The sequence below is a fragment of the Mycobacterium numidiamassiliense genome (assembly GCF_900157365.1).
Classification (GTDB): Bacteria; Actinomycetota; Actinomycetes; order Mycobacteriales; family Mycobacteriaceae; genus Mycobacterium; species Mycobacterium numidiamassiliense.
In genome coordinates this window covers 1,815,328-1,872,998 of sequence record NZ_FUEZ01000004.1, presented here as the reverse complement: position 1 = coordinate 1,872,998, position 57,671 = coordinate 1,815,328, and the positions used below count along the sequence as shown (strand labels likewise).

Below are 57,671 nucleotides of genomic sequence, written 5' to 3'. Positions count from 1 at the left end.
CTACTTCTGATGACCAGCACCGAGAAGGCCGCCGAAAAAGCCTTGCCGGCCAAGGACATAACCCGTCAGCTGCTGCGCATCGCCACCGCCGGTTCGGTGGACGACGGCAAGAGCACCCTGATCGGGCGGCTGCTGCACGACACCGACAGCCTGCCGCTGGACCACCTGGAGGCCGTCACCGACGAAGAGGGTGTCGCCGATCTGGCGGCACTATCGGACGGTCTGCGCGCCGAACGCGAACAGGGCATCACGATCGACGTCGCGTACCGCTTCTTTTCCACCGCCACCCGCAGCTACATCCTGGCCGACACCCCGGGACACGAGCGTTACACCCGCAACATGTTCACCGGCGCCTCCAACGCACACGTGGCCATCCTGCTGGTCGACGCGCGCGCCGGGGTGCTGCGGCAGACCCGCCGGCACGCCAGGATCGCAAAACTTCTGGGCATCAAGCACTTTGTCGCGGCCGTGAACAAAATCGACCTGATCGACTTCGACCAGGCCGGCTTCGCCGAGGTCTCCGACCAGCTGCGGCAACTGGCCGCACGCCTGGGCGAGGTGGACATCACCGTGATCCCGCTCGCGGCCAAGCACGGCGACAACGTGGTGCACCGCTCCGACCGGACGCCGTGGTACAGCGGCCCCACCCTGCTGGAGTACCTGGAGAGCATCGAACTGGCCGCGCCGCAGGCCGAGCCGTCGCGGCTGCGACTGCCGGTGCAATGGGTGTCGCGGCCGATCGCCGATGTGCGCCGCCGCTACACGGGGCGCCTGGCGGCCGGAACGCTGTCCGTCGGCGATCCTGTGGTATCGCTGCCCGCCGGTACCCGCTCGACGGTGACCGCACTGGACACGCTCGACGACGACCGCGCCACAGGGGTTGCGCCGCTGTCGGTTTCGATCGAACTGGCCGACGACATCGACGTGGGTCGCGGCGATGTCCTGGTCAGCGGAGCCGAAGACGCCACCCTGCCGGTGCTGGCCCGCGAGTTGCACGCCACCGTGTGCTGGTTCGTCGACTCCCCGCTGCGGGCCGGCGACCGGGTGGCCCTGAAACAAACGACCAAGACCGTTCGCGCGACCGTGCAGGAGCTGCATTCGCGCCTGGATCCCGAGACGCTCGACGAACTCGATCAGCCAGTCGAGCTGACGCTCAACGACATCGGCACGGTGACGCTGCGCACCAGCTCGGTCGTCATCGCCGACCCTTACACCGACAACCGGGACAGCGGCGCGTTCATTCTGATCGACGAGACCACCAACGACACCGTCGGCGCGGGCACCATCATCGAGGCGCGCGAGATCAAGCCGGGCACCCACTCCCGCACCGATATCCGCTGGCATCCCTCGGCGCTGGACCGCGGCCACCGGTGGCGCACCACCGGACAGGCCGGCGCGACCATCTGGTTCACCGGCCTGCCCGCGTCCGGCAAGTCGACGATCGCGGTCGCCGTCGAGCGGGCCCTCGTCGAATCGGGGCGGGTGGCCTACCTGCTCGACGGCGACAACCTACGCCACGGCCTCTCCGACGACCTGGGCTTCTCCCCTGGCGATCGCACCGAAAACATCAGGCGTGTCGGGCATTTGACTCGGCTGCTGGCCGATGCCGGCGTGGTCGCGCTGGCCTCGCTGGTGTCTCCGCTGCGGTCGGACCGCGAGACGCCCCGTGCCCTCAACGACGCCGCCAAGCTGCCGTTCATCGAGGTCCACGTCGCCACCTCCCTGGCCGAATGCGAACGCCGCGATCCCAAGGGCCTGTACGCGCGGGCGCGCAAGGGCGAGCTGAAAGGCCTCACCGGCGTAGACGCGCCCTATGAGCCACCCGAGGCCGCCGATCTGGTCGTCGACACCACCGGCGCCGACATCGACGATCTCGTCGCTCAGGTGATTGCGCTACTCGACGAGCGCAGTCCACGCGCAACCTAGGCACACCGTAACGTAACCAACAGGTTTCGTAATCTGGTATGCGGTTGACGACCCGCCGCATCGGTGTCAGCATTGCCGGGTATGCACCTCGCTAGGTGAGGCGTCTGCATGGATACAGGCCACTGACCTTGAACGTCGAAAGACGCCACGGGTCAGGACAGCTCTTCCCGGCACAAGGGTTGAGCCCAAGTGGCTTCCGGATGAGATTCCGGATACGCCGTGTAGTGCCAAAGCTCTGACGAGAGGGGTGCGGTGCCCGATTAGCTTGTCGGGCAGTCACACTCCTTCGTGCGATCGGATCGGCGCCCCTGCGCGCCTTGGCCGCGAGGAGGTGGTAGCGACGTCAAGTCCTGGTGATAGTCGCCCCCCGAGATCGGTCGCGGGCCCGCGGTCCCGCATCCTTTCCACGCTCTGAATCGGCCACTGCCGCTTCGTAAATCCATATTGAACGCGCGTCGTTGGCACGCGCGGATTTCGCACGCATTGGCATGCGCACACACGCGGTTCATTCCGCCCCTCGCAAGGAGAAAGACCGATGGTGATCGCCACCAGACAGCCGGGAACACCATGGAGAACGGAGCGCTCGCAGTGACCGCGATGCTTGACTTCGGTGCGCTTCCCCCGGAAATCAATTCCGGGAAAATGTATTCCGGCCCGGGATCGGCATCGATGTTGAGTGCCGCGGCCAACTGGAGCGATCTGGCGAGCGAATTGCGCTCGCACGCGGCATCTTACGGATCGGCCGTGTCGGGCCTGGCCAGCCAGGGCTGGCGGGGGGCCGCGTCGTCGGCCATGGCGGCCGCGGCCACACCGTACGTCGTGTGGATGAATACCACTGCCGCACAGGCAGAGCGGACCGCAGAACAAGCGTCGGCCGCCGCGGCGGCTTACGAGGCGGCGTTCGCGTTGACCGTCCCGCCCCCGGTGATCGCGGCCAACCGCACCACTCTGGCGACGCTGATCGCGACCAACACATTCGGGCAGAACGCCTCGGCGATCGCCGCGACCGAAGCCCAGTACGGCGAGATGTGGGCACAAGACGCCGCCGCGATGTATGGCTACGCCGGCCAGTCGGCGGCGGCCACCCAGCTGCCGTCGTTCGACCCGCCGCCGCAAACGACCAACTCTCAAGGACAGACGGAACAGGCCGCCGCGGTCAGCCAGGCCGCGGGCTCGTCGGCAACGACCGAAACCCAGGCGAGCTTGTCGCAAGCCACGAACTCGGTTCCCGCGGCCTTGCAGAGCCTGTCCACGCCGGCGGCCACCACGACATCCAGCTCGTCCATCTGGGATCCGAACGCCAACTTCTGGAACACGGTGAGCTCGACCGGAGCCTTCAACCCGTCCCAGATCGTCACGGCCTGCACAGCATCGACGCTCGGGGGCAGCGGCGCGAGCAGCATCGTCGGTGACGGGGCGCTGAGCAACTTCGCGACGTTGACGTCGTCGTACAGTGCTGGTGCGCAAGGACTCTCGGGGCTCGGCGGAACCGGGACCTCGATGTCGGCCGGGCTGGGACAGGCGGCATCGATCGGGCATTTGTCGGCGCCGCCCGCCTGGGCCGCGACCGCACCACCGCCAACTCCCGTGCAACCCGCGTTGGCGACGAGCCCGATCAGCACCCCGGCGCAGTCCGCGGCCGGCACGCCGGGAATCGCGCCTGCGACGCTGGCCCAGCGCCCGACAATGTATGCCGCCCTGCCGGATAACCGATTTCTGGATCGCCCGCCGATGGTGCCGCGATGGCCGTCCACCGGATAAGACGCAGCTCAACCTAGATTCAGGGCGATCTAATCACTTGGTCTGCGGGGCTGCGCACGCCACTATGCGTGCGTGAGTGATTGGCGAGAGCGAGCCGGCTCGATATCGCTGGACTGGTGGGCGACCCTGGTCGCCGGCGTGATTGTCGCGTTGGCGGTGGCCAACGTACTGCCGAGGATTCCGTGGTGATCGCATGAGCACCACGGAGATCGAGGCCGACGAAGCGCTGGACGAGCCGACCTTCACCAGCAGGCAGCCGCTGGACTACGTGCCGGGCGTTCTGTTGCTGATCGTGGTCGGGCTGCTGGGCAAATATGCCCAGATCTGGTGGAATGCACTGGCCAAGCACGAACACTGGCGGGTGCCCGACATCGAATATGTGTTGTGGGCCATCGTGATTGGGCTCCTCATCACCAACACCATCGGTCTGCATCGGATTTTTCGGGCGGGCGTGCAGACCTACGAGTTTTGGCTCAAGGTCGGCATCGTGGTGCTGGGCGCACGGTTCGTGCTCGGCGACATCGTCAAACTCGGCGCGCTTAGCCTGGTGCAGATTCTGCTGGACATGGTGATCGCGGGGACCGTCATCATCCTCGTCGCGCGCGCATTCGGTCTGTCCGGCAAGCTGGGCTCGTTGCTGGCGATCGGCACGTCGATCTGTGGCGTGTCAGCCATCGTGGCCGCCAAAGGCGCCATCCGCGCGCGCAACTCCGACGTCGGCTACGCCATCGCGGCGATCCTGGCCCTGGGCGCCGTCGCGCTGTTCCTGTTGCCGCCGTTGGGGCACGCGATCGGCCTGACTGACCGCGAGTTCGGCCTATGGGCGGGCCTGGCGGTCGACAACACCGCCGAAACCACCGCCACCGGCTACCTGTTCTCCGACCACGCCGGAAAGATCGCCGTCCTGGTCAAGTCCACCCGCAATGCGCTGATCGGGTTCGTCGTCCTGGGTTTCGCGCTGTACTGGGCCGGACGCGGGCAGGCCGACGCGATCGCGCCCGGCGCAAAAGCCAAGGCCGCGTTCGTCTGGGCCAAGTTCCCGAAGTTCGTGCTGGGCTTCTTGGCGGTGTCGGCGATCGCCACCGCGCACTGGTTGAGCAAGGGGCAAACCGCCAACCTCGCCAACGTCTCGAAATGGGCGTTTCTGCTGACTTTCGCCGGTGTCGGGCTCAACACCGATATTCGCCAAATCGCACGCACCGGGTGGCGCCCGCTGGTCGTCTCTGTGATCGGGCTCACTGTCGTGGCCTCGGTTTCGCTGGGCATCGTGCTGCTCACCTCGCGCGTATTGCATTGGGGCGTAAGCGCCTAGCGCGGCCATCCGGGGCGGACGGTAACGTAGCGCTCGCCATGTGGATCACCCTCCTGGTCATGGCCGTCGCCATCAGCCTCGAACCGTTCCGCATCGGGATGACGGTGCTGATGCTGAATCGGCCCAGGCCGATGCTGCAACTCCTCGCGTTCCTCTGCGGCGGTTTCGCGATGGGCATGAGCGTGGGACTGGTTGTGCTGTTCGTGGTGCAGCGCAAGCTGCCGAATGCCTCACATGTCAGCTTGCCGGGGCTGCAGATGCTGCTCGGTGCGCTGGCACTGATCACGGCGGCCGTTCTGGCCGTCCAGGTCGCGACCAAGGGACGAGGCGGACGCCGGAAGGCGATCGGGCTGGAGAGGCTTTCGGCGCGGGCGCGACGCTTGCTGCACGGCCGTTCGCTGTGGGTGGCCGGAATGGCCGGTCTGGGGATTGCGCTGCCGTCCGTGGACTATCTGGCCGTGCTGGCCGTCATCGTCGCATCGGGCACGGCGGCGCTGACTCAGGTCGGTGCGCTGGTCATCTTCCATCTCGTGGCGTTCGCGCTCGTGGAGATCCCCCTGCTCGCATACGTGCTGGCGCCCGAGCAGACGCGGACGTCGATGATCGCGTTGCACAACTGGATCCGGTCGCGGCGCCGCATCGAAGTGGCCTGCCTGCTGGCCACGGCCGGCTGTGTCCTGCTCGTGGTCGGATCAACAAGCCACTAGGGCGGGTACTGTGGAGGCGGAAACCCGGGGGAGAAAAAGATGAAACGGCTACTCGCCGGAACGCTTGCCACCGTACTCGTGGGATCGGTCGGCGGCCTTGGCATCACTGCCGCGACCGCTGACCCCGGAATGCCCTGGATGCCTGTGCCGCCGTCCCCGATCGGCGATGACGCGAACGCGAAAGTCGTTTACGCCCTTGGCGGGGCGCGGGCACCGGGCATCCCCTGGCGCGACTACACGAACCGGGCCGGGTCCGAGTACTTCCCGAACGCCAAGCGCGACCTCATCGACTACCCCGCGGGCGCCCCGTTCAGCTGGGTGCCGCAGGCGCTGTTTCCGGGGCCGCGCGACAACGTGACCATCGGCCAGGCCGCCGACCAGGCCACGAACAGTCTGGACCGGGCCGTGCGGCACGGAACCGAACCGGCCGCGGCGGTCGGTTTGTCGCAGGGCACGCTGGCCCTGGACCAGGAACAGGTGCGGTTGGCCAACGACCCGAACGCACCTCCACCAGACAAGCTGCAGTTCACCACAATTGGTGATCCGATGGGAACACACGCGTTCGGTTCCAGCTTCTTGGCCGGCATCTTCAAACCGGGCGACTACGTTCCGTTCATCGACTACACCGTGCCCCGGCCGGTGGAAAGCCAATACGACACCAACCGGGTCATCGCCTCCTACGACGGCCTGGCCGACTTCCCGGACCGGCCGGACAATATGTTGGCCGACGCCAACGCATTCATCGGGTCGGCGATTGTGCACACCCCGGCCGCGTTCACCGGTCCCGGCGATGTGCCCCCGGAGAACATCAGAACAGAAGTCAATTCGCGTGGCGCCAAGACCACGACATATCTGGTTCCGGTGAACCATCTTCCGTTGACGTTGCCGCTGCGCTACCTGGGCTGGTCCGATGGACTGGTTGACCAGATCGACGCGGTCTTGAAGCCGCAGATCGATGCGGGCTACTCGCGCAACGACAATGTGCTCAACCGGCCGACCACGGTGGAGCCGAATGGCATGGACCCGGTGGGCATCCTGGATCCGGCCACCCGCGACTCCATCGAGAACGGTTTCGCGCAGCTTCGCGCGATCCTTCCGCCACCGCCCGGCTAAGTTTTCACCCTTCGGGCGTTCCCTCGGCTACCGCGTCGAACACGTTTTGCCTCTTCGCCTTACGCATGGCTGGCTCGTCTGCGGGCGGCTGCTCCCACGGCCGGGCGGGCCACCAGCTCGCCCGGGGTAACAAGGCGGCGATGGCGGGCACCGTGATCGTGCGCACCACGAAGGTGTCGACCAGGATTCCCACCCCGATCACGAAGCCGGACTGCACGACGGCGCCGATGCTGGAGAACAGCAGTCCGAACATCGAGGCGGCGAAGATCAGGCCTGCCGCCGTGATGACTCCTCCGGTGGAACGCACGGTGCGAATCACTCCGCTGCGCACTCCGAACGGTGCCTCCTCACGCAACCGCGAGGCGAGCAGCATGTTGTAGTCCGCGCCCACCGCGACCAACACGACGAACGCCAATCCGGGTACGCTCCAATGCAATTCCTGACCCAATATCACCTGGAACGTCAACACACCGATGCCGACCGCGGACAGGCACGACAGGATCACCGATCCGACCAGGTACAGTGGCGCCACGATGGCGCGCAGCAACGCGATGAGGATCAACAGCACGACGACGATGGTCACGACGACGATGAGCAGAATGTCATGGTCGTAGTAGTCCCGGGTGTCTCGCAGGGTGACCGGGTATCCCGAGATCGACACCGAAGCGTCGGACAACGTCGTATTCGGCTGCGCGCCTTTCGCGATGTCAAGGATCGTGTTGACCTGATTCATAGCGGCGGTGCTGAACGGGTCGAGGCCGGTCTGTATGAAGTACCGCACCGAGTGACCATCCGGCGAGATGAACGACTGGGCAAGCTTTTTGAAGTCCTCGGTCTTCAGTACCCCGGCCGGGATGTTGAAGCCCGCCATCGACGGCTGCGAGGCGTCCTGCCCCATGCCCATCAGAAAGTCTGACGCTCGGCCCAGACCCACACCCATCCGTTTGACCTGGTCGACCAGAATCTGCACGCCGTCGGCGACCTGACGCCCCGCGCTGGCGAGGTCGTTCGCGCCCTTTTGCACCATGGCGATCTTCGACCGAGCGGCACCCGGGTTGTCCAGTCCCAGGTCGTGCAGGGAGGAGGCGGCGCCCTGCAGCGTTCGGCTCATACCGTTCACCGTCGCGGCCAGCGTCTGGGACGACTGCGCCGTTTGCAGTTGCCGGAACAAGTCGGAAATCTTGCTCAGGGTTCCGTCGTCGCGCGCGGTGATCAGCCTGTGGAACTGGGCACGCGCGGAACCGCACAGCGGATTGGCGTCGCAGATCGGGCTGGCGTCCAGGGCGGCGACCACGGCGTCGACCCACTCGAAGTTGTTAATGACGCCCGAGAAGTTGATCTGCATCATGTCGCCGAGCGCCCGTATGTTGCTGACAAGCCTTGCGGCAGTGTCGATTTCGCCGAGGGTCCGCGCGCCCCCGAACATGGCCTGGACCGACGCGAGCGCATCGACCAGGCTGCTGATGCCGCCGATGGCCTGGCTCACTTGGGTCCGCACGTCACCGAGCTTGTCGGCCAGCAGGCCCGCGCCCGAGGACAGCCGGTTGAGATCACTTGTGCGGTCGGCGATTTGGTCCGCCCCCGCGCCCAGCTCCTTGCCGACCTGCCCGGCTTGATACGTCGCCCTGGCCAGCTCCAGCGATTCTCCGGTGGGCCGGGTAACGCCGCGCACCGCGGCGACGCCCGGAATCTGGCTGATCCGTTGTGCCATCTGCTCGAGGTCGGCAAGGGCTTGCGGGGTGCGCAGGTCGTGCGGGGATTGGATGAACAAGTATTCCGGGATCGTCTGATTCACCGGGAAATGGTGCTCCAGCGCGACGTATCCGAGGGAACTCCCCTCGGAGGCCGGCAGCTGCTTGCGGTCGTCGTAGTTGAAGCGGACGAGCGCGGTGCAACTGGCCAGGGCGATCAGCACCACCAGGCTGGCGGCCAGATAGCGGGCGGGCCGGCGCACGATGCGGACCCCGGCTCGCCGCCAGAAGACGGCGGTGCGTTCGCGGGGTTGCGTCACCCAGCCGCGCGGGGCGGCCACCATCAGGACGGCGGGCAGCAGGGTGACCGCGGCCAGGAACGCCACACCGATCGCGATCGCCAGAGCGGGGCCGACCGTGGAGAACAGGCCGAGATCGGCGAAACCCATGCCGAGGAACGTGATTCCGACCGTTGCGGCGGACGCGGCGATCACCTTGCCGATCGAAGCCAGCGCCCGCTGGACCGCTCGGCTCGGATCCTCATCCGGCGCGGAGTCCCGGCGAACGTAGTCGTGATACCGGCTGATGAAGAAGACGGCGTAATCCGTTCCTGCCCCGGCGATCATCGCGGACAACAAGACGATCGTCTGGTTGGAGACCGGCATCCCGGTCAGCGCCGAGACACCGGCAACCACCGCCTGTGCGACCACCAAGGAGGCGCCAATGGTGATGAGCGGCAACAGCATGGTGACCGGGTTGCGATAGATGACAGCCAGAATGACCAGCAACAAGATCGTGATCGCCAGTTCGATCGACACCCGATCGTGGGCCCCCGCGTCGGTCAAATCAGCGACGGTGGCGGCGGGCCCGGTGATGGTGGCCTTGAGGGCGGGTGCGCCGTTGTTCCGTTTCAGGGTGTCGTTGACCATGCCGACGACGTTGGTATAGGCGCGGTAGGACCCGGGTGTGCCCAACTCGCCGGAAAGCCCGACCGGCAGGATCCACGCCTTGCCGTCCTTGCTGGCCAGCACGTCATGCAGCGGCGGGGTACTGAGGAAGTCCTGCAGCATCACCACGTCTCTGGTGTCGCGGTGCAGGCGATCCACCAGGCCGCGATAGACGTTCTCGTCGGCCGGCCCCAGCCCCTTGTCGTCGGTCAACAGCACGATCAGCACGTTTTCCGACCCGGCCTGACCGAACGCCTGGGTGATCTTTTTCGCGGTCACCGCCGACGGTGCGTCGGCAGGCAGGATGGCGACGGGATGTCGCTGCGACATCTCCGTCAACGACGGCACCGTCAGGGGCAGCACCAGCGCAAGTGCTATCCAGCACCCGATCACAATCCACGGCCGCCGCGATACCAGCTCGCCTAGCCGACCGAAGATGAGCTCACCTCCGGTCGCGTGTGGTGCTCTGGGTCAGGCGACATTCCGCCAATGGCCACTCTCGGCGACGCGCTCGAACACGGACTTCAACGCGTCCAGGTAGCGCGCCACCGATTTCTCCGCCTCCGGATTGTCCGGGAACATCACCGTCACCGCGGTTTCCTGCTCGACCCGGATCACGTAGATCGACATCTGATACGAGTAACGACCGTCGCTGTAGACGCCGATATTGAGTCCGTCCAATTCGGCGGTGAGCAACACCGACAGCGGGGCGGTGCCCGCGTCGAGGAAGTTGATCACCGGGAAGTTCGGCCGCGGCTTGTGCAGCGCCGGCGCCAGCTCGATCACGCGGTCGTAGGGGACCTCGGCCAGCTGCACGTCGGTGTCGAAGGACAGCTGCGCGGCGCGCGCGGCATCCTCGAACGACGTGTCGGCGATGGGCACGGTGATCGGGATCAGGCCGGTGAACCAGCCCTGGGTCAGCGCATCGGCCACGGTTTTACGGGTGTCGCGCGGTGTGAGCCCGTAATAGGTTTGCGCTCCGGTCAATTCGTGTTCGGCCAGGCCGCAGCAGGCCAGCACGCCACCGATGAAGCGGGCACCGGCCTCGGTGCAGGCCGACTCGAACCGCGCCGTCTGCTGCTCGTCCAGCATCCGCATGGTGACGATGTCGGCCCGGCTGGGCCTCGACGGGTCACCGAGCGGCAGGGCGAACTCGGGCAAGCTGCCGTCATTGCCCTGGGCGAACTCCGTCCACGCGCGAATCTGCGGGGACTGCGCGGTGAGCGCATCGGTGAACTGTCGCTGCCGGATGCAGAAGTCGTCATAGCTGCCCGCCTCCGGCAACTCCAGCGGCGCTCCCCCGCCCACCAGCGAGCCGTACATCATGTGGAACTCCATGAGCGTCACGCCGACGATCATGGCGTCCACATGCACATGGTCGACGCTGGCGAAGAAGGTGAAGTGGTCCTCGCTCTGGATGACTCCGAACTGAAAGCAGCCCCACTGCAACGGATCCGGCGTGTTCACCGCGAGGTCCCGAATGTCGTTGACCGTCAGCTCGCCATGTTTGACAGGCACGAATTCGATGTCCGCGGTGTCCTGCATGGTCCGCCGGACGATCCGGTCGTCGTCGGTGTACTCGAACCAGCTGCGGTAGGTGTCGTGCCGCCGAAGGTGCGCGTTGACAATGTAATTGACCGCGCGGATATCGCACTGACCCGGTTGGTCGCTGCTGATGATCATCAGCCGCGAGTAGTCGAGCCCCTTTGCCTTCTGCTCGACATAGCCGCGAATGTGTTGCGCCTGCATGTAGCTGACCGGCACCGAACTCACCGGCGCCTGTGCCGCCTTGTCGCGTGCGGCCGGCGTCGGTTGCCAACAGACGGTGTTACCCGGGGTGGGTTCCCAATCGAACAGCGTGCCTACGGTTAACGGCCCTACCCGCAACGTTGTCTCCTCGATAAGCGTCAGCGGGTCGCCAACGCAGCTTCCGTAGTTACCAGTTCCTCGCAGATGTGGTCTGCTAAACCACGAACTGTGGTGATCTTGGTGGGGCTGATCCGAATTCCGGTTTCGGTTTCGATCCTGGTCCGCAATTCCAGGTTGCCGAGCGAATCCAGGCCGTAGTCACTCAGGGGCCGGTCCGGGTCGATGGTGCGCCGCAACAGCAGGCTGATCTGGTCGGATATCAGCCGCCGGAGCATGCCGGGCCAATCGTCGCGCGGCGCCGACTTCAGTTCGGCGACGAAAGCGCCCTTGTCCGCCTGGCCGTGAGCCATGGACTGGAACGCCTCGGCGAATCGGCTCCGTTGCGCAAAGGCGTTCAGCCACGCTGAGCCCATGATCGGCGCGTAGCAGGAGTACGGGCGGCTGTAGCGCAGTAACTCCTGGAACGCCTGATAGCCCTCGGCGGGCGCGATCGACACGCCGTACTCTTCGGCCATCGCGGTGGCGCGGACGTGGCCGACCTCGGACCACGCCCCCCATGCGATCGCGGTGCTCGGCAGTCCCTGGGCGCGGCGCCAGTGGGCGAAGGCGTTCAGCCAGCTGTTGGCCGCCGCGTACGCGCCCTGCCCGGGCGAACCCACCAGCGCGGCAGCGGCCGAGAACGAGCAGAACCAATCCAGCGGCTGTTCGGCTTCCCTTTCCTTCAAGGCCTGGTGCAGGTTCCACCCGCCGTAGGCCTTCGGCGCCCAGCAGCGGTCGATCAGGTCGTCGGTGACGTTGAGCAGCGTCGCGTCCTCGACCACACCCGCGGAGTGCAGCACGCCGCGCACCGGCAGCCCCGATCCGGTGGCCACCTTCACCAGGTGGTCGGCGAATCCGGGTTCGGCGATATCGCCGCACTCCACCTGAATGTCGGCGCCACTGGCCCGCAGGTTCGCGATGGTCTCCTGCGCCTGCGCGGTCGGCGCCGAGCGCGAGTTGAGCACGATCCGGCCACAACCCGCAGCGGCCATTTCGCCGCCCAGGTACAGGCCGAGGCCGGTCAAACCGCCGGTGACGATGTAGGCGCCGTCGGGTCGGAACACCGGTGTTTCCTCCGGCGGGATGACGGCCACGCTGGATCCGGTGCGCGGCACGTCGAGCAGCACCTTTCCGGTGTGCCCGGCACCACCGACGAGGCGGACCGCCGCGGCGGCATCGCGCACGGGGTAACGCGTGATCGGCGGCAACGGCAGCACCCCGTCGGCGGTGTGCTGGTAGACCGTGGCCAGCAGGCGCTGGACGGTCTCCGGATGGGTGTGCGTCAGCAGCGCCAGGTCGACGGCGTAGAGCGACAAGTTCCGGCGGAACGGGAACAACCCGAGCCGGGTGTCGCCGTAGATGTCGCGTTTGCCGATCTCGACGAAACGCCCGCCGAAGGCCAGCAATTCGATGCCCGCCCGCTGGGCGGCGCCGGGCAGCGAGTTGAGCACGACGTCCACGCCGTAGCCGCGGGTGTCGTTGCGGATCTGCTCGGCGAAGTCGGTGCTGCGCGAGTCGTAGACATGCTCGATGCCCATGTCGTGCAGCAACTGTCGCCGCTGGGGGCTGCCCGCGGTCGCGAAGATCTCGCAGCCCGCGGCGCGTGCGATCGCGATGGCCGCCTGTCCCACACCGCCGGTGCCCGAGTGGATCAGCACCTTGTCCGACGATGTGATGCGGGCCAGATCGTGCAGGCCGTACCAGGCGGTCGCCGCCGTGGTCGGGACCGCGGCGGCATCGGCCAGCGACACCTCGGGCGGCAACGGGACGGCCAGGCGGGCGTCGGTCGTGACGAACGTGCCCCAGCAACCGTTGCGGGACAAACCGCCGACCAGATCACCGACCTGGTGCCCGGTGACGCCGGGCCCGACCGCCGTCACCACTCCGGCGAAGTCGATGCCCAACTGCTGGCGGTAGCCCTCGAAGGTGGGGTACTGGCCGAAGGCGACGAGGACGTCGGCGAAGTTGACGCTGGACGCGGTGACCTTGACCTCGATCTGGCCTGCGCCTGGCGCAACGCGGCCGACCGCGATGAACTCCAGCGATTCGAGATCACCGGGCGTGCGGACCTGCAGGCGCATGCCGTCGCGTCCGTGGTCGACGATCGTGGTCAGCCGTTCGGCCGGGCGCAGCGGACCGGACCGCAGCCGAGCCGTGTACCAATCGCCGCTGCGCCAAGCGGTTTCGTCCTCTTCCGAACCGCTGGACAGTTGCCACGACAGCTGCGCGGCGTCGGTGTGCTCGTCCACATCGATCTGGGTGGCGCTCAGATGCGGGTATTCGGAATCGATCACGCGCATCAGCCCGCGCAGGCCGGCCTGCTCCAGGTTCGCCAGCTCGTCGTCCCGCACGGTCGCGGCGTTTCTGGTCACCAGGAACAGCCGCGGTACCTCGCCGGGAAGTTCCGCGAGTTCGCGCGCGATCCCGACCAGCTGCGACACGTAATCGCGGCCCCGCCGCAACTCGTCGGTGTCGTCGGCAGGTGGCGCGGTCACCACGACCACGCCGGTGAGGCGTTTGAGCAACCCGTGCGCGTTCAACTCGCCCGGAGCTTTTCCGCTGAGCAGCGAACGCAGCGTCGCGCTGTCCTGCGAATCCAATTGCCCGAGCGGCAGCGACGCGGTAACACATTGCGCGCCATCGGAATTCAGTGCCTCGCCGAGGCGCGTGGTCAGCGGATCGCCGTCGGTGGGGCTGAGCAGCAGCCAGCTGCCCGGCTCGATCTGCGATACCTCGGGCAGCTCGCGCGGCTCCCATTCGATGGTGAACAGCCGCTCGTTGAGCACGCGGTTGGCCTGCTCGTGCTCGGAGACCCCGGCCGACAGCTGCAACCCCTCGACGGCCAGCAGCACCGCTCCGGCCTGATCCAGAATTTCCAGGTCGGCTTCGCATTCACCGCTCAGCGACGACGTGACCCGGGTGAGGCAGTAATGCGCGTTACGGGTCGAGTGATAGTTGCGCAGCCTGCGCACACCCACCGGCAGCATCAGGCCGCCGGCGCCCGCCTTCTGCACCTGGGGATGCACGATGACCGATTGGAAGCAGGCGTCGAGCAGCGCGGGGTGGGTGGTGTACGCGGACTGCTGCGAACGAATGGCCCCGGGCAGCCCGACCTCGGCCAGCGCGGTGGTGACTGCCCCGTCGCTGCCGTCGATCCCCTCGGCGGTGTAGGTGGCGGCCAGGCCGGAGAAGGCCGGCCCGTACTGGATGCCGACGCTGTCGAAGGCGTCCCGCAGGTCGTCGCCGTCCATCCGCACCGGGTGGCTGGCGATCAGCACATCGATGTCGTGCGCGGCCGGTGGCGCCACATCCGTCGCGGCGTGCAGGACGGCGCTGGACCGCCGAACGCGCTGGCCCTCCTCATGGGTGTCCACCGCGAACTGCAGGGCACCCGAGGTCGCGACCGTCGCCGCCGACGAGGCGACCGTGTCGTCGTCCAGCAGCAGCGTCTGATCGAACGTGATGTCGTGCACTTCGGACTCGTCGCCGAGTGCCGTGCGCGCGGCGGTCAACGCCATCTCGCAGTACGCGGCGCCGGGAAGCGTTGCCACTCTGTGCAATTGGTGGTCGGCGAGCCAAGGATGCACGCCGAGGCCGACCTCGCCCTGCCAGACGTGGCGCTCCGGCTCCTCCAGCAGGTGCACGTGCGCACCAAGCAGCGGGTGGATGGCCTGGACCGAGGCGCCCTGCACCTGGTCGACCGACTCCCGGCTCAGCAGCAGCTTGCGCCGAGTCCAGGTGGGCAACGGCGCGTCCACCAACCGCCCGTCCGGGTACTGGGTGGCGAAGTCCACCGCGGCGCCGGCGCTGTGCACGTCGGCGACGAAGCCCTGCAGTCCAGCCGGCAGATCTCCCCCACCGGCGGGAGGTGCCCCCAGCTCGCGTCGTCGCATGGCCGCCAGCGCGGCGATCGGCATGTCGAGGCTGGCGGCGTTCTGCTCGACGGCATAAGTGAGCAGTGGGTGGGGTGCCAGCTCGCCGAATACCCGGAAGCCGTCCTTGAGGGCCGCCTGCACGGCGGCGCCGAACCGCACGGTGTAGCGCAGGTTCTCCGCCCAGTAGTCGCCGGTGAACGACGGCTGCTCCCGCGGGTTCCACAGCGTGGCCGAGTAGTACGGAACGTCGGGAGCCTTCGGCTTGAGATCGGCCAGGACGTCGATCAACTCATCGAGGATCGGCTCGACCTGCGGTGAATGCGAGGCGACGTCCACGGCCACCTCGCGCGCCATCACGTCCTGTTCCTCCCACATCGCCACCAGGTCGCGAATCGACTTGGCGTCACCGCCGACCACGGTCGACGTCGGCGAGGCGACGACGGCGAGCACGACGTTGGACACGCCGCGCGCGGTCAGCTCCGAAAGCACTTGTTGGCCGGGCAATTCCACCGATGCCATCGCGCCGCTGCCCGCGATGCGGGTCATCAGCCGAGAGCGGCGGCAGATCACGCGCAACCCGTCTTCGAGCGACAGCGCGCCCGCGACGACCGCCGCGGCCGCCTCACCGAGCGAGTGTCCGATCACGGCGCCGGGCCGCACCCCGTAGGACTTCATCGTTTCGGCCAGCGCCACCTGCATCGCGAAGATCGTGGGCTGGACGCGGTCGATTCCACTGACCGTCTCCGCCGCCGACATCGCCTCGGTCACCGAAAAGCCCGACTCCTCGGCGATCACCGGCTCGATGGCCGCGATGGTCGCGGCGAACACCGGCTCGTTGGCCAGCAGCTCGGCGCCCATCTTGGACCACTGCGAGCCCTGCCCGGAGAACACCCACACCGGGCCGCGGTCGCCTTGCCCCACGGCGGGCTGATACGGAATGTCACTGTCGGCGACCTCCCGCAGCGCCGAGCTCAGCTCGCCGAAGCTGGCGGCCGACACCACGGTGCGCACCGGCCGATGGGCGCGGCGGCGAGCCAGCGTGTACCCCACGTCGCGCAGCCCGGTGGTGCCGTTCGTCGCACTGCCGTGCTCGTCCACCCACTCCGCCAGCCGCTGCGCCGTGACCCGCAGTTGTTCGGCGGAGGTCGCCGACACCGGGAACAGCAGCGGCGCGTCCGACCGTGCGGGTGGCGGCGCCTGTTCGGGCGCAGGAGCCGGTGCGGGGGGCTGTGCCGGTGCTTGTTGCGGTGCTTGTTCCAAGACGGCGTGCACGTTGGTGCCCGACATTCCGTACGACGACACCGCGGCGCGCCGCAGGTGGTGGCCGTTGGTCGGCCAGGGCGTATTGGCCTGCGGCACAAAGAGCGCGGTGGGGATTTCGGCCAGCTGGTCGGGCAACCGGTTGAAGTGCAGGTTCTGCGGGACCACACCATGCTCCAGCGCGAGGATCGCCTTCATCATCCCGAGCGCACCGGAAGTCGACTGCATGTGGCCGAAGTTGGTCTTCACCGACGCCAGCGCGCACGGGCCCTCGGTGCCGTACACCGCGGCCAGGCTCGCGTATTCGACCGGGTCTCCCACCGGGGTGCCGGTGCCGTGCGCTTCGACCATGCCGACCGTGGCGGGGTCCACGCCGCCGACCGCCAGCGCCTTGCGATACGCCGCGACTTGCGCCTGCTCCGACGGCGCCGCGATGTTCGGCGTGCGGCCGTCCTGATTGGCCGCCGTGCCCCGGACGACCGCCAGGATGCGGTCGCCGTCGCGCTGCGCATCGTCCAGCCGCTTGAGCAGCAGCACCACGCAGCCCTCGCCGGAGGTGAAACCGTCGGCGGCGGCGTCGAAGGCATGGCAACGACCAGTGGGCGACAACATGCCCTGCAGAGATCCGGCAATGGACTTCCGCGGTTCGAGTATCACGACCACGCCGCCGGCAAGGGCGAGCTCGCTCTCGCCGGTGTCCAGGCTGCCGCAGGCCTGGTGCACGGCCATCAATCCCGACGAACACGCGGTATCCACCGTGGATGCGGGGCCATGCAGCCCGAGCGTGTAGGACACCCGACCGGACGCGAAGCTGTTGCAGGTGCCGGTGAATCCGTAGGGCCCCTCCGCGGCACCGGTGTCGGCGGACAGCAGCTCGTAGTCGCCGTGGGTCAGGCCGACGAACACGCCGGTCTGCGTTTGCGCCAGGGTCGCCGGGTCCAGGCCCGCGTGCTCGATGGCGTCCCACGACGTCTCCAGCAGAAGGCGGTGCTGGGGGTCGATCGCGGTGGCCTCGCGCTCGGTCAGGCCGAAGAAGTCGCAGTCAAAACCGCCGACGTCGTCCAGGAAGGCGCCCCATCGAGACACCGACCGGCCGGGCACACCGGGTTCGGGGTCGTAGTAGAGGTCCGCGTCCCATCGGTCGGCGGGAATTTCGCCGATGAAGTCGTCGCCACGCAACAACGCTTGCCACAAACGTTGCGGGGAATCGACTCCGCCGGGAAGTCGGCAGGCCATGCCGATAACGGCAACGGGTGTGACAGTTGCAGTACGCAAAGCGCAATCCCCCATCTACGCCCAGTCGTATTGGGCACTCAGTCATCGTCCACGCGAAACGGAAGAAGCCCCGAGCGCGCTCAACGCGCGCCATCCCCGTACATTCGCGCAAATATTTCGTCCAGCTGCGAATCAGCTTAGCGGTAAGAAATTATCCGCGCCGCGACGGCACGAGGCACGGGAGACACGCCGAAAGCCCGGCTGTCAGTGAGGAATTGCACATTCAGTGGCCACCGCCGCTGGCCGCAGGCGCCGTCTGCGTTTGCCCGACCGCGCCGCGGCGCGTGTAAATCTCGGCGAGGAATTGCTCGACCGCCACCGCCGCGTGTGCCGCCCGGGCGGATCCGAAAATTTCGAATGCGTGCTGCGCCCACGGCAATTCGGCGTAGACCACGGGCTGGCGGCTGACTTCGCCCAAACGCGCCACGAAACTGCGCGCCTGCGGGACCGGGACCAACGAGTCGTGGGTGCCGTGCAGCACGAAAAACGGTGGGGCGTCGGCATTGACGTAGGTGATCGGCGAAGCCACCCGGAACGGTTCGGCGATGTCGTTGCGACTCAGCTTGAATACGTTCTTTGCCACCATTGGCGGCATCAGTGGATGTATAGCGTTGCCGGTTGCCGTGAAGTCGTAGACGCCATAGAACGGGACGGCGACATCTACCCGTGTGTCGGCATCTTCGAACCCGGGCTGAAATCGCGGATCGTTGGGGGTCAGCGCGGCGAGCGACGACAGATGGCCGCCGGCCGAGCCACCGGTGATAGCGATCCAGTCCGGGTCGCCGCCGTAGGCGGCAATGTGCTCCTTGGTCCAGGCGATCGCACGTTTGACGTCGACGATCTGATCGGGCCAGGTCGAGCGCGGACTGAGCCGGTAGTTGAGGGCCACGCAGATCCAGCCCAGCTCGGCCAAATGGCTCATCAGCGGATGTGCCTGTCCGCGTTTGTTTCCCACCATCCAGGCGCCGCCGGGAACCTGGAGCAACACCGGGGCCCGCCCGCCGCGGTCGAGGTCGGGCCGTCGCCAAATGTCCAGGTGGTTTCTCGAGCCGAACTCCCCGTAGGGGATGTCGCCGTCGTGCGCGTAGTCGCGGTAGACCCGCAGCATGCGCGCCACGCCCGGTCTCTTCGCCGTCGCACCGTCGGACGCGGGGCGCTTCCAGAGGTCACCCGATTCCTTACGGCGCTCGGGTCCGAGGCCGGCGTCGAGCGCCGCGGTGAGCGGCTCGTCCGCCCGGTGGCCGAGCCGCCACAGCCCGACCAGACCCAGCGCGGACAGCGCCGATAGCAGCCAGCAGAACCGGCGCAACGGTGGTGGCAGCCGGCGATACAGCGCGGCCTGCGCCGTCAGCTGGACGGCAAGGCTCTGCAGCGGCAGCTCCGACGCGACCAGCCCGTAGGCGAAGGAAAACCCCATGCCGTATCCGCCTCTACCCAATGCCCGGTAGCCGTTGGCGGTGAACGCGAGACTCAGAACGGAGACCAACGCGGCCGCCACACGCTTGAGCAGGGTCATTTAGGTCCCTTTCGTCCCGGCACGGGCAGGCCCCACGTTTCCTGGCCCGGCATCCAGCACCGAATCTAATGTCCGGCTTCCGCGGCACCGCCGGGCCTGCCGGCCTTCGCCGGGTCCTCGACGATGTGGTAGGCCGGGTCGACCATCCACATGGGCCGGTTGCCGGTCTGCTTGGGCTTGCCGGTGATCCGCAACAACTGACCCGGCTCGATGTCGGCGCCGCCATGGCCGGGATGGAAGGTCACGGTGATCTCGCCGCTGTGGTCGCTGACGACGACCGACCGAAGCGTCCGCCTGCCCTTGCTGGTGTCCTCGACTTCGCCGACCCGTCCCTCGAAGGTGGCGCGATGCCCGGGGAGCAGGCCCGCCACCGTGATCACCGACGAAGACCCGGACTCCGGGTGCTCGTAGGCCTGTATCTCACCGTCCTCTTCGCGGGCAACCCAGGCCCCGAGATGCTCGAGTTCGCGCGCGACCCGTTGCTCGAGACGGTCCGGGTAGGCCTGCTCGATCCGGGATTGGACGTCATACGGCACGATCGTCGCGGCGGCGTCCGGGACCATGCTGACCGCCCTGGCGATCTTGTCGGCGGTGCGGTCGTGCAGCAATCGCCCGATCAGCGGCGCGTAGGTTCGGCGGGGCAACAGCACCGTGACGTTGGTATTCGATTGTTCGTCATGCGCTTTGGCGACGAACAGCTGCGCGGCCCGGATGATCCGCCGGTCCGGGCAGTCGACGACGCGCAATCGGGTATCCAATTCGAAGTGATCCCACCGCTTCCGAATCTGCGCCGCCAGGGCAGGGTCGACCATGAAGTGCACCGCAATCATTTCGTCGGCCCGCAATCCCTTGCCGTACCGAAGCGCTTCGATCACCGCGAGGTCGACCGAGTTCACGAACACGAACACCTTGTGCCGCGCGTACTTCACCAGATCGGGTCGGTCGGTGCGGAACATCTCGAGAATGGCCGCCTCCGCGCGGTATTCCCGGTTCAGCCGAATCAGCACGAACACCAGTATCGGGAAGACGACGACCACCAACCAGGCGCCCTCGGTGAACTTTGCGACCGCAAAGATCCCTACGACGACGGTGGACAGGATTCCCGCCGACAGGTTGATCGCCAGCCGCCGTCGCCACCCGGGTTCCCGCTCGGTCAGATGGTGTTTGGTCATGCCGTAGCCGGCCATCGAAAATCCGGTGAACACGCCGATGGCGTAGAAGGGGACCAGCGCGTTGACCGAGCCGCCGGTGGTCACCAGCAGTACCACGGACAGCGCGGTGAGCGCGATGATGCCGTTCGAAAACACCAGGCGGTGACCGCGTTTCATCAACTGCCTGGGCAGGAAGCGGTCTTCGGCGACGAAGCTGGCCAGGGCCGGGAACCCGTTGAAACTGGTGTTCGCCCCGGTGAACAGAATGGCAGCCGTCGAAGCCTGGACGCCGATGTACAAAATGTTGCCGACGAGCCCATGGCCGAAGACAGCACGCGCAATCTGTGACAGGACCGACGGGTATTCGCTTTCGTACGGCGTCGCGTGGGTGGCATAGGCCAGAAAGGCAACGCCGGCCAGCAGGAATCCCAGGATGGCGGCCATCGTCGTCAGCACCTTGCGTGCGTTGCGTCCCTGCGGCTTTCGAAAGAGGTCGACGGTATTGGAGATCGCCTCGACCCCGGTCAGAGACGAACCACCGTTGGCGAACGAGCGCAGCAAGGTCAGGATCGTCGCGCCCATCACCAAGCCATTGCCCTGGTGAACGGAGACCGTTCCGGGCATATCCGCCGCGTTGTACACGGGTAGGTCGCCGAACAGCAGCCGCGCGACGCCGACCACGATCGTCAGCCCACCCATGGCCACAAAGAAGTAGGTGGCGAACGCGAACTGCCACCCCGCCTCCTTCAACCCGCGCAGGTTGGCCAGACAGATAACAAGGACCACCCCGACGGTGAGTTGCAGGCTGTGCGGCCCCAGAGCGGGGATGGCCGAGACCACCGCGACCGTCCCGGCCGCGGCCTGGACCGCCACCGTCACCACATAGTCGATCAACAGCGCCGCCGCGGCGACCTGGGCGACACGGGGCCCGAAATTCTCCCGCGCCACGATGTAGGACCCACCGGCGCGGGTGTAGGCCATGACGACCTGTCGATAGGACGCGGTCACCAACACCAGGATCAGCAGAATGACGCCGGTGACAGGAATCAGCAGGGTAAACGCCGCCAGGCCCGCAGCGGGCAGCAGTTCGATCAGGATCTGCTCGGTGCCGTAGGCGGTGGAGGATATCGCGTCGGGCGAAAGTGCGCCGAGCGCAACCGGATTCGACAGCTTCTCGCCCGCCAGATCCTCGGTGATCATTGGCTTCCCCAAAAAGACACGCTTGGCGATGTCCTCGATCGAGAGCGGGATGCGCATTTTGCTAGCCGAAGTTGTCACGACCAATTCCTTACCGGACAGTGTTGCGCTTTGGAAGCAGTGAGGTATGCCTCCGGTGCATTCTGCCGTGCTTAGGGTGCCGCGGGTGCGATAAGCCGCAGTACGGCGGCGGCGATGCGCTCGTCGGTTGCGGTCAGCGCGACGCGGACATGCCGAGCGCCGCCACGGCCGTAGAAGTCGCCGGGCGCGACCAGGATGCCCCGCGCGGCCAGCCACGCGACGGTGTCCCGGCATGCCTCGCCGCGGCTGGCCCACAGATACAGGCCGCCCTCGGAATGGTCGATGGCAAAACCGGCCGAGCGCAGCGCCGGCGCCAGCTCGTCGCGACGCCGCGCATACCGCTCCCGCTGCATTTTTTCGTGATCGTCGTCGTCCAGCGCCGCCACCATGGCGGCCTGCACCGGCGTCGGGACGATCATGCCGGCGTGCTTGCGCACGGCCAGCAGCTCGGCGACCAGGTCGGGATCACCGGCGACGAAGCCCGCCCGGTACCCGGCCAGCGACGAACTCTTGGACAGCGAATGCACGGCCAGCAGCCCGGTGTGGTCGCCGTCGCACACCGAGGGATGCAGCACCGACAGCGGTTCGGCATCCCAGCTGAGCCCCAGGTAGCACTCGTCGGACGCCACCACGACGCCGCGTTCGCGCGCCCAGCCGACGACCTTGCGCAGGTGGTCGACGCCCAGCACCCGTCCGGTCGGGTTGCTCGGAGAGTTCAGGTAGATCAGGGCCGGGGTGTGTGGGCCCACCTGAGTCAGCGAGTCGGCGCGCACCACCTGGGCCCCGGCCAGCCGCGCGCCGACGTCATAGGTCGGATAGGCCAGCTCGGGGACGACCACCGAGTCCGCAGGCCCCAGGCCGAGCAGGGTCGGTAGCCAGGCGATGAGCTCCTTGGTGCCGATCACCGGCAGGACGGCGGCCTCGGGCAGCCCGGTGATGCCGAAGCGGCGGCCCAGGGCGGCCACCGCCGATTCGCGCAGCCGCGCGGTGCCCGCGGTCGCGGGATATCCCGGCGCGGCGGCGGCGGCGGCCAACGCGTCTTGAATCAGCTTCGCCACCGGGTCCACCGGGGTGCCGACGGACAGGTCGACGATTCCGTCCGGATGCGATGCGGCCAGCGCTTTTGCGTCGGCCAGGGTGTCCCAGGGGAACTCCGGCAGGGCCGCCGAGACGGCAGGCCGGCCCGGCGGACGCTCGCGGCGCACCGGCCCGCTCAGTCGCCTTCGCCCTGCGGCGGCAGATCTTTCACCGCTTGCGGGTCGTTCTCGGTAAGACCGACCTTGGCCGCACCGCCCGGCGATCCCAACTCCTCGAAGAAGTCGGCGTTGATCTGGGTGTACTGACTCCACTGCTCGGGCACGTCGTCTTCGTAATAGATCGCTTCGACAGGGCAGACCGGTTCGCATGCCCCGCAGTCGACGCACTCGTCGGGATGGATGTAAAGCATCCGGGCACCCTCGTAGATGCAGTCGACCGGGCACTCCTCAATACACGCCTTGTCCTTGATGTCGACGCAGGGTTGGGCGATCGTGTAGGTCACGTACGTCTCCTCAACGTTTCCTTCAGGTATTGCTCAATGTTGGGCTGCTGTTTGCCGCGTCGCGGCATTTCCCCGGCCGCATCCTACAAAGCTTTCGATTACTGATACTAGACGTCGCACATACACGTCAACCACCTGGCACGCCAGCAGAATTGCGTGACGTCGCACATTGCGTTGCGTGCCTGTTCGATCGTTCCCACGTGCGCAGCACTATAGCCGTAGAGCCGCGATGTGACCAACGTCACCGAGCTGTTGACCTGCGCAGAGTTACGTTCGGCGCTCAGTCTCCGAATAACGGTGAGATAGGAGCATCCCCGCGGGGGCTGGTAATCTCGATCGGGACGGCAACCGCTGAGCAGGTGCCGTTTCTGACGATGCATAACTGGGGAAGGTGTCCACAATGGTAAGGCTGTCGTTGGCCAAATTGGCTGCTGGAGTGGGCGCTGCGGCGTGGGCGCTGACCGCTTCGACCGGGGTGGCGTCCGCCGATCCCATGGATGCGATCATCAACACCACCTGCAACTACGGACAGGTGATGGCGGCCCTCAACGCGACGGATCCCGATGCCGCCGTGAAGTTGAACTCCTCGCCGATGGCGCAGTCCTACATTCGCCAGTTCCTGGCCTCGCCGCCGCCGAAGCGCGCGCAGATGGCCCAGCAGGTTCAGGCGATGCCGGCGGCCGCGCAGTACTTCAACACCATCGGGAACGTCGCGCAGGTCTGTCAAAACTACTGAGCCGACAGGTTTCAGTAGCCGCTGAGCAGTAGCCGCTGAGCAGGCGGCGCACCCGGCCTAGCGCCTCGGGCCCGACGCGGCTGCAAATCCGTGCGGGATTCGCCGGCCTGCGTCCCCACAGCAGCAATACCCGTGCCGCCGCGTCGGTTTCCAGCGTGGCCGGCCCGTCGGGATCCTCGAGCGCGATGGTGGTGCCGTCGGCGTCGGCGCTGACGACCACGTCGTCCGTGCCGGCCACTCGCAGCCGGGCATCGATCTGTTCACCGGGCGCCAGTTGTTTGGCGCCCTTGGCGAGCAGCGGACGTCCCACCGCAAGCACGCTGTGCGTCGTCATCCACGGCTCGGCCAGCGCGGCCAGCAACGCCGTCGGGAGGTCGGGGTCTCCGGTGATGTCCCAGCCATGCAGCACCAGCTCCTCGCGCATGTGTTCGGCGAACCAGGGCACCTTCATGGTGCGACCCGTCCAGGCGACGTCGGTATCCGCTGACACCTCGTCGGCGGCCACGGCGACCCGGTTCAGGGTCGCCATCCGGTCGGTCAGCGCCTCCCACAGGTCGGCGTCGCCCAGCGCCCGCAACGGCGCCTCGCGCTCCTCGAAGCCACGGGTGCCGACGGGTTCGCCTTCCAGGTGCGCGCCGAGTACCCGGGCGAGCTCCTCGGCGTTTCCGGCCTGATGGATGACGATGTCGCGCACCGTCCAGGCCTCACACCAGGTGCCGGCGTCGGGCCCGCGGTGCTGCACCGCATCGACAAAGGGCCGCCATTCGGGGAATCGTTCGTCGTCGACGCCTGCCACGGCTCCCGGTATACCCGGGGCCACCGACAACCACGCGCGACTACGCCGCCAACGAGCTGTAGGTGGTCGTCCGCTGGCGGGCGGGGCGACCGATGCCCTCGGCGATCGCGCTCAGCTCGGCGGCCGTCTTCGACGACCCGTGTTCGGAGCCGGCCATTCGCGAGATGGTCTCCTCCATCAGCGTGCCGCCCAGGTCGTTGGCCCCGCCGTTGAGCATCACCTGGGTGCGTTCGACGCCGAGCTTTACCCAGCTGGTCTGGATGTGAGAAATGCGGCCGTGCAACATGATTCGCGCCAGGGCGTGCACCGCCCGGTTATCGCGGTGGGTTGGCCCGGGGCGGGCCGCACCGGCCAGGTACAGCGGCGAGTTCTGGTGCACGAACGGCAACGGCACGAACTCGGTGAAACCGCCGGTGCGATCCTGAATGCCCCGCAGCACGTTGAGGTGTCCGACCCAGTGCCGCGGAGTGTCGACGTGCCCGTACATCATCGTCGACGACGACCGCAGCCCCACCTCGTGCGCGGTGGACACGATCTCGATCCACATCGACGTCGGCAACTTGCCCTTGGTGAGGACCCAGCGCACCTCGTCGTCGAGGATTTCTGCGGCGGTGCCCGGGATGGTGCCCAGCCCGGCTTCACGCAGACTGATCAGCCATTCGCGAATGCTCAAGTCGCCCTTGGTGACTCCGTTAGCGATCTCCATCGGCGAGAACGCGTGCACGTGCATCGACGGAACGCGGGCTTTGACGGCGCGCACCAGATCGGCGTAGCCGGTGACCGGAAGCTCGGGATCGATGCCACCCTGCATGCACACTTCGGTGGCACCCTGGACATAGGCCTCCCAGGCGCGGTCGCCCACCTCGTGGGCCGAGAGCGAAAACGCGTCGGCGTCACCCTTGCGTTGCGCGAACGCGCAGAAACGGCAACCCGTGTAGCAGATGTTGGTGAAGTTGATGTTGCGGTTCACCACGAACGTCACGTCGTCTCCGACGGCCTCACGGCGAAGCGAATCCGCCAGTGCGGTAACGGCTTCCAACGCGGGACCGTCGGCGGTGGCCAAGGCCAGATACTCGTCGTCGGTGCAGCCGGCGGGATCGCGTTCGGCCGAGGCCAGCGCGGCCAGGACGTCGGTGTCGATGCGTTCCGGGGCGCGAGCCGCCAGCTCGTGTACGTGAGAGCGTATCGATTCCCAATCTCCGAAGGCGCTGTCGAGGTCGCTGCGGGTTTCGGTGTTGCGACCCGCGGTGTCGATCGCGGCGTTGAGGTCGACCCGCCCAGCGGACTCCACGTCGTCGGGCTCCTGCCAGGGCAGGCCCTTCGGATTGACATCGCGGGCCAGGCCGGTCGCCGGATCAGCCAGTGCGACAACATGTCCCCGCACCCGCGGATCGATCCAGGCCGCACCCGCCTGGACGTACTTGGGTTGCGCGGTCAGCCGCTGCATCAGGTCGTAACCGGCCTCGGCGGTGACGGCGTCCAGGTCATCCAGGGCAGGCCAGGGCCGTTCCGGGTTGACATGGTCGGGCGTCAGCGGCGAGACACCGCCCCAGTCGTCGACGCCGGCCGCGATCAGCGCCAGACATTCCGCGCGGGACACCAGGTTTGGCGGCGCCTGGATGCGCATACCGGGACCGAGCACCAGGCGGGCAACGGCCACCGTCGCCAGGTAGTCATCGATCCCGGCATCGGGAACGGCGGCCATCGCGGTGTGTTGCTTGGCCCGGAAGTTCTGCACGATCACTTCCTGTACATGCCCGAACTCTTTGTGCGACTTACGAATCGCGTGCAGGGTGTCGGCGCGTTCGACCAGGGTCTCGCCGATGCCGACCAGCAGACCGGTGGTGAACGGGATGGACAGCCGGCCCGCGTCGGTGAGCGCGCGCAGCCGCACCGCGGGGTCTTTGTCCGGGCTGCCATAGTGCGCAAGCCCTTTCGTTTCGAACAGCCGGCGCGACGTGGTCTCGAGCATCATGCCCATGGACGGCGCCACCGGCTTGAGCCGCGACATCTCCGACCAGCTCATCACCCCGGGGTTCAGGTGCGGCAACAGCCCGGTCTCCTCCAGCACCCGGATCGCCATCGCCCGAACGTAGGACAAGGTGGAGTCATAACCCCGTTCGTCGAGCCACTCGCGGGCTTCGTCCCAGCGATCCTCCGGCCGGTCGCCGAGCGTGAAAAGTGCTTCCTTGCAACCAAGTTCGGCACCACGCCGGGCGACGTCGAGGATCTCGTCGGGCTCCATGTACATGCCGGCGCCCTGGGCGCGCAGCTTCCCCGGCACGGTGACGAACGTGCAGTAGTGACAGTTATCCCGGCAAAGGTGGGTGACCGGGATGAAAACCTTGCGCGAGTAAGTGATCGGAAGCCGGCCAGTCGGCCCGCGGCGTCCGGTCGATTCCAGGCCCGCATCGCGCACCCGCGCCGCGCTGGCGCACAGCTCGACCAGCTCAGCGCCGCGCGCGGTCATCGCGACCGCCGCCTCGTCGATATTCAGTGCGACCCCGTCGCGGGCCCGGCGCAGCACCCGCCGCAGCGCCGACGCACTGGCCTTCGGCGGAATGCTCGGAGCTGGCAAAGCGGTGGGCTCCTGGCCCGGAGTCAACGCCACGTTGGTGTAACTTCCCGACGATCGAATTTCATCCGCGTGTCCCAATAAATCTTGGCTGCGGCTGACATAGGCGCAACATTAGCGCCAGGGCAGGGCCGCAACGCGGTTGCCCGTCCCGGCGGGTGGGCTACCACCATCGGCCATGCTGACCGCCCCGCGACAGCACCCACACCGGCGGCACCACCCCCAGCACGATCAGCAGCAGGGCCCCGTAGGCCATCACGCCCTGACCGCCCAGGATGATGTCGTCTCCGGGTCCGCCCATGCTGATCACCGCCACCGTCAACAGCCACGTCCACAACGGCATTGCGGCCACTCGCGGCGACCTGGTCCACCGTGCGGCGGCCCACACCAGGGCCGCATTGACCAACCCACTGATCAACCCGCTGATCGGAAAGGGAATCGAGCCGATATAGGAAGGCAGCAGCAACGCCCCGGCGAGCGCCGAGAGGACCCCGTCGACGGCCAGCAAGGCCAGGACAACGATGCGAATGGCGGGGTCTGTTGCGCCGACGTCCTCGAGGGACGCGGCGCCCTGCTTGGTTTCGGTCAGGTCGGGACGCTGTCGAACTGGGAATATATCGAGCCGATGACCCACTGCAGGCTATCGAGTCGGTCCTGCCAGTGCTGCAGGTTAGGGTCCAGGTCGGGGTCCATGCGAATTCCTTCCGTGGCTGCCGTAGTTGGCAGCCTACCGCTAATGCGCCGCGGCCAAACCGAGTCCCGCGAGCAGATCCGTCTCCCAGCCGCGCTCGTCGCGCTCCCCCGGCGAGCCGGCGACCAGGACGTAGTGCTCGTCAGCGACGATCGGCAGCGCCATGTTGTTCGACAACGCGCAGGCGCGTCCGGTGGGTCCGACCACCACCTGGGTGGCGTGTGCGGCGAGCGCCGCGGTCTTGGCTGCGCGGGCATCCGCGTCGGCCTCGACGACGGCGTCGATCTTGTCGTCGGAGTAGGCGAAGTTGAATTCTTCCTCGGGCGGGGCCTGCCATCCAGGCAGCAGATCGTCGGGACCCAGCGCGCCCCAGCCGGCTTCAAAAGCGCTGTAGGCCAGCACCGTCCAGTAGAACTTCGGCACCTGCCACGGCTCACCCGGGTAGCCCCGATAGTCCGGGCCCCCCGCCGCGGCAACCGCGGCCGTGGCGATTCTGTGGGTCTGGATGTGGTCGGGGTGCCCGTATCCGCCGTTGGGGTCGTAGGTCACCACGACGTGGGGGCGCTGCTCCCGGATGATGGCGACCAGCGCTCCGACCGCCTCGCGGTCGTCGGCGTCGATGAACCGCTGTCGACGTCGCTTGGCGGTGCCGACCATGCCCGAGTCGCGCCAGCGGCCGGCGCCGCCCAGATAGATGGGTGCGCCGACGCCCAGCGCCTGCAGGGCCGCGGTGAGCTCGCCGATTCGGTAGCCGCCCAGCTGATCCGCGCGGTCGAAGGCGAGTTCGGCCCAGCGGTCCCCGATGACCTCACCCTCCTCACCGAGCGTGCAGGTGACGACCCGAACCTGCGCGCCGCGAGCCGTGTAGTGCGCGATGGTGGCGCCGTTGCTGAGGCTCTCGTCATCGGGATGTGCGTGGACGAACAGCAGCCGCGGTGTATCCGGCATGGACGCGACCATACCTGGGACGCAACACATAGGAACGTTGATGGCTACTATCGTGAAATGGCGCAGCTCACCCAAACCGCCCCGAAATGCAGCCGCAGCCGCCGGCGAGGCGAGGTGCTCGAACGTGCGCTCTACGAAGCCACGTTGGCCGAGCTCGCCGCGGTCGGCTACGGCAAGCTGACGATGGAGGGCATCGCGGCGCGCGCCCACACCGGCAAGGCGGCGCTGTACCGGCGCTGGGCCAGCAAGCACGACTTGGTGCACGCCGCACTGGTTTTCGCGCTACCGCCGGTGCCCGAACCGCGCTCGGGCCGATCGGCGAGGGACACCCTGCTGACGCTGTTCATCGCGCACCGCGACGTGTTGGCGGGCAAGACGGCGTTTCCTGGCCTGGACACCATTCACCAGCTGCTGCACGAACCCGAAATGCGCATCATCTTCGCCGACGCCGTGGTGGGCCCGCGGCTGAAGATCACCGACTCGATCCTGCAGGCCGCCGTCGAGGCCGGCGACATCGACCCGGCCATGATCACCCCGCTGACCGCGCGCATCGGACCGGCGCTGATCAACCATCACTTCCTGCTTACCGGTGCTCCGCCCAATCGGCGCGAGCTCTCGCTGATCGTCGACACCGTGATCCCGCCGCGGCAGCCGGCGAGCGACGACCAGTAGCCGCGGCAGGCCCGGGCTAGGGCCCGGTTTTGATCCACTCACCGGCGTCGCCGACGATGCCGACCGGTACCGCGCCCGACAGGCTGACGTTCTGCACGCTCGGACCGGCCGCGACGATCGTCGTGTCCTGCAGGATCGGCAAGACGGTCGACTCGTTCCACAGACGGGGTTCGACCGCGGTGATCACCTCGTTGATGTTCTTGGTGCCGTTGAGGGCGGCGTCGATGTTCGACTGGATGCTGCGATCGCAGATCCCGGTCAGGTTCGACGGCGCCTGCACCAGCGCGCCGGGGTCGGGCGGCCGATTCGGCGGGCTCGGCTGCGGCGGCGCGGAGGGGGTGCCCGGCCCCGTCGGCGCCGGCCCGTTGCCGGGGGTGGACACCGGCACGGTCGACGGCGGATTGGTGGCCGGCACCGTCGTGGTCTGCAGCGCGGGGCAGCCGTACCGCGAGGCCAGCAGCGTCGCCAGGTTTCCGCCGGCCTGATGCCACCCGACGATCGCGTCGACCTGGTTGTTGGCCAGCGCGTCGCGGTACAGCGTGACCGGGTCCAGCGCCGCCACCGAGGCGGCGATGCCGACGCTGCGTAACTGGTCGGCCGCGGTGTTGGCGACGGCCACCGCGGTCGGGTCGTTGGCAGCGACCCCGAGGACCAGCGCGAGTTGTTTGCCGTCCTTGCTGATGCGGCCGCGGACGACCTCCGGCGGCCCGGTGCTCACGGGCGTGCCGGTCGAGTTGGGGTTGGGCGGAACCGGCGGGCTGGTGGCGTTGCTGTCCACCTGGTATCCCGACGCGGTGAACAACGCGAGGGCCGCGGTCTTGGTCATCGCGGCCGGGGCGGTCGGCTCATAGCCCGGGTCGCTCGGCGAACGAATCAGGGCCTGGTCCAGCGTGACGGTGTTGTCGCTGCCCGCCCCCACCGCGGCGAGCAGGTCGACGTCGAGCAAACCCAGAAGCGCCTTGCGAACCTGGGTGTCGGACAGTTTGGGTTCGTTCGCGCGCAGCGTCATCTGCAGGACCCGCGGTGTCACGATCCGCGCGGTCCGCACGTCGGGGATGGCGGACAGCTGGGCGAAGGCCGCCGAGCCGCCATGCACCTGGGCCACCTGAGTGTCGCCGTTGCGCACCGAGTCGGCGAGTGCCGCCGGCGCCCCGGCCCGGCGGAACAGGATCGTCGCGGGTTTGGCCGGCGAGCCCCAGTAGCGGTCGTTGCGGGTGATCAGGATTTCGTCGCGCTGCGGGTCGATGTTGTCCACCCGGAACTGCCCGCCGGTGACGGGCAGCGCCCGCGCCAGCCCGGACGCGAACCCGCCGGGCACGTCCTTGACGATGTGCGCGGGCAGCAGATTGTTGAACAGCTCTTTCCAGGCCGGATACGGCTGGGCGAAGGTGACGACGGCCTGCTTGCCGCCCTCGAGCGACTGCACGCCGGTGATCAGGTCATAGCCGGCCGGGTCGACCACGCCCGGTTGCGTGACCATTTGATGCCACAGATACCAGAAGTCGTCGGCGCCGATCGGGGCGTTGTCGGTCCACTGCGCCTCGGGCCGGATCTTGTAGCTGACCGTGAACGGGTTCTGGTTGGTCACGTCGGCGGAGACCAGCAGCGTCGGGTCCAGCTCCCAGCGCGAACCCGTCGGCGTGTTGGGATCCGGGACGGGCCGAAACGCGCTGGGCAACACCAGGCTGCTGATCGCGGCGTTCACCGGCGAGAGATCCGACAGCAAATGGGGATTGAACCCGGCACCGATCGAGTCGATGCCCATGATGATCTGGCTGACCCGCTGCGGAGGCGGCGGCGTGTTGTGCGGGGTATCGGTGCTCTGCGGCGCCGGCGGTGGGTTGACGGTGCAGGCGGCCACCGCCAAACCGGCCACCGCGAGCAGCACGCCGATCATCACGATGACGCGACGGGCCCGATGCAGCACGACCATGAGATTAGCGAGCGACCCTGCGACGGCTCGGCTCATCCCGTGGGCGAGGCGCAGCACCGAGCTAACCCCGGGCCTTTGCTCGAGCCTTACTGCGGGCCCGGGAGGTGGCGTCCAGCTCCACCTTGCGCACCCGCACGATCTCCGGAGTCACCTCGACGCACTCGTCGCCCGCGCAGAACTCCATGGCCTGCTCCAGGTCGAGTTCCAGCGGGCGGGCCAGCGTCTCGATGACGTCAGCGGTCGAGGACCGCATGTTCGTCAGCTTCTTCTCCCGCGTGATGTTGACGTCGAGATCCTCGGCGCGCGGGTTGATACCGACGACCATGCCCTCGTAGGTGTCCTGCCCGGGCTCGACGAAGAACTGGCCGCGGTCGGCGAGCTGGATCATCGCGAACGGTGTGATGGTGCCCGACCGATCGGACACCAGCGAGCCGGTGTGGCGGGCGCGGATCTCCCCCGCCCACGGCCGATAGCCGTCGAACACCGCGTTGGCGATGCCGGTGCCGCGGGTCAGGGTGAGGAAGTCGGTGCGGAAACCGATCAGGCCGCGGCTGGGCACGATGAAGTCCATCCGCACCCAGCCGGCCGCATGGTTGGCCATCTCCTCCATGCGGCCCTTGCGGCCGGCCATCAATTGCGTGATGGCGCCGACGAATTCGTCGGGGCAGTCGATCGTCATCGCCTCGAACGGCTCGTGCAGCTTGCCGTCGATCGTCCTGGTGACTACTTGTGGTTTGCCGACCGTCAGCTCGAAGCCTTCCCGCCGCATCTGCTCGACCAGCACCGCCAGGGCGAGCTCGCCGCGGCCCTGCACCTCCCAGGCGTCGGGCCGGCCGATGTCGACGACTTTGATCGACACATTGCCGACCAGTTCGGAGTCCAGCCGCGACTTCACCATGCGGGCGGTCAGCTTGTGACCGGACACCTTGCCCGCCAGCGGCGACGTGTTGGTGCCGATCGTCACCGAGATCGCCGGCTCGTCGACGGTGATGCGTGGCAACGCGTGGGCATGGTCGGGGTCAGCGAGGGTGTCGCCGATCATGATCTCGGGCAGCCCTGCCACGGCGACGATGTCGCCGGCGATCGCTTCGTCGGTGGGTGTCCGCTCCACGCCTTCGGTGACGAGCAGTTCGGTGATCTTTGCGTTCGTGATGACCGGATGGCCGTCCACCTCGCGCATCCAGGCGACCTGCTGACCCTTGCGGATCCGGCCCTTGTAGATGCGGATGAGTGCGAGCCTGCCGAGGAAGGCCGAGGCGTCGAGGTTGGTCACCAGCGCCTGCAGCGGGGCCTCGGGGTCACCCTGCGGCGGCGGGATGTTCTCGAGCAGCACGTCGAACAGCGGGTCGAGGTTGTCGCCGTCCGGGTTCTCACCATTGGCGGGTTCGGTGGTGCTGGCGATGCCCGCGCGACCAGACGCATACAGCGTCGGCAGTCCGAGCGCGTCCTCAGCGGCCCTCTGGGCCTCTGCATCAAGGTCGGAGGCGACGTCGAGCAAGAGGTCGTGGCTCTCGGAGACCACCTCGGCGATGCGCGCGTCGGGCCGGTCGGTCTTGTTGACCACCAGGATGACGGGCAGATGCGCCGCCAGCGCCTTGCGCAGCACGAATCGGGTCTGGGGCAGCGGCCCCTCGGATGCGTCGACCAGCAGCAGCACCCCGTCGACCATCGACAGCCCGCGCTCCACCTCGCCACCGAAGTCGGCGTGGCCAGGCGTGTCGATGACGTTGATCACCGTCACGCTGCCGTCCGGGTTCTTGCGGTGGACGGCGGTGTTCTTCGCCAGGATGGTGATGCCCTTTTCCTTCTCGAGGTCACCGGAGTCCATCAGTCGTTCGACGGCGTCATCACCCCGGTGGGTCAGGGCGCCGGACTGCCGCAGCATGGCGTCGACCAGGGTGGTTTTGCCATGGTCGACGTGCGCGACGATGGCGACATTGCGAAATGGCACGACGGTGATTGTGGCAGCGGGCGCTCGGGATAGCGAACCGGCAGCTCATCCGGAGGAGAGCGCTGCTAGGAGCCCGCGCTCTGCAGTGCCTGATTTCCACCTCGGCGTTTGGCCGCGTACATCGCGTTGTCGGCAAGGAGAACGAGCTCGTCAACGAGACGACCCCCATCGCCCGTGCACAGCCGGTGCAGTTCGACGGTGGCGGTGCCGATGCTTGCCGTAATGCCGGACGGATGCTTGGCGATCGCCTTGCAGAGCAGGGCGGCATGTGGCGCGACATCGGCGGTGGTGCACGTCAGCGCGATGAGAAATTCTTCGCCACCGGCGCGGCAGATGATGGCGTCGGCAGGGGCGTGATCGCGCATCAGCCCGGCAATTACCTGCAGGAGCTGGTCGCCGGCCGGATGACCGCTGGTGTCGTTGATGCGTTTGAAATCGTCGAGATCGGCCATCATCACCGCGAAATGGGTGTGCGCGCCGGCGTGGTGGGCCAGGCGGTCGGCAACCGATTCAGTGAAGGCCCGCCGGTTCAGCAAGCCGGTAAGCGGATCTTGCTCGGCGCGCCGCACGTACGTCGCCGTGGCCTGTAACATTCCCCAAATAATCAGCGGCACAAAAAAATTCGGGTACCAGATCAGCCAGAACCCTGCGGCCGCGGCGGCGAGATCGGCTTCGTCGGCCAACCGCCGCACTGCGATCGTCGCGGCCACGGCGACGACCACGTAGTTGAGCATGAGCAAGCGTGCGCCGTGGAACAGCGCCACGTAGCCTCCGGTGACCACGAGGGCCGCACACCCCAGCGCGGCAAGCGCCGCACTGGGCTGGACAACACTCCAGCCGCCGGTGAACACCATGCCCGCTATCGCGACGATGCGGGATTGCCGCCGGGTAGGCCAGTGTGTCAGCAAGAAGACCACCGAACCGACGGCGAAGGTGAGGGTCAGCGCGCCGACGATCGCGCTCGCAGCGCCGGGTCGGCGCTGCGCGACCAAGACAGTGAACGGCACCCACGCGGCGGACGCGGGGACAATCGCCAGGATCACCTGCGCCGGTCGGATCAGGTCGCGCTGCCGCAGAAATGCAGTCAGCCAGTCGAACTGGTCGGGCTGGGTCCACCACGACTTCAGCCGCGGCATCGGTGAGACGACCTTCGCATCACGGCTCGAATCATCAGGACTGACAATCGCTTTGCGATTAGAGAACGGTAGGTCAAGGACGTCGCCCTGACAACGGAATGGCGAAAGCCTTATGGACCCATCAAAAGCACTGCAGTCAGGTCTGGCAGCCAGGCGCGATCGGCCGGCACCCAGTCGACATCGGGCAATGCGGCCGCCTTTACCCAACGCAGCGCCCGGTGGTCATGCGGGTGCGGTTCACCGCGGATCAGCCGCACCCGATATGCCCGCAGCGTCGTCGTCTCATTCAGCGCAACGTCGGCGCCAAGGCGCTCGCCCACGGCGACGTCTCCCGCCTCGATGCCCAATTCCTCGGCCAGCTCGCGGGCCAGCGCGTCGCGCTCGTTTTCGCCGGGTGCGACCTTGCCGCCGGGCAGTTCCCAGCGGCCGGCCAATTCCGGCGGGCGGGCCCGCTGCGCCACCAAGACGGTGGAGTCACGGATGACGGCTCCGGCAACGACGATCTGAGTGACCATCGCTCGGCCGGTCAGCCCCCGACGGCGGTGCGGACCGCCTCGACGAAGGCGCGAAGGCCGCGTTCCCGGTTCTCCGAGCCCAGCGGCCAATACGTCACCCGCAGATCGGTGACACCGGCTTTGGCCTGCGCTACCGCGTTCGCGGCGACGGCGGCCAGATCGGATCGGCCTTCCGCGTCGGCCTTCACCCGCAACGAGCCGGTCACGCCGAACCCGTCCGGGTCGCCGCCGACGCCTTCGACCGCCGCACGCATCCGGTCGATGCCGCCGGCAATATCGCGGGCGTCCGGACCCCACGGGATCCAGTAGCTGCCGAATCGGGCCAGCCGACGCGCGACGGGCCGGTTGACCGTCCCGCTCACCCAGATGGGCACCCCACCGGACTGAATGGGCTTGGGCATCATGTGGATTCGATCGAAGCTCAGTCCGGGCGAGGCATAGCTGACCTCGTTCTCCCGCCAAAACCGCTGGCACACTTCGAGTGTCTGATCCAGGATGGCCCCGCGTTTGTCGAAGTCCACGCCGGCCGCGTCGTATTCCTCGCGCTGCCAACCGACGCCGACCCCGAGATCGATCCGGCCGTTGGACAGAACATCCATGGTGGCAACAGTTTTCGCGAGGACAGCGGCCGGCCGCAGCGCGGCAAGCAGGATGTTGGTGCCCAGCCGGATGCGTTGGGTCCGCGCCGAGAGATACGTCAGGATCACGAGCGGATCCAGCCAGTGCCCGTCGGGTCCGGTGGGCTGGCGACCCCCCTCGGTCCCCCCGGTTTCGGGATTCGCGTACGCCTCCATGTTCATGCCGAACGCGATGTGCTCGGAAACCAACACACGGTCGAACCCGCAGCCCTCCAGCAGTTGCGCCCAGTCGGTCAGGTGCTCCCAGCTGGCCGGCGCCTCGGCCGAGAACGAGGGAATTCCCATGGAGAGCTGTATCGAGGCCATGCGGTAGGTTAACCGATCGACACAAGCGGACCGGTGGTCACATTAATGGAATTGATGAAATCCGTTGTATTACACTGTATTTCATCACACAGCGCCATACGACGCACCGAGAAATTGTTGGACCAGCGCGCGTTCGGCCACGGGATCTTTCAGCGGCCAGCACCATAGGGCCAGAAATACGCGGATGAGCCATTGCCCGGCCAAGGAATCAGCGTTGTCGTGGCCGAGCATCTCTGCGGCAAAGCCGCGCACGACGGGCGAGGTGGTGAGCCAGTCGCTGTCCGGCGTCACATGCATTGACTGCATGAACTGAGCCAGCGGATCCGACCGAATGCGCTGCAGGGCGACGATGGTCGCGGTCACCACACGCTGCGGCCCGGTGAGGCCCTCAATGGCATCCCGCACACTGCCCAAAATGCGGGTTGCGTTGATGGCCACGACAGCGTCGCGAATTGCTGTCTTGCCGCCCGCATGACGGTAGATCGTCGCGGCCGAACAGTGGACCTTTGCCGCCAAAGCCTCGATCGTGAACGCGTCATACCCGGCATGTGCGATGAGGTCGGCGGCCGCGGCGTAGATGCGTTCGGTCGCCGCCCCGGCGCGATCCCGACCCACCAACCAGTCGTCGTGTGCCATCCGGCAATGATCCCGCGCGCTGCGGGGTGCCGGACGGGTTTTCTCACGCTGAGAAGTTTTCAGCGAACATTCTTATCCTGATCCGCTGGTGGTGCCGTCGGGGTGATGGCGTGGGCGCCGGACCCGCTGTTGGCCGCTTATCAACTTTGCGGCTCAGCATTGACGCTGCCGCAGAGCCGCATCCAGCCTGAACTCATGACGGCGGATCCGCTCCAGTTCTTCGGCGCCCACGCGCTGCAGGATCCCTACCCGCTGTACGACCGCATGCGCGCCGAGGCCCCGGTGCACCGCATCGGCGACTCCGAGTTCTACGCGGTATGCGGCTGGGATGCGGTAATCGACGCGGTCGCCCGGGTCGAGGACTTCTCGTCCAACCTCACCGCGACCATGGTCTATCACGACGACGGCACTGTCAGCGCTTTCCCGATGGGTGAACCGGGCGCTGCGATCCACGCCCTGGCGACCGCCGACGATCCGGCGCACGCGACGCACCGCAAGATTTTGCTACCACACTTGTCCGCCAAGCGAATTCGCGTCATCGAACAGTTCGCCGCCCACACGGCCGACCGGTTGTGGGAGGAGAACGTGCGCGACGCGCGCATCGAATGGATGAGCGCCATCGCCAACCGGCTCCCCATGATGGTGGTCGCGCGACTGCTGGGCCTGCCCGATGGCGACGTCGACGATCTCATTCGGCTCGGCTACGCCACCACCACGCTGCTGGACGGCATCGTCACGTCCGCGCAACTGCAGTCCGCCAGCGCCGCGGCATTCGAATTGTCCGGCTACGTGATGGAGCATTTCGGGAAGGCGAGCGGCCTCGCGGAAGCCGGCCTGATGGGCGATCTGGCCGCACGCTGCGCCGCCGGCGAGTTGGAGCAGATCGCCGCACTCGGGATGATGCTCACGCTGTTCAGCGCCGCGGGTGAGTCGACGGCTTCATTGCTGGGCAGCGCCGCATGGATTCTCGGCACCCGCCCCCACATCCAGACGTGGGTGCGCGAGCATCCCCAATCGTTGAGCGCCTTCATCGAGGAGACGCTGCGCTATGAACCACCGTTTCGCGGCCACTACCGGCACGTGTGGCGCGACACCACGCTGGGCGGGGTAGACGTGCCCGCCAACGCCCATCTGCTGTTGGTGTGGGGCGCCGCCAACCGCGACCCGGTGCAGTTCGAAGCACCGAACGAATTCAGACTCGACCGCGCGAGCGGCAAGAACCATGTGACGTTCGGCAAGGGAGTGCATTTCTGCGTCGGAGCCGCACTGGCGCGCCTGGAGGCCCACATCGTGCTGCGGACCCTGCTGGACCGAACCACCTGGATCGAGGCAACCGACGTAGGAGATTGGCTGCCGAGCATTCTGGTTCGGCGCCTGAAACGTCTGGAATTGACGACCGGGTAGGCCAATCCAAGCGGTGTTTCGCCACGCAGGTCCGGCGGTACTTTAGGGCTATGGCTGTGTTAACGGATGAACAAGTGGACGCCGCACTGCCCGACCTCGACGGCTGGGAACGGACCGACGGCGCCTTGCGTCGCTCGATCAAATTCCCGAGTTTCCTCGCCGGCATCGACGCGGTACGCCGGGTGGCCGAGCATGCGGAGAGCAAGGATCATCACCCGGATATCGATATTCGTTGGCGGACAGTGACTTTCGCGCTGGTGACGCACTCCGAGGGCGGTATCACCAAAAACGACGTCGACATGGCGCGCGACATCGACGGGATCGTCGCCGACTAACGCAGCGTCGGCGCGGCAGGCTGCCGGGCAACCGGGGCAGGGTCCCCCGCACCGCGCCGGCCCGAGGCCGCGATCACGATCAGGGTGATCAGCGCCGCCACGATGTAGGCCAGCCCGGCCCAGGCCAGGTACCAGGGACGGCTGATCTGCCAAATGGTTGGCTGGGCAAAGAGCAGTAACCACGGCACGCCGACGAGGGTGAGCCCCAGCCAGCCCCAGCCGACTATCCGCGCGCCGGGCCGCTCGCCCAGCGGTCCGTGGATCAGCCAGATCATCAGCGGGACCAGCCACACCCAGTGGTGGGTCCACGAAATGGGCGACAGCAACAGCCCGAACAACTCGACCACCAGCAGCTTGCCCAGCCGGTCGGAGCCGTCCAGTGCCCGCCACGCCAGGAATGCCAGCACCGCGGTGACGGCGATGGCGAGCAACACCGGCGGACCGAAACCGGCGTCGTGGCCGAGGATCCGGGACAGCCCGCCGCGCCACGATTGGTTGATCGACGTGGCGATGGGCCCGACGCGGTGCGCGTCGCCCAGCAGCTTGGTGAAGTAGTAGCGGGTCTCGCCGCCGACGACCAACGCCGACAGCCCGATGGTGGCCAGGAAGACGACCGCCGAGAAGGCGGCCGCGCCGAAACGCCGGACGCCGACGAGGTAGACACCGGCGATTGCCGGGGTCAGCTTGATGCCGGACGCCACGCCGATCAGCAGTCCGGACAGCCACCAGCGCGAGGTGTACGCCGCCCAGAGCACGGCCAACGTCACGAACACGTTGATCTGCCCGTAGTCGAAGTTGTTGCGCAGCGGCTCGATCCACATCGCGATCGCCGTCCAGGCCATCGCGACACGCTGACCGGTGTCGCGCGGCACGCCGATCAGACGCTGGCTGATGCGGACCACGCCGTACAGCGCGACGATCATGGCGACCTGCCATCCGAAGGCGGCCACGCCGAACGGCAGCAGGTGCAGCGGATAGAACAGCAGCGCCGCGAACGGCGGGTAGGTGAAGGGCAGCGGGAAGTCCGCCGTGTGCTCGCTGTACACGTAGTCGTAGAGGCTGCCCGGATGGTCGAGGGCGCCCGCACCGCCGAGGTACACGTGCAGGTCAACGAAGTTTGCGCCGTTGGGACCCAGGTAGGTCAGGGCCAGGCGCGCCGCGATGCTCACGATCAACAGCAGCGGGGCCGCCGTGTGGAGCAGATTCGCCAGCCGCCCGGGGGTCGTTGCCGCCGGAGCGGCCGAGATGGTGTCTATCTGCCCGACTTTAGTGGGGCGGGCGTTTTGCGGGTGCCGGGTAACTGCCGTCACTCGTATCCGTAACGATCAAATAAATGCCACACGTGTCACTTGAGTCACACCAGCATCAACGTAGCTTCAGGGCGTCACCTGTTGTCTATCCCTTGGGGGAGCAATGCCAACCATCTGGACCTACTTGCGTGCAACCGCCGTCGTGGTCGGTTCGTCCGCAGCTCTACTGACGGGCGGAATCGCCCATGCCGACCCCGTGTCGGCGGTGCCCGACCCGATGCAGAACATTCCGCAGCAGCTGATTGCTTCGGTTGCCAACGCACCGCAGATTCTGCAGAACTTCGCGACCGCGCTGGGGGCGACCCCGCCGCAGGCGCCAGCAGCTCCCGGCATCACCTTTCCGGGTCTGACCCCGGCCGCGGGAGCCGCACCGGCGTCCGCTCCGGCCGCGTCGGGCATCCCCGGACTCGGCTCGATCCCCGGGCTGACGGCACCGGCAGCGCCGGCCGCACCTACTGCTCCGGCATCGACCATCCCCGGGCTCAGCTCGATCCCGGGACTGACCGCACCGGCGGCACCGGCGGCTCCCGCCGCTCCGGCGTCGAGCATTCCCGGACTGAGCTCGATCCCGGGACTGACCGCACCGGCCGCATCGGCCTCGGCTCCGGCGGCGACGTCGAACCTGCCTCAGGTCGCCAAGGTTGACATGCCGGCCCTGCCCGGCCTGCCGCTGAACGTGCCACCGAAGCTGTCGATTCCGGGTGACCTGCCCGCGTTGGCGAGCGCTGTCCCGGGTGCAGTGGGTGCTCCCGTTGCCGGTGCTCCTGCCGCAGCGGCCCCGGCGCCGCTGGCGGCGCCGTCGCTGCTCTCTGCCCTGCCCTGAGCAGCTAGTTAGACGACCACCCACTACCTAGGACCGGAGGAAATCGTGGGAAGCATCTGGAATCTCTCCAAAGGTGTGGCCGTTGTCGTCACTGCATCGGCTGCCGCGTTCGGGCTCTGCCCGAACGCGGCGGCCGATCCGGCGGCACCGCAACCGACACCGCCACCGAATACCGCTCCGCAGCTACCGGGCCTGCCCGCGTTGTCGGAGCTGAGCCCGATCATCCAGCAAGCGGCAGGCAACCCAGGGCAGGCGACCCAGCTGCTCATGTCCGCCGCACAGGCGTTCACCCACAATCCCGCCGCGCCCGCCGAGTCGAAGAGCGTGGCGACGTCGGTGAGTCAGTTCGTGCAGGAGCCGGCCGCCCCGGTTCCCGGCGCGCCCGTCGCGGTGCCCAACGGCGTGGCCGTGCCCGACAGTCTGCCGGTGGAGCACGTTCCGGCGGCCGGCGTGCAGCCCGGCTTCGAGTCGCACCTGCCCCCGGGGATCGATCCGGTTCGCGCGGTGGGTCCTGGTCCGGTTGCCGCTCCCGCGGCTACTCCGCCGGCGGCGGCTCCGGGACCGGCACCCGCGCCAGCCGCTCCGGCGCCGGCAGCGGCCCCCGCTCCAGGACCAGCACCTGCTCCGGCAGCGGCCCCCGCTCCGGGACCGGCTCCGGCAGCCGCTCCAGCTCCGGGACCGGCACCGGCAGCTGCCCCCGCTCCGGGGGCTCCGGCCGCGCCGCAAGCGGCACCTGCCCCGGCACCCGCGCCCGCTCCTGGCCCGGCCGCGCCGGGCGCGGCCCCGGGCTTTGGACCTGGTGCCCCGATTACGCAGGACTTCATGTATCCCTCGATCGGCAGCAATTGCCTCGCGGACGGCACTAGCTCAATAGCGGCCGCGCTGTCGGTCGCAGGGCCCGCCACGATTCCGCTGCCCGGCCCCCAAGCCGGCCAGACCGCCTACGTGTTCACCGCTGTCGGCACGCCCGGGCCCGCCGAGGTGCAGAAGCTGCCGCTGAACGTCACCTGGGTGAACCTGACGACGGGCAAGTCGGGCACCGTAACGCTCAAGCCGCGTACCGACATCAACCCCGACGGGCCGACGACACTGACCGCCATAGCCGACACCGGTTCGGGCAGCATCATGTCGACGATCTTCGGTCAGGTGACCACCAAGGAAAAGCAGTGCCAGTTCCTGCCCACCATCGGCTCGACGGTGGTGCCGTAATCAGCCCAACCAACACCCTCCCTAGTGCGAGCGCGCGTGTCACTGCACGACACGCGCGCTCGCCTTTGGAGTGGGGGTCGGCTAGTAGGCCATAAACAAGATCGCGTCGCGGTCGTAGTCCAGGCCCGGATGAACGCTGGACAGGTGAGCCTGGGTCAGCTCGACCAGCTCGTCCTCATCCTTGCCGACGATGGCCTCTCCGCACGGACACGTGATGTGTGTCTTCACGATGGCGCCTTCCCTTCTGAACCTTCTACGTCGCCGCCTTGGCAGCGGCTTTCATCTGCTTTTTATACGCTCGCACTTTTCCCATCGATTGGTCGTCGACGATATCGGCGACCGAGATATGCGAGCCGGCCTGACCGAAGTCCCCTGCGGCCGCGCGCCAGCCTTTTGGCGTCACGCCGTACTGCTTGCCCAGCAGGGCCAGAAAGATCTGCGCCTTCACGTCGCCGAAGCCGGGCAGTCCCTTGATCCGCCGCAGCAGCTCGCTTCCGTCGGGGTCGCCGGCGGTCCACAATCCGGCCGCGTCGCCGTCGTAGCGGTCCATGATGATCTGGGCCAGCGTTTGGATGCGCTTGGCCATCGACCCCGGAAAGCGGTGTATCGCAGGCTTTTCCGAGCACAGTGCGGCGAACTTGTCGGGGTCGTAGTCGGCGATGTCGGCCGCTGAGAGGCCCGGGAAGCTGCCCATCCGGTCGGCGATCTTCTTCGGTCCGGCGAATGCGGTCTCGAATGTGACCTGCTGATCCAGAACCATCCCGATCAGCAGGGCCAATGGACTGTCGGCCAGCAGCTTGTCGGCCTCGGGATCCTGAGCGAGGCAAAGTTTCACTGTCAACGACCAACCTTTCGCTGAGCACACTGGGACCGAGAACCCATTGGTCCACAGACTACTCACCAGCAATGACCGCGCTATCGTGGCGTGGTGCTGGATGAGGCCCCGGACGCGGGAAGACTGACGCTGCTGCTGGCCCGCGACGAACTGCATCAGCTCGTCACCGCCTACTGCCGGGCCGTCGACCGCGCCGACTATGCGGCGCTGCGGGACCTGTATCACCCCGACGCGACCGACTCGCACGGTTCGTTCTCGAGCGGCGGCGTCGAACAGTTCATCGCGCAGCTAAAGGCGGCAGAGCCATATGTGCTTGTCTCCCAACACAACATCACCACAACGAACTTCGTAGTCGACGGCGATACGGCCCGCGGTGAGATCTACTGCCTGGTGTTTCACACCTTCGCCGGTCCCGAACACGACATCGACGTCATCATCGGCGGCCGATACCTCGACGAGTACACCCAGCACGACGGACGGTGGAAGTTCCGTCAGCGCACCATCGTGGCGGACTGGTCATACCAAAACGACCCGTCGCAGATGAACTTCGAGCACCCCAGTACCCGGGGAAGCCTGCGCGGCAAACCGGGCCAAGCCGACCCGTCGATCGACTGGCTCACCTCGCCGCAAGGCTGAAAAGCCTTGTCGGACAACGGTTAACCGCTCTTGCGGCGGAACTCCCGGCGGTTGCCCGCGGCGCCATGCGCCGCCCGTGACTGCTTGCCCCCGGCGTCCTTGTGGTCGGAACCACCCGCCGATTTAGCCATCTTGCGGTCCAGCGCCTCACGGAATTTGCGCTTGGTCTCGTCGTCTTCCTCGGGCTTCGATTCGGCCATACCGGCAGCCTAGCCTGGTTACCGCTTTCCCGGGGGCATGCCGTACACATGCGAGATCGGCAGCGTCAGCAGTACCCGGCGATCGGTGACCATTGCCTGCCGGTACTCGTCCCAATCCGGATGCTCGCCAGCGATGTTGCGATACAAGGCAATCAGCGCCTCGACGGTGTCGTCGCCTGGGGCCGCCGCCGGCGGCGTCAGTTCCGCGATGCCCTCGGCAACCGCATACGACCAGCCATCGTCGGCGTCAACGAAGATCGACGCCCGCGGGTCGCGGCGCAGGTTGCGGGTCTTGGCCCGCGGCTCGGTGATCGATACCCGCACCACCACCTCGCGCGGGTCGAAGTGATAGCTCACGTTGGACAGTTGGGGTCGCCCGTCGCTTTTGATGGTGGCCAGCACCCCGAGGGAGTTACCACTGATCAAGGCCAACAGCTTGTCGTCGAAGACTTGGCGTCCCATGGCGAAAGCCTACGCCGAGCTGGTGGAATCGAATCATGACCCAATACGCGGCATTTCTGCGCGGAGTCAATGTCGGCGGCATCAACCTCAAGATGGCCGAGGTGGCCAGCGCCTTGACGGCCGCGGGGTTCAGCAACGTGAGCACCGTCCTGGCCACGGGGAATGTGTTGCTGGAGTCGGCTTCGGGGACGGCCGCCGTGCGCAAGAAAGCCGAAGCGGCGTTGCGCGAGAACTTCGGCTATGACGCGTGGGTGCTTGCCTACGACATCGACGCGGTACGCGCGATCGACGGGGCGTACCCCTTCGAGCGCGAGGTCGACGGGTACCAGTCCTATGTCACGTTCGTCGCCGACAAAGCGGTGCTCGACGAGCTTGCGGCCCTGGCCGCCAAGGCCGGTCCCAACGAGAAAATCAGCCGCGGTGACGGCGTCATCTATTGGCAGGTGCCCAAGGGCGGCACCCTGGACAGCGCCATCGGCAAGACGATGGGCAAGCCGCGCTACAAGTCGTCGACCACCACCCGCAACCTGCGCACGCTGGCCAAAGTGCTGCGTTGAGTACGTTGGTATCGATGACCTCCGCACAACAGCCCGCCAAAGAGAACGTCACCCTCAGCGGTGTCTCCGAGACCGCCCTGCTGACGCTGAATTCGCGGGCCTCCGAAGCCCGCCGCCCGGATGCCGTGCTGCAAGATCCGATGGCGGTCACGCTGCTCGACTCGATTGACTTCGACTTCGCGAAGTTCGGTACGGCAGGCAGCCAGGGCATGGCGCTACGGGCCCGGGTCTTCGACACCCATACCCTGTCGTATCTGGATCAGCATTCGGCGGCCACGGTGGTCGCGCTCGCCGAGGGCCTGCAGACCAGCTTCTGGCGATTGGACGCGGCCCGCCCAGATGCTCAATTCCGTTGGCTGACGGTTGATTTGGAACCCATCATCGATGTGCGCACCCGGCTGCTGCCGCCGTCACCACGGGTGACGCTGCTGGCGCAGTCCGCACTGGACTACAGCTGGATGGATTCCGTCGACGCGTCAAACGGGGTCGTCATCACCGCCGAGGGACTACTGATGTACCTGCAGCCGGAGCAATCACTGGGCCTAATAGCGCAGTGCGCCAAGCGATTTCCCGGTGGCCGGATGCTGTTCGATGTCCCGCCGGCCTGGTTCTCGAGATTGACGCGGTGCGGCGCTCTGCGTCCGTCGCGCCGCTACCGGGTGCCGCCCATGCCGTTCAGCCTGTCCGCCGGCCAGGCGGCCGACCTGGTGAACACGGTGCCCGGGGTGCGCGCGGTGCGCGATCTGCTGCCGCCGCCGGGACGTGGTGCGTTGTTCAACGCCGCGGCGTCGTTCATCTACCACACACCGTTTTTCGAACTGGTGCGTCCCACCGTGACGCTGCTGGAGTTCGGCTGACGCCCTAGTCGTCCGGCACGTTGGTGAGGTAGCGCATCGCGTCGGACTTGGTCAGCCCCAGCGCGCGGGCCACTTCCACGTATTCCTTGGCCGCGGCCGCCATCGCGGCGTCGGTCGGGTCGAAGCGGGAGATGAAAGTGCCGAAGCGCCCGCGTGTTTCGACGATCGCCGCGGACTCCAGCTCACGGTAGGCGCGGGCCACGGTATTGGCCGCCACGCCCAGCTGACCGGCCAGGTCGCGCACCGTCGGGAGGCGACTGCCCGGCGGCAGCGCTCCGGCGCGGACGCCGTCGATAACCTGCGACCGGAGTTGATCGAACAGCGGCTTGCCCGCTTTCGCGTCGACCCGTAGCCAATCCCGCAGCTCCACGTAACCAGTATCACCCAGCATCGGTCGGGCCCGGCTATGTTTGGTGAATGCGAGTGACGGTGCTCAGTGGTGCCGGGATCTCCGCGGAAAGCGGGGTGCCGACATTTCGCGACGACAAGAACGGCTTGTGGGCCCGCTTCGATCCGTACCAGCTGTCCAGCACCCAGGGATGGCGCGACAATCCCGAACGCGTGTGGGGCTGGTATCTGTGGCGCCACCACCTGGTGTCCGCCGTCGAACCCAACGACGGGCACCGCGCCATCGCCGCCTGGGAGGACTATGCCGAGGTCAGCGTCGTCACCCAGAACGTCGATGACCTGCATGAGCGCGCGGGCAGCAGCCCGGTACACCACCTGCACGGAAGTCTGTTCGAATTCCGTTGCGCCAGTTGCGGTCTGCCTTACAACGAGCCGTTACCGGCGATGGCCGAACCCGCGCTGGAAGTCGAACCGCCCGTGTGCCCAAGGTGCGGCGGCCTGATTCGTCCGGACATCGTCTGGTTCGGCGAGCCGCTACCCCAGGGGCCGTGGCAGCGGGCCGTCGAGGCGACCGAGGGCGCCGACGTCGTGGTGGTGGTGGGAACCTCTGCAATCGTCTACCCGGCGGCGGGCCTGCCGGAGCTTGCGCTGGCCCGCGGTAAGGCCGTGATCGAGGTCAATCCCGAGCCCACCCCGCTGTCGTCGAGCGCGACGATCAGTATCCGCGAGCCGGCGAGCCAGGCGCTGCCCGGCCTGCTGCAACGGCTGCCCGCCCTGCTGAAGTAAAACCGACACCTGCCAAAGGCTTGCGGGCCCGGCCCAGCGCCAGCTCCGACACCACCGGCCGGATCGTCAAGAACGGCAGCGTGAACTCCCGCCGGGAGTTGTCCACCTCGAACCCGGCGTCGACGATCGAGCGCTCGGTATCGCGATGGGTGTGGCAGTTGCCGAGAAACTTCGGCCACACCGTCGCGTCGGCAAACCGCTGCAACCGGCCCCGTGCGCCGGTGCTGGCCACATGCTCGAGATAGCGCAGCTGTCCACCCGGCAGCAGAACCGACATCAGCTGCCGCAGCACACCATCGGGATCGCTCACCGAGCACAACACCAGCGAGCACACCACCGCGTCGAATTGCGCGCCAGTGCCGAATTCCTCGACCGTCGCGTCGATCACCTGGATCGGAACCGGCGTAACGGCAGCCGCGGCCCGAGCCCGGGCGGCCAGCCGCGGTTCGGGTTCGATGGCGATCACCTGCTCGACCGAGTCGGGGTAGAGGGGAAAGTTCGTTCCGATACCAGCCCCGACTTCCAGCACGCGGCCGGACAGGCCGACCAGGTTCTCCTGACGCAGGGCGCGTATCACCGGGGCCTCGTGATTGACGGCGACGGGCCACACCCGGGCAAAGAACGGATGGTCGACCGACCTGACCGCGGCCTGCGTCATACCCGAAGCTCCTCCAAGGCAAATCCCCCGCCCGGGCCGTTGCCCGAGACCTTTGCGTTGCGGACCCGCTAAGCCGGTCCCACGCGCCCACTCAAGTGGAAGACCATACATTATCGGGATCATCAAACGGCAGATGCGGGTTTGGCGAATAACGCCCCGGCGCTAACCGATCTTGATGACCGACCCGTCGACCGGTCTCCCGTTGTGCTGCGCCGGGTCGACCCCGGGTGCGACCGGTTCAGCCGCCGGCCCCTCACCGATGCCGACACGCTCGTGCACCCACACCAGCGGCTTGGGCGCCCACCAGTTCCACCGGCCCATCACATGCATGAACGCCGGAACCACCACCATCCGCACCAGGGTGGCGTCGGCGAGCACGGCCAGTGTGAGGCCGAGACCAAACATCCGCATGAACGACACGTGGGCGGCGATCAGCGCGGCGAACGACATCGACATCACCAGCGCCGCCGCCGTGATGACCCGGCCGGTGCGGGCCACACCGAGCGCCACACTTTCGTCGTTGGCGGCGTGCGCCTCGGCCGGAGCCGCGGATCGCGAGGTGCCGGAGGCCTGCCAGTACTCGCGGATCCTCGCGAGCAGGAACACCTCGTAATCCATGGACAAGCCGAACGCGATGCAGAACAGCAGCACCGGCATGTTCGCCACCAGCGTGCCGCTCGGCGTCGTGCCCAGCGCGCCGAGATGTCCGTCCTGGAAGATCCACACCAGCGCGCCGAACGCCGCGGTCAAGGACAACACGTTGCACAGCAGCGCCTTCACCGGCAGCACCACGCTCCCGGTGAGCAGGAACAGCAACACGAAGGTGATGGCGGCCATCAGCCCCAGCACCAGCGGCAGCCGCTCGGTCACGGCGTCCACGCTGTCCCGGTTGACCTGTGCGACGCCGGCCATCTCGACGGTTCTGCCGGCCGGCCCGGCCACCTCGTGCAACCGTGCGAGCTGGGTGTCGGAGGCCTGCGAGAACAGCGGCGCGGTACTGCTCACTGTCAGGAAAGCGCTGCCGTCGGCCGACCCGGTGGCCGCCGTCGGCGGCCCCACCCGGTTCCCGTTCACGAACGTCCCGCCCGGCGCCGACACCGCCGACACGTCGGGGACCCGGGATAGGTCGGCCGCGTACTTGTCGAGATCGGCCGGGTCCACCCCACCAGCGTCGGGGATGACGACGGGCACCGACGTCGAGAAGTCGTGCGCGAAATTGTCGCGCAACTGATCACCGACCTGATGCGACGATGTCGACGGCGGCAGCACCCGGTCGTCGGGGAACCCCCACCGCACCGAGGCGAACGGCACGCCGAGCAGGATCAGCAGCGCGACGACGACCACACCGGTGGACAGCCAGTGGCGCATGACGAACTTGCTCGACCGGTACCAGAACTGTCCCCCACGAGTGGGCGGTACCCCCAGCTCGATGGGTTTGGGCACCGGGTCGGGGCGACCCAGCATCCGGCGCCCCAGCCGCCGCACGTCCAGCGAATCCAGCCGCGGACCCAGCAACGCGATCGCGGCGGGGGTGAGCACGATGGATGAAGTCGCGACGAAGAACACGGTCGCCACCCCGGCGTAGGCGAACGACCGCAGGAAATACATCGGGAACAGCGCCGTCGCCGACATCGACAACGCGACGGTGACCGCGGAGAACAGCACGGTACGACCGGAGGTCGCCATGGTCCGGATCAGTGCCTGTTCCCGGTCAGCGCCCTCGGCCAATTCGTCGCGGTAGCGACTGACGATCAGCAGCGTGTAATCGATGGCCAGCGCCAGGCTCAGGGCCGTGCTCAGGTTCAGCGCGAAGACCGACACTTCAGTGGTAAAGGTGAAAAGCCGCAACACCGACATCGAGCCGACGACGGCCAGCGCGCCGAGGGTCATCGGCAGCGCCGCGGCCAGCAGCCCGCCGAACACCCAGATCAGCACCAGGAAGCTGAGCGGGATCGCGATGATCTCCATGATCAGGAGGTCGTCCTGGTTCTGCGTGTTGATCTGGGCGTACTGCATCGCCGAGCCGCCGGCGCGGACGGTCACCTCACCGCGATCGTGCACGAACTGGTCCGCGAGGGTCTGGGCATTGTTCTGGGCGTTGTTTTCGCCGCCTTTGAGGTTGACCACGATCAACCCCGACTTGCCGTCTTTGCTCAGCAGGTCGGCCTGGGCCTGCGGCGGGGCGGTCCAGGGCGACGAGACGTTGTACACCAGCGGCGAGTGTTGCAACTGCTCGACGAGGTTGGCGCCTACCGTGCGGGCCGGGTCGCTGTTGGCGCCCGCGGGAGCCGTCACCAGGATCAGCAGCTGCTGACCGCTCTGCCCGAACTTGTCGGTCATCACCGCGATGGCGCGCGAGGACTCGGAGTGGGGATCTTGAAATCCTCCGGGAGCCAGACTCTTTGCGACCGGGATGCCGAAGACCGCCGCGGCGATGAAGATCAGCACGCCTACCGCAAGGATTCGTCGCGGCGCCGCAATGCCCAGTCGGGCGATCCGTTGCAGCATCCTTGCCGTCCTCCCCCTGGGCATACGCCCTGGCTCACGCCATATCGCGGGAACTTACCAACGCTAAATTACAGGTGTCAAACAGCACCTCTCCCAGGCACGAGATGGGCGCGCGGATGGTTCAGGAGGGCGGGAAAAGTGGTCCGTAGGCCGCCAGCTCATCGGCCGGATCCGGCTGTTACTGCCCAGTAACGCTACCGGCGAGTAAATTGCCACCATTTTCCGAATCGTGACTCAAAGATTCCTTAATGGTTGCACTTAGGCTCAGTGTCATGTGGATCGACGACACCAGTGCCGATGTCATCAAGGCCGACTTCGAAGCCCTCTACCACGGCGACATGCTTGTGGAGGGTGAGACCTCAGAGCAGCTCGAAGACTGGCAACACCTGCAGGCGGCGAGCTGACCGTCCATGAGCGTGCTCGCGCGGCTACTTATGGCCGAACCCAACGTCAGTCGATGGTTCCGTCGGTCCCATTGATCTCTTCTCTCTAACGAAAGCCCCCGCCACGGCGGGGGCTTTCGTTTTGTCGAGCGCAGAAAACCCGGTCAGCGCGGCGCCATGCGGATCGCGCCGTCCAGGCGGATGACCTCGCCGTTGAGCATCGGGTTCTCGATGATGTGCACCGCCAGCGCCCCGTACTCGTCGGGGTCACCCAGCCGAGCCGGGTGCGGGACCTGCTTGCCGAGCGACTTCTGTGCCTCCTCGGGCAACGAGCCCAGCAGCGGGGTCTTGAACAATCCCGGCGCGATGGTCACCACGCGGATCAGCTCGCGCGACAGGTCGCGCGCGATCGGCAGCGTCATACCGACGACGCCGCCCTTGGACGCCGAGTAGGCGGCCTGGCCGATCTGACCGTCGAACGCGGCGACCGAGGCGGTGTTGATGATGACGCCGCGTTCCTCGCCGAGTGGTTCGGTCTTGGCGATGCGCTCGGCGGCCAGCCGCAGCACGTTGAAGGTGCCGATCAGGTTGACCCCGACCACCTTCTTGAACGCGTCCAGCGGGAACGGGCCGTCCTTGGACAACGTCTTGATGGCGTTGCCGATGCCGGCACAGTTGACGTTGATGCGCAGCGGGCCCAGCGACTCGGCCACGTCGAGTGCGTTGCCGACGCCGGCTTCATCGGTGACATCGGCCTCGACGAAGCGGGCGCGATCGCCGAGTTCACGAACCGCTTCTTCGCCGCGCAGGTCGATCACCACCACTTGCGCGCCCGCGTCCAGCAAGCGCTTGGTGGTGGCCAGGCCCAGGCCTGACGCGCCCCCGGTGACGACCGCGACGGCGTCCTTGATCTCCATCCGAGTCCTTCCCTCTCGTCGAACCAGCTGCCTACCAACCTGTTGGTCGGGACTATACCCAGTCGTCGAGGACGGCCTGGGCGTCGGTCACCGGCACCGCCGGGCGCGGGGTGTCCGGCGCGGTCCGGGAGAACCGCGGGGCGGCCCGGGGCTGCAGACCGCCGTTGACTTCGTAGAAGGTGTCGCGCTCGGTGATGTGCGGCTCGGTCTGCACCTCGCCGAAGGCCAGCACCGGCGTGACACAGGCGTCGGAGTCGGCGAACACCTTGGCCCAGTGGTCGCGGTCGTGGCGGCCGAACGTTTCGGTGAACACGGCCCGCAGTTCGGGCCAGCGACTGACGTCGTTCTGCCCCGGCAGGTCGGCGTTGTCCAGCCCCAGCCCAGCCAGCATGGCGGCGTAGAACTGCGGCTCGATGGCACCGACCGCGACGTAGCGGCCGTCGGCGCACTCGTAGGTGTCGTAGTAGGGTGCGCCGCTGTCCAGCATGTTGGTGCCGCGCTCGTCGGACCACAACCCGGAACTGCGCATCTGCCACATCATCTGGACGAGCACGCTGGAGCCGTCGACCATGGCCGCGTCGACGACCTGCCCCTTGCCCGACTTTTGCCGCTCCCACAGTGCGGACAGGATCCCGACCAGCAAGAACATCGACCCGCCGCCGAAGTCGCCGACCAAATTCAGGGGTGGCACCGGCCGCTCGCCCGCCCGGCCGATGGCATGCAGGATCCCGTTCAGCGAGATGTAGTTGATGTCGTGGCCCGCTTGCTGGCTGCGCGGGCCGGCCTGACCCCAGCCGGTCATCCGGCCGTAAATCAGGCGGTCGTTGACCTTCGCGCAGTCCTGCGGACCCAGGCCCAGCCGCTCGGTGACGCCGGGCCGGTAGCCCTCGATCAACACGTCGGCCTTGGCGATCAGGCCCAGCACAAGTTCGCGTCCCTCGTCGGACTTGAGGTCGGCGGTGACGATGCGACGGTTGCGGCTCATGGCGTCCTTCACCGTGCCTTCGCCGCCGGCGGCGGCGAAAGACGACGGCCGATCGATGCGCACCACGTCGGCGCCCAGATCCCCCAGGATCATCGCCGCATGTGGACCCGGGCCGATACCGGCCAGCTCCACTACGCGGAGTCCGCTCAGAGGTCCGTTCAACGGAGCCGCCATGACCCACCGACCTTTCGTCTGCCCTGACGTCGTCCCGATCGAACGACCGGTCGTTGGCATCTTCGCAGCTGCCCCGGATCGCCGCGCAGCCGGTCACCTAGGGTGAGCACATGCCGGAATCCGCGATCGCCACCCTCGCTCCCGTCGCAGGCCTGGACGTCAGCTTGTCCGACGGCGTGCTGTCGGTGACCCTCGACCGCGCCGACAGCCTCAACTCCGTCACCACCGAGGTGCTCGCCGGCATCGCCGACGCGGTGGAGAGCGCGGCCACCGATCCACGAGTCAAGGTGGTGCGCCTCGGCGGTGCGGGCCGCGGCTTCTGTTCCGGGGCCGGCATGAGCGCCGACGACGTCAGCGGCAGCGGCGGACCGGGCACCGAGATCATCAGGCAGGCCAACCGCGCCATCCGGGCAATTACCGCGTCGCCGCGGCCGGTCGTCGCCGTCGTGCACGGGCCGGCCGCCGGGGTCGGTGTGTCCCTGGCTTTGGCATGCGACCTCGTATTGGCTTCTGACACAGCATTTTTCATGCTTGCCTTCACCAAGGTCGGGTTGATGCCCGACGGGGGTGCGTCGGCGTTGGTCGCGGCGGCGATCGGCCGGGTCGCCGCGATGAGGATGGCGCTGCTGGCCGAGCGGTTGCCGGCCGCCGAGGCGTTGGCCGCGGGGCTGGTCACCGCGGTCTATCCGGCCGAGGACTTCGACGCCGAGGTGGGCAAGGTCATCTCGAAACTGCTGGCGGGCCCGGCGGTGGCATACGCCAAGACCAAGGAGTCGATCAACGCGGCCACCTTGACCGAGCTGGATTCGGCGCTGGAGCGGGAGTTCCGCGGTCAATCCCTGCTGCTGCGCTCACCCGACTTCATCGAGGGCGCAAAGGCATTCCAGCAGCGCCGCACCCCCGACTTCACCGATCCACCGCCGACATAATCGCGGCAAAAATGACCATCCTCTGCTGCGACAGTTCCGAACAACTGACAAACGGAAAGGGGGAGCATCGATGGCTGGACAAGTTCGCTGCCTGGTGACCGGAGCGACCGGCTATATCGGCGCCCGTCTGGTGCCGCGACTGCTGGATGACGGCCACCGAGTCCGCGCGCTGGCCCGCAACCCCGACAAGCTGGCCGACGTGCCGTGGCACGAACAGGCCGAGGTGGTGCGCGGCGACCTGGCCAACCTCGACTCGCTGATCGAAGCGTTCGACGGGATGGACGTCATCTACTACCTGGTCCATTCGATGGGCTCGTCGAGGAATTTCGCCGCCGAGGAGTACCGCTCGGTCAACAACGTGGTGACCGCCGCCCGCCGTACTGGGGTGCGCCGGGTCGTGTATCTGGGCGGGCTGCATCCGGACAACCGCAAGCTCTCCCCCCATCTCGAATCACGCAAGGCCGTGGGTGAGGCCCTCATCAACTCCGGCATCGAGACCGTGGTGCTGCAGGCCGGCGTGGTCGTCGGATCGGGGTCGGCGTCGTTCGAAATGATCCGCCATCTCACCAACCGATTGCCGGTGATGACCACGCCCAAATGGGTGCACAACAGAATTCAGCCGATCGCGGTAAGCGACGTGCTCTACTACCTGGCCGCGGCGGCCACGGCTACGGTGCCGTCGTCGCGGACATGGGATATCGGCGGACCCGACGTGCTGGAGTACGGCGACATGATGCAGGTGTACGCCGAGGTCGCCGGCCTGCGCAGGCGTTACCTGATTGTGCTGCCGTTTTTGACGCCGACGATCGCCAGCCTGTGGATCGGGGCCGTGACCCCGATTCCGCCCGGTTTGGCGCGCCCGCTGATCGAATCGCTGGAATGCGACGCGGTGATGCGCAACGCCGATATCGACGACATCATCAAGCCGCCCGCTGCCGGCCTGACCAGCTACCGGGACGCCGTCACGCTCGCGCTGCACCGGGCGCGCAGCCTGCCCACCACGTGGGAATCGTTGCGCCGCGCGCCGGCTGACCTGCTGCCCAGTGACCCGGATTGGGCCGGCTAGCTCTATAGGCCGAACAAGGGAGGTAGGGCAAGCACCATGATCAGACCCCACGCGAAGTGAGTCAGCAAGGGTGCCAGCACCCCGCCGCTGGCCCGGCGCTCTAACGCGCACACCGTCCCGAGGATGATCGCGGCGAATCCAAGCATCGCGTTCCCGCTGGCCAAGCTCACGCACGCGTACAACACCGTCGAGATAGCCACCGGGTGAAACCGGCCCAGCGCGGTATAAAGCGCGCCACGGAAGAACACCTCTTCAGCGACCCCGTTGACCAGCGTGATCACCACGACGAAGAGCAGCGTTCCCTGACTTTCGAATTGCAGCACCCGCACGATCAAGGCCGCGACGGCCGGAATCTCCCGGGCGATCAGCCCGCCCAACACAAAGCAACCGCCGATCAGCAGACCGACGGCCGTCCCGGAGATGACCGGGCGCTGGTTGCGGCCCCGCCAATTGATCCCGCCCAGATGCAGCGGCCCGGACAGGAACGCACCGCAGAGCCACACCGCCGCCAGCGCCAGCGTCAGCCAATAGAAGCTCGACTCCCCCGGCGTGCGCCGTAGCGAAAAACCAAGCACCACTGCGCCGATCACCAGCGTGACGCCGACGACGAAGCGGCGGCGGCGCCGGACTCCGGGTGGTTCATGTTGTGGCACAGCGACATTGGTGATCGCACGGCGCAGCTCGGAATACACCCTGGTGCGGTAGGGGGCCACGGGCTGGCTCATACCCACAGCGCCTTGAGGGTCAGCGCGACTAGGGCGTGCAGTCTGGTTCGCCCTCCGCCACCGAGCGATCGGGCGAACCGCCGCACGCGCCGCGCGTCACCCCCCGCCCATTCCGGATCGGTATCGGCGAGGTCATGCGGATCGGCTAACGCGTTGACCGGCCGCGGCCGGTTGGACCGGCCCGCCAAGGCCAGCGCCATGGCCTCGCGGGCGCCGAGCAGCCCACCGGGCGGATCGGGCACCAGGTCGTGCAGCCCGCTGACCGAGGCCACCATCGGGTGGTCCAGCGAGTCGACCAGATCTCCGGCCAGCCCAAAGGGCACCGGCAACGTGTAGGCGAGCACCCGCGCGGTCACCGCGGTATGGAATCCGGGCACCCGGATGATGACCTGCCGCTTGCCGGCGACGCGCGCATACGTCTTGAGCAGCCCGCGGTACGACGTCGTGTCGGGGCCATGGATGTCGTAGGCGCCCGCGGGCACCTGCGCGGGATCTGCCGCCGCGACGAGATAGTGCAGCACGTCGCGGATGGAGATCGGGTCGATCGGGTTGTCCAACCGGGGCGGCGTCGGGATGACCGGGAACCGGTCCGCCACGTAACGCAACATCTCGAACGACGTCGAGCCGGCGCCGATGATGATCGCCGCGCCCAGCCACACCAACTCCGGCCCCCCCACGACGCTCAGGGCCTGGGCAACCTCGGCCCGGCTGGCCAGGTGCTCGGACAGGGTCTTGTCGTTGGGCACGAAACCACCCAGGTAGACGATCCGGCGCACTCCGGCGTCCCCGGCAGCGGTCGCGACGATGGCGGCAGCGGCGTTATCGGCCTCGCGGAAATCGCGCTGACCGATCGCGTGGACCAGGTAATACACCACGTCTACCGGTCCGCCCACCGCGTCCGCGGCAGCTGCGAAAGCGTCTCGCGTCGACGCCGGATCGGATGCGTCCAACTGCACCGGTACCACCTGGTTGAACCACCCGAATTGCTGGAGACGCTCCGGGTCTCGGCTAGCCGCGATCACTTGGTGCTGGTCGGCTAGCAGGGCCGTAACCAGCCGCGATCCCACGTAGCCGGTGGCGCCGGTGACCAAAATTCGCATACCTCCAACCTAACCCGGCCTGGGCGGGGGGCGCGCTGCGCGCAACGGGATCACGCAGGCACATCGCGCGCACGGCCGGATGACCAGTGGTCAGGCTCACAACGACCGAGTCCGAACCGACCTACCTACGGCACCGTAACCAGGTACGTAGGCACCATCCGAGGGGGCATTTCCGTGCACGTACTTTCCACAACCACGACGACCTATGCAGATCCGTCCGTAGCCGCAGTTGCGGTGAAGTTTCCGCCAAACCGTTACACGCAGGACGAAGCGATCGGCGCGCTGACCGACTTCGCCGGCCCGGAATTTCGGCGGTTCGCGCTGAGCAGCGGCGTCGAGTACCGCAACACCGCACTGCCGCTGTCCCGGTACCGCGAGCTGAGCGGCTTCACCGAGGCAAACGATGCCTACGTCGACATCGCCCTCGATCTGGCTGAGCAGGCGTTTCTCGCGGCGCTCGATGAGGCGAAGGTCAAGGCGCCGGAGGTCGACATCGTCTTTTCGACGACGGTGACCGGGCTGGCGGTGCCGACACTGGAGGCGCGGTTGGCCACCCGGGTGGGGCTGCGCCAGGACGTCAAGCGCGTCCCGCTGTTCGGCCTGGGCTGTGTGGCCGGCGCGGCCGGCACGGCCCGCATGCACGACTACCTGCGCGGGTTTCCTGACCAGGTGGCGGCGCTGCTGGCGGTCGAACTGTGCTCACTGACCATTCAGCGTAATGACAATTCGGTGGCCAATCTGGTCGCTACCAGCCTTTTTGGTGATGGCGCGGGCGCTGTCATCGCGAAGGGCGCCAAGCGGGCGGCCGGCGCCGAACGTACCGGCCCCAGGGTGCTGGCCAGCCGAAGCCGGATCTACCCCGACACCGAAGAGGTCATGGGCTGGAAGATCGGCACCGACGGCTTCCGGATTGTGTTGTCGGCCGACGTCGCGACCGTCACCGAGAAATATCTGGGCGAAGACGTTCGCCATTTCCTCGCTGACCACGGTCTGACGCCGGGCGACGTGTCCACCTGGGTCTGCCACCCGGGCGGGCCGAAGGTGATCGAGACGGTGGAGGAAGTGTTAGACCTTCCCGACGGCGCACTTGACCACACCCGAAATTCATTGCGCAACAACGGCAACTTGTCCTCGGTGTCGGTGCTGGATGTGCTCCGCGCCAATTTGGCCGATCCGCCGCCTACTGGTTCGATGGGACTGATGATCGCTATGGGCCCGGCTTTTTGCTCCGAGCTCGTTCTGCTGGCCTGGTAGCGCGATTCACGAGAGAGTAGGGACATGTACTACCTGCTGATCCTCGCGGTCGGGATCGAACGCGTCGTCGAGCTGGTGCTGTCGAATCGCAACGCCCAGTGGTCTTTTACTCAGGGCGCCAAGGAGTTTGGCCGGCCGCACTACGTGGTGATGGTGATCATCCACACCGCGTTGCTGGTCGGCTGCGTCGTCGAGCCGTGGGCGTTGCACCGGCCGTTCCTCCCATGGTTGGGCTGGCCGATGCTGGCGGTGGCGGCGGCCAGCCAGGTGCTGCGCTGGTGGTGCATCACGACGCTAGGTCGCCGCTGGAACACCAGGGTGATCGTCTTGCCACAGGAGCCGTTGGTGCGCGCTGGCCCCTACCGGTGGCTGCACCACCCGAATTATGTTGCCGTGGTGGCTGAAGGGATCGCGCTG

General features: G+C 67.3%; 47 protein-coding genes, 3 pseudogenes and 1 riboswitch (2 of these 51 only partly in view). Of the genes and pseudogenes, 21 read left to right on the top strand and 29 right to left on the bottom strand.

All coding sequences use genetic code 11. The annotated features are described in order from the left end of the window. The 6 genes from cysD to MNAB215_RS17535 form a co-directional block, all read left to right on the top strand. Window positions 1-10, top strand: the 3' portion of a protein-coding gene (cysD, locus tag MNAB215_RS17560; protein WP_077079964.1) for a sulfate adenylyltransferase subunit CysD. Its footprint begins 905 nt before the window's first position; only the last 10 of its 915 coding nucleotides appear in the window; its start codon lies beyond the left edge, outside the window; it ends in the stop codon at window positions 8-10. Further along, window positions 10-1,926: an adenylyl-sulfate kinase gene (gene cysC / locus MNAB215_RS17555; RefSeq protein WP_077079963.1), complete on the top strand. Its 1,917-nt coding sequence runs from the start codon at window positions 10-12 to the stop codon at window positions 1,924-1,926. Before cysD ends, cysC begins: the two co-directional genes overlap by 1 nt. An 80-nt stretch (window positions 1,927-2,006) precedes the next feature. Next, a riboswitch (M-box (ykoK) riboswitch) is annotated at window positions 2,007-2,180 on the top strand. A 343-nt stretch (window positions 2,181-2,523) separates the two neighbouring features. After that, the gene (locus MNAB215_RS17550) at window positions 2,524-3,687 is read left to right on the top strand and encodes a PPE family protein (protein WP_077082101.1); all 1,164 of its coding nucleotides are present in this window, start codon (window positions 2,524-2,526) and stop codon (window positions 3,685-3,687) included. Window positions 3,688-3,880: 193 nt separating this feature from the next. Then, window positions 3,881-4,999 (top strand): YeiH family protein, encoded by a 1,119-nt coding sequence (locus MNAB215_RS17545; RefSeq protein WP_077079962.1) that lies wholly within the window; start codon window positions 3,881-3,883, stop codon window positions 4,997-4,999. Window positions 5,000-5,037: 38 nt separating this feature from the next. After that, complete coding sequence (locus MNAB215_RS17540; RefSeq protein ID WP_077079961.1) at window positions 5,038-5,706, top strand: GAP family protein; 669 nt, start codon at window positions 5,038-5,040, stop codon at window positions 5,704-5,706. Window positions 5,707-5,745: 39 nt separating this feature from the next. Beyond that, window positions 5,746-6,819, top strand: a complete 1,074-nt coding sequence (locus MNAB215_RS17535; protein WP_077079960.1) for a PE-PPE domain-containing protein — start codon at window positions 5,746-5,748, stop codon at window positions 6,817-6,819. Between the two features lie 4 nt (window positions 6,820-6,823). Here the strand turns inward: MNAB215_RS17535 and MNAB215_RS17530 are convergent, their stop codons facing one another. From MNAB215_RS17530 to fdxA, 7 genes are all read right to left on the bottom strand, one after another. Further along, entirely contained in the window at window positions 6,824-9,850 is a 3,027-nt protein-coding gene (locus MNAB215_RS17530) for an MMPL/RND family transporter (protein ID WP_077079959.1), read from the bottom strand. Between the two features lie 78 nt (window positions 9,851-9,928). Then, window positions 9,929-11,344, bottom strand: a complete 1,416-nt coding sequence (locus tag MNAB215_RS17525) for a condensation domain-containing protein (RefSeq protein ID WP_077079958.1) — start codon at window positions 11,342-11,344, stop codon at window positions 9,929-9,931. A gap of 20 nt (window positions 11,345-11,364) precedes the next feature. Then, on the bottom strand, window positions 11,365-17,775 hold the full coding sequence (gene pks2 / locus MNAB215_RS17520; RefSeq protein WP_077079957.1) for a sulfolipid-1 biosynthesis phthioceranic/hydroxyphthioceranic acid synthase: 6,411 nt from the start codon (window positions 17,773-17,775) through the stop codon (window positions 11,365-11,367). Window positions 17,776-17,998: 223 nt separating this feature from the next. Next, window positions 17,999-19,291 (bottom strand): alpha/beta hydrolase, encoded by a 1,293-nt coding sequence (locus MNAB215_RS17515; protein WP_077079956.1) that lies wholly within the window; start codon window positions 19,289-19,291, stop codon window positions 17,999-18,001. A gap of 65 nt (window positions 19,292-19,356) precedes the next feature. After that, window positions 19,357-21,699: an amino acid permease gene (locus MNAB215_RS17510; RefSeq protein ID WP_425436541.1), complete on the bottom strand. Its 2,343-nt coding sequence runs from the start codon at window positions 21,697-21,699 to the stop codon at window positions 19,357-19,359. Between the two features lie 92 nt (window positions 21,700-21,791). Next, complete coding sequence (gene dapC / locus MNAB215_RS17505; RefSeq protein WP_077079954.1) at window positions 21,792-22,925, bottom strand: succinyldiaminopimelate transaminase; 1,134 nt, start codon at window positions 22,923-22,925, stop codon at window positions 21,792-21,794. An 8-nt stretch (window positions 22,926-22,933) separates the two neighbouring features. Continuing rightward, window positions 22,934-23,260, bottom strand: coding sequence for a ferredoxin (gene fdxA / locus MNAB215_RS17500; RefSeq protein ID WP_077079953.1), 327 nt, complete (start codon window positions 23,258-23,260; stop codon window positions 22,934-22,936). Between the two features lie 400 nt (window positions 23,261-23,660). Here fdxA and MNAB215_RS17495 point away from each other — a divergent pair, with 400 nt between their 5' ends. After that, window positions 23,661-23,996 (top strand): hemophore-related protein, encoded by a 336-nt coding sequence (locus MNAB215_RS17495; protein WP_077079952.1) that lies wholly within the window; start codon window positions 23,661-23,663, stop codon window positions 23,994-23,996. A 28-nt stretch (window positions 23,997-24,024) separates the two neighbouring features. On the opposite strand, the pseudogene MNAB215_RS17490 reads toward MNAB215_RS17495, so the two are convergent. The 4 genes and pseudogenes from MNAB215_RS17490 to mshB all read right to left on the bottom strand — a co-directional run. Further along, window positions 24,025-24,792, bottom strand: a pseudogene (locus tag MNAB215_RS17490) (maleylpyruvate isomerase N-terminal domain-containing protein); the annotation flags it as partial. 40 nt (window positions 24,793-24,832) lie between these two features. After that, the gene (locus tag MNAB215_RS17485) at window positions 24,833-27,403 is read right to left on the bottom strand and encodes a bifunctional FO biosynthesis protein CofGH (RefSeq protein WP_077079951.1); all 2,571 of its coding nucleotides are present in this window, start codon (window positions 27,401-27,403) and stop codon (window positions 24,833-24,835) included. A gap of 127 nt (window positions 27,404-27,530) precedes the next feature. Then, the gene (locus MNAB215_RS17480; protein ID WP_077079950.1) at window positions 27,531-28,001 is read right to left on the bottom strand and encodes a hypothetical protein; all 471 of its coding nucleotides are present in this window, start codon (window positions 27,999-28,001) and stop codon (window positions 27,531-27,533) included. A gap of 99 nt (window positions 28,002-28,100) precedes the next feature. Beyond that, window positions 28,101-29,006: an N-acetyl-1-D-myo-inositol-2-amino-2-deoxy-alpha-D-glucopyranoside deacetylase gene (mshB, locus tag MNAB215_RS17475; protein WP_077082100.1), complete on the bottom strand. Its 906-nt coding sequence runs from the start codon at window positions 29,004-29,006 to the stop codon at window positions 28,101-28,103. A 57-nt stretch (window positions 29,007-29,063) separates the two neighbouring features. Here mshB and MNAB215_RS17470 point away from each other — a divergent pair, with 57 nt between their 5' ends. After that, a complete protein-coding gene (locus MNAB215_RS17470; RefSeq protein ID WP_077079949.1) occupies window positions 29,064-29,678 on the top strand; it encodes a TetR/AcrR family transcriptional regulator in 615 nt (204 codons plus the stop codon). A 16-nt stretch (window positions 29,679-29,694) separates the two neighbouring features. Here MNAB215_RS17470 and MNAB215_RS17465 read toward each other — a convergent pair whose 3' ends face one another. From MNAB215_RS17465 to MNAB215_RS17440, 6 genes are all read right to left on the bottom strand, one after another. Further along, window positions 29,695-31,611 (bottom strand): ABC transporter family substrate-binding protein, encoded by a 1,917-nt coding sequence (locus tag MNAB215_RS17465; RefSeq protein WP_108637650.1) that lies wholly within the window; start codon window positions 31,609-31,611, stop codon window positions 29,695-29,697. Between the two features lie 61 nt (window positions 31,612-31,672). Next, window positions 31,673-33,562 (bottom strand): translational GTPase TypA, encoded by a 1,890-nt coding sequence (typA, locus tag MNAB215_RS17460; RefSeq protein ID WP_077079947.1) that lies wholly within the window; start codon window positions 33,560-33,562, stop codon window positions 31,673-31,675. 65 nt (window positions 33,563-33,627) lie between these two features. Then, window positions 33,628-34,698 (bottom strand): GGDEF domain-containing protein, encoded by a 1,071-nt coding sequence (locus MNAB215_RS17455; RefSeq protein WP_077079946.1) that lies wholly within the window; start codon window positions 34,696-34,698, stop codon window positions 33,628-33,630. 110 nt (window positions 34,699-34,808) lie between these two features. Then, window positions 34,809-35,213, bottom strand: a complete 405-nt coding sequence (locus tag MNAB215_RS17450) for a (deoxy)nucleoside triphosphate pyrophosphohydrolase (protein ID WP_077079945.1) — start codon at window positions 35,211-35,213, stop codon at window positions 34,809-34,811. Window positions 35,214-35,224: 11 nt separating this feature from the next. Beyond that, window positions 35,225-36,157 carry a TIGR03619 family F420-dependent LLM class oxidoreductase gene (locus MNAB215_RS17445; RefSeq protein WP_077079944.1) on the bottom strand — a complete coding sequence of 311 codons (933 nt, stop codon included), beginning with the start codon at window positions 36,155-36,157 and terminating at the stop codon, window positions 35,225-35,227. 84 nt (window positions 36,158-36,241) lie between these two features. Further along, window positions 36,242-36,793 carry a TetR/AcrR family transcriptional regulator gene (locus MNAB215_RS17440; protein ID WP_077079943.1) on the bottom strand — a complete coding sequence of 184 codons (552 nt, stop codon included), beginning with the start codon at window positions 36,791-36,793 and terminating at the stop codon, window positions 36,242-36,244. Between the two features lie 195 nt (window positions 36,794-36,988). On the opposite strand from MNAB215_RS17440, the gene MNAB215_RS17435 reads away from it, so the two are divergent. Further along, window positions 36,989-38,197, top strand: coding sequence for a cytochrome P450 (locus tag MNAB215_RS17435; protein WP_077079942.1), 1,209 nt, complete (start codon window positions 36,989-36,991; stop codon window positions 38,195-38,197). A 50-nt stretch (window positions 38,198-38,247) separates the two neighbouring features. Continuing rightward, on the top strand, window positions 38,248-38,532 hold the full coding sequence (locus tag MNAB215_RS17430; protein WP_077079941.1) for a 4a-hydroxytetrahydrobiopterin dehydratase: 285 nt from the start codon (window positions 38,248-38,250) through the stop codon (window positions 38,530-38,532). Here MNAB215_RS17430 and MNAB215_RS17425 read toward each other — a convergent pair. Continuing rightward, complete coding sequence (locus tag MNAB215_RS17425; protein ID WP_077079940.1) at window positions 38,529-39,842, bottom strand: mannosyltransferase; 1,314 nt, start codon at window positions 39,840-39,842, stop codon at window positions 38,529-38,531. The genes MNAB215_RS17430 and MNAB215_RS17425 overlap by 4 nt on opposite strands. A gap of 103 nt (window positions 39,843-39,945) precedes the next feature. Here MNAB215_RS17425 and MNAB215_RS17420 point away from each other — a divergent pair, with 103 nt between their 5' ends. Both MNAB215_RS17420 and MNAB215_RS17415 read left to right on the top strand, forming a co-directional pair. Then, window positions 39,946-40,665, top strand: coding sequence for a hypothetical protein (locus MNAB215_RS17420; protein WP_077079939.1), 720 nt, complete (start codon window positions 39,946-39,948; stop codon window positions 40,663-40,665). A 45-nt stretch (window positions 40,666-40,710) separates the two neighbouring features. Then, on the top strand, window positions 40,711-41,874 hold the full coding sequence (locus tag MNAB215_RS17415; RefSeq protein WP_077079938.1) for an Rv1157c family protein: 1,164 nt from the start codon (window positions 40,711-40,713) through the stop codon (window positions 41,872-41,874). Between the two features lie 81 nt (window positions 41,875-41,955). Here the strand turns inward: MNAB215_RS17415 and MNAB215_RS17410 are convergent, their stop codons facing one another. Together MNAB215_RS17410 and MNAB215_RS17405 are read right to left on the bottom strand one after the other, a co-directional pair. Then, a complete protein-coding gene (locus MNAB215_RS17410; RefSeq protein WP_077079937.1) occupies window positions 41,956-42,102 on the bottom strand; it encodes a DUF1059 domain-containing protein in 147 nt (48 codons plus the stop codon). 25 nt (window positions 42,103-42,127) lie between these two features. Continuing rightward, window positions 42,128-42,709 carry an HhH-GPD-type base excision DNA repair protein gene (locus MNAB215_RS17405; RefSeq protein ID WP_077079936.1) on the bottom strand — a complete coding sequence of 194 codons (582 nt, stop codon included), beginning with the start codon at window positions 42,707-42,709 and terminating at the stop codon, window positions 42,128-42,130. Between the two features lie 90 nt (window positions 42,710-42,799). On the opposite strand from MNAB215_RS17405, the gene MNAB215_RS17400 reads away from it, so the two are divergent. Next, on the top strand, window positions 42,800-43,345 hold the full coding sequence (locus tag MNAB215_RS17400) for a nuclear transport factor 2 family protein (RefSeq protein ID WP_077079935.1): 546 nt from the start codon (window positions 42,800-42,802) through the stop codon (window positions 43,343-43,345). A 20-nt stretch (window positions 43,346-43,365) separates the two neighbouring features. Here MNAB215_RS17400 and MNAB215_RS17395 read toward each other — a convergent pair whose 3' ends face one another. Continuing rightward, the gene (locus MNAB215_RS17395) at window positions 43,366-43,545 is read right to left on the bottom strand and encodes a DUF5302 domain-containing protein (RefSeq protein WP_077079934.1); all 180 of its coding nucleotides are present in this window, start codon (window positions 43,543-43,545) and stop codon (window positions 43,366-43,368) included. An 18-nt stretch (window positions 43,546-43,563) separates the two neighbouring features. Further along, window positions 43,564-44,007, bottom strand: a complete 444-nt coding sequence (locus MNAB215_RS17390) for a PPOX class F420-dependent oxidoreductase (RefSeq protein ID WP_077079933.1) — start codon at window positions 44,005-44,007, stop codon at window positions 43,564-43,566. 35 nt (window positions 44,008-44,042) lie between these two features. On the opposite strand from MNAB215_RS17390, the gene MNAB215_RS17385 reads away from it, so the two are divergent. Both MNAB215_RS17385 and MNAB215_RS17380 read left to right on the top strand, forming a co-directional pair. Then, window positions 44,043-44,564 (top strand): DUF1697 domain-containing protein, encoded by a 522-nt coding sequence (locus tag MNAB215_RS17385; RefSeq protein WP_077079932.1) that lies wholly within the window; start codon window positions 44,043-44,045, stop codon window positions 44,562-44,564. A 14-nt stretch (window positions 44,565-44,578) separates the two neighbouring features. After that, window positions 44,579-45,421: a class I SAM-dependent methyltransferase gene (locus MNAB215_RS17380; protein WP_077079931.1), complete on the top strand. Its 843-nt coding sequence runs from the start codon at window positions 44,579-44,581 to the stop codon at window positions 45,419-45,421. Window positions 45,422-45,425: 4 nt separating this feature from the next. Here MNAB215_RS17380 and MNAB215_RS17375 read toward each other — a convergent pair whose 3' ends face one another. Beyond that, the gene (locus MNAB215_RS17375) at window positions 45,426-45,791 is read right to left on the bottom strand and encodes an Rv1152 family transcriptional regulator (protein ID WP_077082099.1); all 366 of its coding nucleotides are present in this window, start codon (window positions 45,789-45,791) and stop codon (window positions 45,426-45,428) included. 47 nt (window positions 45,792-45,838) lie between these two features. On the opposite strand from MNAB215_RS17375, the gene MNAB215_RS17370 reads away from it, so the two are divergent. After that, on the top strand, window positions 45,839-46,555 hold the full coding sequence (locus MNAB215_RS17370; RefSeq protein ID WP_077079930.1) for an NAD-dependent deacylase: 717 nt from the start codon (window positions 45,839-45,841) through the stop codon (window positions 46,553-46,555). Window positions 46,556-46,571: 16 nt separating this feature from the next. On the opposite strand, the pseudogene MNAB215_RS17365 reads toward MNAB215_RS17370, so the two are convergent. Then, window positions 46,572-47,213, bottom strand: a pseudogene (locus MNAB215_RS17365) (class I SAM-dependent methyltransferase); the annotation flags it as partial. Window positions 47,214-47,375: 162 nt separating this feature from the next. Further along, window positions 47,376-49,721 (bottom strand): MMPL family transporter, encoded by a 2,346-nt coding sequence (locus MNAB215_RS17360; RefSeq protein WP_077079929.1) that lies wholly within the window; start codon window positions 49,719-49,721, stop codon window positions 47,376-47,378. Between the two features lie 272 nt (window positions 49,722-49,993). Between MNAB215_RS17360 and MNAB215_RS30550 the strand changes: the two genes are divergently transcribed. After that, window positions 49,994-50,125 carry a hypothetical protein gene (locus tag MNAB215_RS30550; protein WP_108637648.1) on the top strand — a complete coding sequence of 44 codons (132 nt, stop codon included), beginning with the start codon at window positions 49,994-49,996 and terminating at the stop codon, window positions 50,123-50,125. Window positions 50,126-50,268: 143 nt separating this feature from the next. Here MNAB215_RS30550 and MNAB215_RS17350 read toward each other — a convergent pair whose 3' ends face one another. Both MNAB215_RS17350 and MNAB215_RS17345 read right to left on the bottom strand, forming a co-directional pair. Then, window positions 50,269-51,021 carry a 3-hydroxyacyl-CoA dehydrogenase gene (locus tag MNAB215_RS17350; protein WP_077079928.1) on the bottom strand — a complete coding sequence of 251 codons (753 nt, stop codon included), beginning with the start codon at window positions 51,019-51,021 and terminating at the stop codon, window positions 50,269-50,271. A 52-nt stretch (window positions 51,022-51,073) separates the two neighbouring features. Beyond that, the gene (locus MNAB215_RS17345) at window positions 51,074-52,168 is read right to left on the bottom strand and encodes a CaiB/BaiF CoA transferase family protein (protein WP_077082098.1); all 1,095 of its coding nucleotides are present in this window, start codon (window positions 52,166-52,168) and stop codon (window positions 51,074-51,076) included. A 122-nt stretch (window positions 52,169-52,290) separates the two neighbouring features. Here MNAB215_RS17345 and MNAB215_RS17340 point away from each other — a divergent pair, with 122 nt between their 5' ends. Continuing rightward, the gene (locus MNAB215_RS17340) at window positions 52,291-53,109 is read left to right on the top strand and encodes an enoyl-CoA hydratase (RefSeq protein WP_077079927.1); all 819 of its coding nucleotides are present in this window, start codon (window positions 52,291-52,293) and stop codon (window positions 53,107-53,109) included. Between the two features lie 70 nt (window positions 53,110-53,179). Then, window positions 53,180-54,172 (top strand): annotated as a pseudogene (locus MNAB215_RS17335) (NAD(P)H-binding protein); the annotation flags it as partial. Window positions 54,173-54,177: 5 nt separating this feature from the next. Here the strand turns inward: MNAB215_RS17335 and MNAB215_RS17330 are convergent. Then, window positions 54,178-54,900 carry a CPBP family intramembrane glutamic endopeptidase gene (locus MNAB215_RS17330; RefSeq protein WP_077079925.1) on the bottom strand — a complete coding sequence of 241 codons (723 nt, stop codon included), beginning with the start codon at window positions 54,898-54,900 and terminating at the stop codon, window positions 54,178-54,180. After that, window positions 54,897-56,000, bottom strand: a complete 1,104-nt coding sequence (locus tag MNAB215_RS17325; protein WP_077079924.1) for an SDR family NAD(P)-dependent oxidoreductase — start codon at window positions 55,998-56,000, stop codon at window positions 54,897-54,899. Before MNAB215_RS17325 ends, MNAB215_RS17330 begins: the two co-directional genes overlap by 4 nt. A gap of 174 nt (window positions 56,001-56,174) precedes the next feature. On the opposite strand from MNAB215_RS17325, the gene MNAB215_RS17320 reads away from it, so the two are divergent. Next, entirely contained in the window at window positions 56,175-57,254 is a 1,080-nt protein-coding gene (locus MNAB215_RS17320; protein ID WP_077079923.1) for a type III polyketide synthase, read from the top strand. Between the two features lie 24 nt (window positions 57,255-57,278). Next, window positions 57,279-57,671, top strand: the 5' portion of a protein-coding gene (locus tag MNAB215_RS17315; protein WP_077079922.1) for an isoprenylcysteine carboxyl methyltransferase family protein. It continues 108 nt past the right edge of the window; the window shows 393 of its 501 coding nt (coding positions 1-393); the start codon lies at window positions 57,279-57,281; the stop codon falls past the right edge of the window.

Bases quoted from the DNA above. Each gene is read 5' to 3' on its own strand.
- cysC (WP_077079963.1), top strand. From the start codon at position 10: ATGACCAGCACCGAGAAGGCCGCCGAAAAAGCCTTGCCGGCCAAGGAC.
- MNAB215_RS17550 (WP_077082101.1), top strand. From the start codon at position 2,524: ATGCTTGACTTCGGTGCGCTTCCCCCGGAAATCAATTCCGGGAAAATG.
- MNAB215_RS17545 (WP_077079962.1), top strand. From the start codon at position 3,881: ATGAGCACCACGGAGATCGAGGCCGACGAAGCGCTGGACGAGCCGACC.
- MNAB215_RS17540 (WP_077079961.1), top strand. From the start codon at position 5,038: ATGTGGATCACCCTCCTGGTCATGGCCGTCGCCATCAGCCTCGAACCG.
- MNAB215_RS17535 (WP_077079960.1), top strand. From the start codon at position 5,746: ATGAAACGGCTACTCGCCGGAACGCTTGCCACCGTACTCGTGGGATCG.
- MNAB215_RS17515 (WP_077079956.1), bottom strand. From the start codon at position 19,291: ATGACCCTGCTCAAGCGTGTGGCGGCCGCGTTGGTCTCCGTTCTGAGT.
- MNAB215_RS17510 (WP_425436541.1), bottom strand. From the start codon at position 21,699: ATGCGCATCCCGCTCTCGATCGAGGACATCGCCAAGCGTGTCTTTTTG.
- MNAB215_RS17495 (WP_077079952.1), top strand. From the start codon at position 23,661: ATGGTAAGGCTGTCGTTGGCCAAATTGGCTGCTGGAGTGGGCGCTGCG.
- mshB (WP_077082100.1), bottom strand. From the start codon at position 29,006: ATGCCGGATACACCGCGGCTGCTGTTCGTCCACGCACATCCCGATGAC.
- MNAB215_RS17470 (WP_077079949.1), top strand. From the start codon at position 29,064: ATGGCGCAGCTCACCCAAACCGCCCCGAAATGCAGCCGCAGCCGCCGG.
- MNAB215_RS17465 (WP_108637650.1), bottom strand. From the start codon at position 31,611: ATGGTCGTGCTGCATCGGGCCCGTCGCGTCATCGTGATGATCGGCGTG.
- MNAB215_RS17455 (WP_077079946.1), bottom strand. From the start codon at position 34,698: ATGCCGCGGCTGAAGTCGTGGTGGACCCAGCCCGACCAGTTCGACTGG.
- MNAB215_RS17450 (WP_077079945.1), bottom strand. From the start codon at position 35,213: ATGGTCACTCAGATCGTCGTTGCCGGAGCCGTCATCCGTGACTCCACC.
- MNAB215_RS17445 (WP_077079944.1), bottom strand. From the start codon at position 36,157: ATGGCCTCGATACAGCTCTCCATGGGAATTCCCTCGTTCTCGGCCGAG.
- MNAB215_RS17440 (WP_077079943.1), bottom strand. From the start codon at position 36,793: ATGGCACACGACGACTGGTTGGTGGGTCGGGATCGCGCCGGGGCGGCG.
- MNAB215_RS17435 (WP_077079942.1), top strand. From the start codon at position 36,989: ATGACGGCGGATCCGCTCCAGTTCTTCGGCGCCCACGCGCTGCAGGAT.
- MNAB215_RS17430 (WP_077079941.1), top strand. From the start codon at position 38,248: ATGGCTGTGTTAACGGATGAACAAGTGGACGCCGCACTGCCCGACCTC.
- MNAB215_RS17420 (WP_077079939.1), top strand. From the start codon at position 39,946: ATGCCAACCATCTGGACCTACTTGCGTGCAACCGCCGTCGTGGTCGGT.
- MNAB215_RS17395 (WP_077079934.1), bottom strand. From the start codon at position 43,545: ATGGCCGAATCGAAGCCCGAGGAAGACGACGAGACCAAGCGCAAATTC.
- MNAB215_RS17390 (WP_077079933.1), bottom strand. From the start codon at position 44,007: ATGGGACGCCAAGTCTTCGACGACAAGCTGTTGGCCTTGATCAGTGGT.
- MNAB215_RS17385 (WP_077079932.1), top strand. From the start codon at position 44,043: ATGACCCAATACGCGGCATTTCTGCGCGGAGTCAATGTCGGCGGCATC.
- MNAB215_RS17380 (WP_077079931.1), top strand. From the start codon at position 44,579: ATGACCTCCGCACAACAGCCCGCCAAAGAGAACGTCACCCTCAGCGGT.
- MNAB215_RS17370 (WP_077079930.1), top strand. From the start codon at position 45,839: ATGCGAGTGACGGTGCTCAGTGGTGCCGGGATCTCCGCGGAAAGCGGG.
- MNAB215_RS17360 (WP_077079929.1), bottom strand. From the start codon at position 49,721: ATGCTGCAACGGATCGCCCGACTGGGCATTGCGGCGCCGCGACGAATC.
- MNAB215_RS30550 (WP_108637648.1), top strand. From the start codon at position 49,994: ATGTGGATCGACGACACCAGTGCCGATGTCATCAAGGCCGACTTCGAA.
- MNAB215_RS17350 (WP_077079928.1), bottom strand. From the start codon at position 51,021: ATGGAGATCAAGGACGCCGTCGCGGTCGTCACCGGGGGCGCGTCAGGC.
- MNAB215_RS17340 (WP_077079927.1), top strand. From the start codon at position 52,291: ATGCCGGAATCCGCGATCGCCACCCTCGCTCCCGTCGCAGGCCTGGAC.
- MNAB215_RS17330 (WP_077079925.1), bottom strand. From the start codon at position 54,900: ATGAGCCAGCCCGTGGCCCCCTACCGCACCAGGGTGTATTCCGAGCTG.
- MNAB215_RS17325 (WP_077079924.1), bottom strand. From the start codon at position 56,000: ATGCGAATTTTGGTCACCGGCGCCACCGGCTACGTGGGATCGCGGCTG.